The 57,671-nt window shown below is 58.2% G+C and carries 48 protein-coding genes and 1 tRNA gene (2 of these 49 cut by a window edge); 38 read left to right on the top strand and 11 right to left on the bottom strand.

Going from position 1 to position 57,671, the window contains the following annotated elements:
• Positions 1–1,750, top strand: the 3' portion of a protein-coding gene (locus HMPREF2708_RS07600) for a DEAD/DEAH box helicase (RefSeq protein WP_083321895.1). 422 nt of this gene lie to the left of the window's left edge; only the last 1,750 of its 2,172 coding nucleotides appear in the window; the start codon falls outside the window, past its left edge; the stop codon is at positions 1,748–1,750.
• A 163-nt stretch (positions 1,751–1,913) separates the two neighbouring features.
• On the opposite strand, the gene HMPREF2708_RS07595 is transcribed toward HMPREF2708_RS07600, so the two are convergent.
• The 3 genes from HMPREF2708_RS07595 to putP all read right to left on the bottom strand — a co-directional run bounded on the left by HMPREF2708_RS07595 (position 1,914) and on the right by putP (position 4,772).
• Positions 1,914–2,414, bottom strand: coding sequence for a hypothetical protein (locus HMPREF2708_RS07595; RefSeq protein ID WP_048732816.1), 501 nt, complete (start codon positions 2,412–2,414; stop codon positions 1,914–1,916).
• A 107-nt stretch (positions 2,415–2,521) separates the two neighbouring features.
• Complete coding sequence (locus tag HMPREF2708_RS07590) at positions 2,522–3,151, bottom strand: HNH endonuclease family protein (protein WP_070833739.1); 630 nt, start codon at positions 3,149–3,151, stop codon at positions 2,522–2,524.
• Between the two features lie 97 nt (positions 3,152–3,248).
• Positions 3,249–4,772, bottom strand: coding sequence for a sodium/proline symporter PutP (gene putP / locus HMPREF2708_RS07585; protein ID WP_070833738.1), 1,524 nt, complete (start codon positions 4,770–4,772; stop codon positions 3,249–3,251).
• 578 nt (positions 4,773–5,350) lie between these two features.
• Here putP and HMPREF2708_RS07580 point away from each other — a divergent pair.
• From HMPREF2708_RS07580 to HMPREF2708_RS07535, 10 genes are all read left to right on the top strand, one after another.
• Positions 5,351–8,590, top strand: coding sequence for a DEAD/DEAH box helicase (locus HMPREF2708_RS07580; RefSeq protein ID WP_070833737.1), 3,240 nt, complete (start codon positions 5,351–5,353; stop codon positions 8,588–8,590).
• Positions 8,590–9,648, top strand: coding sequence for a hypothetical protein (locus HMPREF2708_RS07575; RefSeq protein WP_070833736.1), 1,059 nt, complete (start codon positions 8,590–8,592; stop codon positions 9,646–9,648). Before HMPREF2708_RS07580 ends, HMPREF2708_RS07575 begins: the two co-directional genes overlap by 1 nt.
• Positions 9,649–9,650: 2 nt before the next feature.
• Positions 9,651–10,826 carry a metallophosphoesterase family protein gene (locus HMPREF2708_RS07570; protein WP_070833735.1) on the top strand — a complete coding sequence of 392 codons (1,176 nt, stop codon included), beginning with the start codon at positions 9,651–9,653 and terminating at the stop codon, positions 10,824–10,826.
• Between the two features lie 3 nt (positions 10,827–10,829).
• Complete coding sequence (locus HMPREF2708_RS07565) at positions 10,830–13,487, top strand: ATP-binding protein (RefSeq protein WP_070833734.1); 2,658 nt, start codon at positions 10,830–10,832, stop codon at positions 13,485–13,487.
• 14 nt (positions 13,488–13,501) lie between these two features.
• The gene (locus HMPREF2708_RS07560; RefSeq protein ID WP_070833733.1) at positions 13,502–13,993 is read left to right on the top strand and encodes a MarR family winged helix-turn-helix transcriptional regulator; all 492 of its coding nucleotides are present in this window, start codon (positions 13,502–13,504) and stop codon (positions 13,991–13,993) included.
• 70 nt (positions 13,994–14,063) lie between these two features.
• The gene (locus HMPREF2708_RS07555) at positions 14,064–14,516 is read left to right on the top strand and encodes a MarR family winged helix-turn-helix transcriptional regulator (RefSeq protein WP_070833732.1); all 453 of its coding nucleotides are present in this window, start codon (positions 14,064–14,066) and stop codon (positions 14,514–14,516) included.
• A gap of 265 nt (positions 14,517–14,781) precedes the next feature.
• Entirely contained in the window at positions 14,782–15,984 is a 1,203-nt protein-coding gene (locus HMPREF2708_RS07550) for an ABC transporter substrate-binding protein (protein ID WP_070833731.1), read from the top strand.
• 30 nt (positions 15,985–16,014) lie between these two features.
• Positions 16,015–17,190: a FecCD family ABC transporter permease gene (locus HMPREF2708_RS07545; protein WP_070833730.1), complete on the top strand. Its 1,176-nt coding sequence runs from the start codon at positions 16,015–16,017 to the stop codon at positions 17,188–17,190.
• Positions 17,190–17,981: an ABC transporter ATP-binding protein gene (locus HMPREF2708_RS07540; protein ID WP_070833729.1), complete on the top strand. Its 792-nt coding sequence runs from the start codon at positions 17,190–17,192 to the stop codon at positions 17,979–17,981. Before HMPREF2708_RS07545 ends, HMPREF2708_RS07540 begins: the two co-directional genes overlap by 1 nt.
• Before the next feature lie 93 nt (positions 17,982–18,074).
• Positions 18,075–18,147 (top strand) — tRNA-Arg (locus HMPREF2708_RS07535).
• A 149-nt stretch (positions 18,148–18,296) separates the two neighbouring features.
• Here HMPREF2708_RS07535 and HMPREF2708_RS07530 read toward each other — a convergent pair.
• Genes HMPREF2708_RS07530 through HMPREF2708_RS07520 form a run of 3 tightly spaced genes read right to left on the bottom strand, consistent with a single transcriptional unit; the run spans position 18,297 to position 21,393 of the window.
• Positions 18,297–19,028, bottom strand: coding sequence for a LutC/YkgG family protein (locus HMPREF2708_RS07530; RefSeq protein WP_070833728.1), 732 nt, complete (start codon positions 19,026–19,028; stop codon positions 18,297–18,299).
• A 2-nt stretch (positions 19,029–19,030) separates the two neighbouring features.
• Positions 19,031–20,605: a LutB/LldF family L-lactate oxidation iron-sulfur protein gene (locus tag HMPREF2708_RS07525; protein WP_070833727.1), complete on the bottom strand. Its 1,575-nt coding sequence runs from the start codon at positions 20,603–20,605 to the stop codon at positions 19,031–19,033.
• Entirely contained in the window at positions 20,605–21,393 is a 789-nt protein-coding gene (locus tag HMPREF2708_RS07520) for a (Fe-S)-binding protein (protein ID WP_070833726.1), read from the bottom strand. The genes HMPREF2708_RS07525 and HMPREF2708_RS07520 overlap by 1 nt, the downstream gene beginning before the upstream one ends.
• Positions 21,394–21,657: 264 nt before the next feature.
• On the opposite strand from HMPREF2708_RS07520, the gene argS reads away from it, so the two are divergent.
• The 4 genes from argS to thrB all read left to right on the top strand — a co-directional run bounded on the left by argS (position 21,658) and on the right by thrB (position 27,001).
• Positions 21,658–23,259, top strand: a complete 1,602-nt coding sequence (gene argS, locus HMPREF2708_RS07515; protein WP_371326300.1) for an arginine--tRNA ligase — start codon at positions 21,658–21,660, stop codon at positions 23,257–23,259.
• A 65-nt stretch (positions 23,260–23,324) separates the two neighbouring features.
• Positions 23,325–24,743, top strand: a complete 1,419-nt coding sequence (gene lysA, locus HMPREF2708_RS07510) for a diaminopimelate decarboxylase (protein WP_070833724.1) — start codon at positions 23,325–23,327, stop codon at positions 24,741–24,743.
• Positions 24,740–26,074, top strand: a complete 1,335-nt coding sequence (locus HMPREF2708_RS07505; RefSeq protein ID WP_070833723.1) for a homoserine dehydrogenase — start codon at positions 24,740–24,742, stop codon at positions 26,072–26,074. The genes lysA and HMPREF2708_RS07505 overlap by 4 nt, the downstream gene beginning before the upstream one ends.
• Complete coding sequence (thrB, locus tag HMPREF2708_RS07500; protein WP_070833722.1) at positions 26,075–27,001, top strand: homoserine kinase; 927 nt, start codon at positions 26,075–26,077, stop codon at positions 26,999–27,001. It begins immediately after the preceding gene.
• A 45-nt stretch (positions 27,002–27,046) separates the two neighbouring features.
• Here thrB and HMPREF2708_RS07495 read toward each other — a convergent pair whose 3' ends face one another.
• Entirely contained in the window at positions 27,047–28,765 is a 1,719-nt protein-coding gene (locus HMPREF2708_RS07495; protein ID WP_070833721.1) for a long-chain fatty-acid--CoA ligase, read from the bottom strand.
• A gap of 514 nt (positions 28,766–29,279) precedes the next feature.
• Between HMPREF2708_RS07495 and rho the strand changes: the two genes are divergently transcribed.
• The 16 genes from rho to nucS all read left to right on the top strand — a co-directional run bounded on the left by rho (position 29,280) and on the right by nucS (position 44,902).
• Positions 29,280–31,250 carry a transcription termination factor Rho gene (gene rho / locus HMPREF2708_RS07490; RefSeq protein ID WP_070833720.1) on the top strand — a complete coding sequence of 657 codons (1,971 nt, stop codon included), beginning with the start codon at positions 29,280–29,282 and terminating at the stop codon, positions 31,248–31,250.
• Positions 31,251–31,359: 109 nt separating this feature from the next.
• Entirely contained in the window at positions 31,360–32,433 is a 1,074-nt protein-coding gene (gene prfA, locus HMPREF2708_RS07485; RefSeq protein ID WP_070833719.1) for a peptide chain release factor 1, read from the top strand.
• Entirely contained in the window at positions 32,420–33,364 is a 945-nt protein-coding gene (gene prmC, locus HMPREF2708_RS07480; protein ID WP_070833718.1) for a peptide chain release factor N(5)-glutamine methyltransferase, read from the top strand. The genes prfA and prmC overlap by 14 nt, the downstream gene beginning before the upstream one ends.
• A 37-nt stretch (positions 33,365–33,401) precedes the next feature.
• The gene (locus HMPREF2708_RS07475) at positions 33,402–34,058 is read left to right on the top strand and encodes an L-threonylcarbamoyladenylate synthase (RefSeq protein WP_038628463.1); all 657 of its coding nucleotides are present in this window, start codon (positions 33,402–33,404) and stop codon (positions 34,056–34,058) included.
• 73 nt (positions 34,059–34,131) lie between these two features.
• On the top strand, positions 34,132–35,373 hold the full coding sequence (locus HMPREF2708_RS07470) for an MraY family glycosyltransferase (RefSeq protein ID WP_070833717.1): 1,242 nt from the start codon (positions 34,132–34,134) through the stop codon (positions 35,371–35,373).
• Positions 35,370–35,819 (top strand): Cg1360 family ATP-synthase-associated protein, encoded by a 450-nt coding sequence (locus tag HMPREF2708_RS07465; RefSeq protein WP_038628464.1) that lies wholly within the window; start codon positions 35,370–35,372, stop codon positions 35,817–35,819. Before HMPREF2708_RS07470 ends, HMPREF2708_RS07465 begins: the two co-directional genes overlap by 4 nt.
• A gap of 456 nt (positions 35,820–36,275) precedes the next feature.
• Entirely contained in the window at positions 36,276–37,040 is a 765-nt protein-coding gene (gene atpB / locus HMPREF2708_RS07460; protein ID WP_371326297.1) for a F0F1 ATP synthase subunit A, read from the top strand.
• Positions 37,041–37,180: 140 nt separating this feature from the next.
• Complete coding sequence (locus HMPREF2708_RS07455) at positions 37,181–37,435, top strand: ATP synthase F0 subunit C (RefSeq protein WP_070833715.1); 255 nt, start codon at positions 37,181–37,183, stop codon at positions 37,433–37,435.
• A 31-nt stretch (positions 37,436–37,466) separates the two neighbouring features.
• Positions 37,467–38,030: a F0F1 ATP synthase subunit B gene (locus tag HMPREF2708_RS07450; protein ID WP_005509352.1), complete on the top strand. Its 564-nt coding sequence runs from the start codon at positions 37,467–37,469 to the stop codon at positions 38,028–38,030.
• A gap of 5 nt (positions 38,031–38,035) precedes the next feature.
• Positions 38,036–38,854 carry a F0F1 ATP synthase subunit delta gene (locus HMPREF2708_RS07445; RefSeq protein WP_048735245.1) on the top strand — a complete coding sequence of 273 codons (819 nt, stop codon included), beginning with the start codon at positions 38,036–38,038 and terminating at the stop codon, positions 38,852–38,854.
• Between the two features lie 54 nt (positions 38,855–38,908).
• A complete protein-coding gene (gene atpA / locus HMPREF2708_RS07440; protein ID WP_070833714.1) occupies positions 38,909–40,552 on the top strand; it encodes a F0F1 ATP synthase subunit alpha in 1,644 nt (547 codons plus the stop codon).
• Between the two features lie 53 nt (positions 40,553–40,605).
• Positions 40,606–41,586: a F0F1 ATP synthase subunit gamma gene (locus tag HMPREF2708_RS07435; RefSeq protein WP_070833713.1), complete on the top strand. Its 981-nt coding sequence runs from the start codon at positions 40,606–40,608 to the stop codon at positions 41,584–41,586.
• Between the two features lie 2 nt (positions 41,587–41,588).
• A complete protein-coding gene (gene atpD / locus HMPREF2708_RS07430; RefSeq protein ID WP_038628477.1) occupies positions 41,589–43,028 on the top strand; it encodes a F0F1 ATP synthase subunit beta in 1,440 nt (479 codons plus the stop codon).
• An 11-nt stretch (positions 43,029–43,039) separates the two neighbouring features.
• Positions 43,040–43,411: a F0F1 ATP synthase subunit epsilon gene (locus tag HMPREF2708_RS07425; protein ID WP_038628479.1), complete on the top strand. Its 372-nt coding sequence runs from the start codon at positions 43,040–43,042 to the stop codon at positions 43,409–43,411.
• 160 nt (positions 43,412–43,571) lie between these two features.
• Complete coding sequence (locus HMPREF2708_RS07420; RefSeq protein ID WP_246840377.1) at positions 43,572–44,132, top strand: DUF2550 domain-containing protein; 561 nt, start codon at positions 43,572–43,574, stop codon at positions 44,130–44,132.
• A gap of 77 nt (positions 44,133–44,209) precedes the next feature.
• Positions 44,210–44,902: an endonuclease NucS gene (gene nucS / locus HMPREF2708_RS07415; RefSeq protein WP_049181163.1), complete on the top strand. Its 693-nt coding sequence runs from the start codon at positions 44,210–44,212 to the stop codon at positions 44,900–44,902.
• A gap of 364 nt (positions 44,903–45,266) precedes the next feature.
• Here nucS and mce read toward each other — a convergent pair whose 3' ends face one another.
• Positions 45,267–45,719: a methylmalonyl-CoA epimerase gene (mce, locus tag HMPREF2708_RS07405; RefSeq protein WP_070833711.1), complete on the bottom strand. Its 453-nt coding sequence runs from the start codon at positions 45,717–45,719 to the stop codon at positions 45,267–45,269.
• Positions 45,720–45,750: 31 nt separating this feature from the next.
• On the opposite strand from mce, the gene HMPREF2708_RS07400 reads away from it, so the two are divergent.
• Positions 45,751–46,056 (top strand): thiamine-binding protein, encoded by a 306-nt coding sequence (locus HMPREF2708_RS07400; protein WP_038628488.1) that lies wholly within the window; start codon positions 45,751–45,753, stop codon positions 46,054–46,056.
• Between the two features lie 83 nt (positions 46,057–46,139).
• The gene (locus HMPREF2708_RS07395; RefSeq protein WP_070833710.1) at positions 46,140–47,189 is read left to right on the top strand and encodes a co-chaperone YbbN; all 1,050 of its coding nucleotides are present in this window, start codon (positions 46,140–46,142) and stop codon (positions 47,187–47,189) included.
• A 35-nt stretch (positions 47,190–47,224) separates the two neighbouring features.
• Here the strand turns inward: HMPREF2708_RS07395 and HMPREF2708_RS07390 are convergent, their stop codons facing one another.
• On the bottom strand, positions 47,225–47,620 hold the full coding sequence (locus tag HMPREF2708_RS07390; RefSeq protein ID WP_038628495.1) for a TIGR02611 family protein: 396 nt from the start codon (positions 47,618–47,620) through the stop codon (positions 47,225–47,227).
• 333 nt (positions 47,621–47,953) lie between these two features.
• Here HMPREF2708_RS07390 and HMPREF2708_RS07385 point away from each other — a divergent pair, with 333 nt between their 5' ends.
• Positions 47,954–49,126, top strand: coding sequence for a serine hydrolase (locus HMPREF2708_RS07385; RefSeq protein ID WP_070833709.1), 1,173 nt, complete (start codon positions 47,954–47,956; stop codon positions 49,124–49,126).
• Positions 49,127–49,254: 128 nt separating this feature from the next.
• Here HMPREF2708_RS07385 and glgB read toward each other — a convergent pair whose 3' ends face one another.
• The gene (gene glgB, locus HMPREF2708_RS07380) at positions 49,255–51,450 is read right to left on the bottom strand and encodes a 1,4-alpha-glucan branching protein GlgB (RefSeq protein ID WP_070833708.1); all 2,196 of its coding nucleotides are present in this window, start codon (positions 51,448–51,450) and stop codon (positions 49,255–49,257) included.
• 180 nt (positions 51,451–51,630) lie between these two features.
• A complete protein-coding gene (locus tag HMPREF2708_RS07375) occupies positions 51,631–53,661 on the bottom strand; it encodes an alpha-1,4-glucan--maltose-1-phosphate maltosyltransferase (RefSeq protein WP_070833707.1) in 2,031 nt (676 codons plus the stop codon).
• A gap of 141 nt (positions 53,662–53,802) precedes the next feature.
• On the opposite strand from HMPREF2708_RS07375, the gene HMPREF2708_RS07370 reads away from it, so the two are divergent.
• The 4 genes from HMPREF2708_RS07370 to HMPREF2708_RS07355 form a co-directional block, all read left to right on the top strand.
• Positions 53,803–54,639 carry an ABC transporter ATP-binding protein gene (locus tag HMPREF2708_RS07370; protein WP_038628508.1) on the top strand — a complete coding sequence of 279 codons (837 nt, stop codon included), beginning with the start codon at positions 53,803–53,805 and terminating at the stop codon, positions 54,637–54,639.
• Positions 54,640–54,645: 6 nt separating this feature from the next.
• Positions 54,646–55,485, top strand: coding sequence for an NUDIX hydrolase (locus tag HMPREF2708_RS07365; RefSeq protein WP_070833706.1), 840 nt, complete (start codon positions 54,646–54,648; stop codon positions 55,483–55,485).
• 63 nt (positions 55,486–55,548) lie between these two features.
• Positions 55,549–56,733, top strand: a complete 1,185-nt coding sequence (locus HMPREF2708_RS07360; protein WP_070833705.1) for a THUMP-like domain-containing protein — start codon at positions 55,549–55,551, stop codon at positions 56,731–56,733.
• A gap of 338 nt (positions 56,734–57,071) precedes the next feature.
• Positions 57,072–57,671: the 5' portion of an electron transfer flavoprotein subunit beta/FixA family protein gene (locus HMPREF2708_RS07355; protein WP_070833704.1), read on the top strand. Its footprint extends 186 nt past the window's final position; only the first 600 of its 786 coding nucleotides appear in the window; it begins with the start codon at positions 57,072–57,074; its stop codon lies off the right edge, out of view.

The raw sequence follows: 57,671 nt of genomic DNA, 5'->3' as shown, positions 1-57,671 counted from the left end.
TGCACCGCAGGCGCTGGTGCTCGCTCCGACCCGTGAGCTGGCACTGCAGGTTGCGGATTCCTTCCAGTCGTTTGCTGATCACCTGGGCAAGATTCAGGTCCTGCCAATCTACGGTGGTCAGTCCTACGGAGTGCAGCTGTCGGGTCTGCGTCGAGGTGCGCAGATCATCGTCGGCACGCCGGGTCGTGTCATCGACCACCTGGAAAAGGGCTCGTTGGACATCTCCGACCTGCGCTTCCTGGTACTGGACGAGGCCGATGAGATGCTGCAGATGGGCTTCCAGGAGGATGTCGAGCGCATTCTTGCCGACACTCCGGATGACAAGCAGGTCGCACTGTTCTCGGCTACCATGCCGGCTTCGATTCGTCGCCTGTCCAAGCAATACCTGACGGAGCCGGAAGAGATCACCGTCAAGTCCCAGACTCGCACTGCGGACAATATTCGCCAGCGCTTCCTGATGGTCAGCCACCGCAACAAGCTGGACGCGCTGACCCGCATCCTCGAGGTCGAGGAATTTGAAGCGATGATCATGTTCGTGCGTACCAAGCACGAGACCGAGGAGCTCGCCGAGAAGCTGCGTGCCCGCGGATTCTCCGCTGCTGCCATCAACGGCGATATCCCGCAGACTCTGCGTGAGCGCACGATTGATCAGCTCAAGGACGGTCGCCTGGACATCCTGGTGGCAACCGATGTTGCTGCTCGTGGCCTGGACGTTGACCGCATTTCCCACGTGGTCAACTACGACATTCCGCACGACACCGAGTCCTACGTCCACCGCATTGGTCGTACCGGCCGCGCTGGCCGCTCCGGCGAGGCACTGCTCTTTGTCACTCCGCGTGAGGGCCGCCTGCTGCGCTCGATTGAGCGTGCAACCAAGTCGCAGCTGCACGAGATGAAGCTGCCGACCGTCGATGAGGTCAACGACTCTCGCAAGCAGAAGTTCGCTGATGACTTGACTGAGGCGCTTGCTGATTCGCAGGTTCCAGTCTTCCGAGAGCTCATCGAGGAGTACGCAGAAGAGCACGACACCCCGCTGGTTGATATCGCCGCTGCTATCGCTGCGCAGGCACAGTCGGGCGACTTCCTGATGAAGGAGCCGCCGCGTGGCCGTCGTAATGATCGTGACCGTGATCGTTTCGACCGCGACCGCAACCGTGGCCGTGATGGTCGCTCCCGTGGTGAGCGTGGTCAGGGAAAGCGCGCTGACCTGGTCGAATTCGAACGCGAGGGCACCGCAACCTACCGCATCAGCGTCGGTCGTCGCCAGCACGTCCGCCCGGGTGCCATTGTGGGCGCCATCGCCAACGAGGGTGGCCTGTCCTCAAAGGACTTCGGACACATCGACATCCGTGGCGACCACACTCTGGTCGAGCTGCCGGCTAACCTGCCGCAAGAAGTCATCAACAACCTCTCCGATACCCGCATTTCCGGCCAGCTCATTGGGCTGACGCTTGACGACGGCACCTCGGTCGACGACAGCGATGACTACCGCGGTGGCCGTGGTGGATACCGTGGCGATCGTCGTGGCGGTGGCCGCGGTCGCGGAGGATACCGTGGTGGTCGTGGCCGCGATGACCGCCGTGGTGGCGGACGTGGCCGGGGTAGCTACCGTGGAAACTTCGATGACGGTGACGGTTTCGGCGGTCGTGGTCGCGGTCGCGATGACCGTCGTGGTGGCGGACGCGGTCGCGGTGGCTACCGTGGTGACCGGGATGACCGCCGTGGTGGTTACCGAGGCGGACGCCGCTAGACCTGTTAGGCAGGCGAGCAGGGTGGTCGTCGTCAGGCGACCAACGTCCGTGGCGCTGACCTAGACAATAAAAAACTGCCGGTGCGCCTGTACTTCCCAGCCCTAAAAGTCGGGCCGAAACGTACAGGCGCACCGGCAGTTTTATTGTGTCTGAGCGTGTGCTCTAGATGAAGAACATCAGGATGCCGGCGACAACCCACAGCAGGGAGAAGATGCCGGAGAACATGGCCAGCTGGCCCTTCTGCTTGTCCCAGTCGAGCTCGTCAGCCTTCTTGCGACGTTCGATGAACTCCGGATCGTCAACATCCTCGTCTTCGTCAGCGATGCCGAGGCCGGCCATCATCAGACGCTGACGCGGAATGACCAGGAAGAAGAGAAGTGCCCAGGCGATGATCGCCAGCAGGATTGCGGCGTGCATTGCCCCGGACTTCATGTAGGTCGACACATCGGTGAACATGACACCGAAGCCGAGCAGCGGAACGAGCAGCGACCACATGCCGTAGGTGCGCGAAATGGCGTGCATGGTGCGCGCGGCGCCGACCGTCCCAGCTTCTCCGCCACGGGCTGCAAGCGCGAGCTTCGGGAACATCGAAATTGCGACAGTCACCGGTCCAAGCAACAGAATTGCCGCCAGGACGTGAACCATAAGAACTACGTTTTGCACGTATTACCTTTCCACGACTGAATGTAGGCCTCGCGTTCAAGCGAGGAGTGGCCTGGAATTTCTTAATTAAGACCAGTCCTTAACTTAACGTGCTCGCACCTTTTTCTCTATTTCGTGCCTTTCCCCGCGGGGATCCCACACGCAGCTGCCAGCGCCGTCCAGTCTGCCGAAGATACGGGCAGGTCCCATTTAATAGCCACCGCTAAGTAACGCCGCGAATAGTCACACGCCTTCGCATCTTCGGGAAGCCATTCCGCCGGGCTGGCATCTCCTTTATCCCTGTTGACCGCACTTCGGGTGGGCACGAGGTTGGCCTCGATATCGTTGCCAAATTGCCGACGCCGCTCAGCATCCCAGGCGTAGGCTCCGAAATCCCACGCCGCTGCCAACGGATAAATGTGGTCAATATCGACCTCATGTGGACCCACCGGGTCACCCGTGTAAGGGTCGGGGATTTGGCGCAGGGAGCCGTCGTCAAGCGAACATACAGAGCCCCCGAACCACGCCGCCAACACTTTATGGCGTGTATTGCAATCGGCAGAACCTGCCCAGACGTCGAAGCGCTCGCGCTTGTACCCGGTGACGGTGGGGCGGTCGGCGACGACGCGCACAGTGCGCAGTTGCTTGACGACGGCTTCCGCGTCCGACCCAGCGGGGGAGGAGGTGACGAGAACTCGCGTAAGCGCAAAGGACGAGACAAAGGCGGCGGCTAGGATGGCAAATAAAAAAGGGCGCATACCTAGTTGGGCGCGAAAAATACTTTTTCGGTTCCCTTGTAGGTATGCGCTGGGGCTAGCCTGCGGGGCTAGCGGAGGCCAAGCCTAGATCGAAGCGTTAGACCAGAGCCTGCTTTGCTGCGTGGTCGAACTCTTCCTTGATCTTCTCGTTCGGCTCCTTGGTAGCCAGCGTGACGATGACCATCACGACAGTTGCAGCGGCGAAGCCCGGGACGATCTCGTAGAGAGTGTCGCTGAGCGAGCTCATGCCCCATGCGAAGGAGACAACCGCACCGGTGATCATGCCGGCAGCAGCACCTGGCGTGTTCAGGCGCGACCAGTAGAGGGCGGCCAGCAGCACCGGGCCGAATGCCGAGCCGAAGCCAGCCCATGCGAAGCCAACCAGATCCAGAATGGAGCTGTTCGGGTTAGCAGCGATGATCGCAGCGATGATGGCGATCAGCGCGACGGCGACGCGGGAGAGCGTCATGTAGGTCTTCGGACGCAGGGACTTGTTGACCGTTGCCTTGAACAAATCCTCAATCAACGCGGAGGAAGACACCAGCAGCTGCGAGGAAATCGTGGACATGATTGCAGCCAGAACCGCAGTCAGAATCAGGCCTGCAATCAGTGGGTGGAACAGGATGCGGGTCATGTCCAGGAAGATGGTCTCGTAGGAAGAGGCATCTGTGACAGAAGCATCTGGGTTCGTAGCGAAGAAAACAGTTGCGGTCAGAGCCACGAGGACCGAGCCGAGCATGCAGAGTGCCTGCCAGCCAACGCCCCAGCGACGCCCCTCAGTTGCGTCCTTTGCGCTACGCAGAGCCATGAAGCGAACGATAATGTGCGGCTGGCCGAAGTAGCCCAGACCCCAGCCGAGCAGACCGATAATCGTAATTAGCGGAATGCCAGCGAACGGATCGAAGAAGGTCTCAACCGGCTGTCCCTCGCTGCCCGGGTAGGGGTTGTTAGCAGCAAAGCTGAAGATGTCCGAGGCGGAGTTGCCGTTGTTGATTAGGTAGATAATGCCAACGGTCGGAACCGTCAGGAGTGCGATGAACATGATGATGCCCTGGACCGTGTCCGTGTAAGACACAGCCAGGAAGCCACCGAACAGGGTGTATGCGACAGTGATAGCCGCAACCAACAGCATGCCGACGAGGTAGTTGCCACCGAACGTCGACTCCCAGTAACGGCCACCTGCCACCATGCCCGAGGAGACGTAGAAGGTGAAGAACAGCAAAATAATCAGGCCTGCGGCAACGCGCAGCACCTTCGACGTATCGTGCAGACGATTCTCCAGGAACGACGGCACGGTAATCGAGTTACGAGCAATCTTGGTGTAACTACGCAGGCGCGGTGCGGTGAACTTCCAGTTCAGCCATGCGCCTGCGACCAGGCCGATCGCAATCCACGTTTGGTTGAGACCCGAAAGGTAAATCGCGCCGGGCAGACCCATCAGCAGCCAGCCGGACATGTCCGATGCGCCCGCTGACAGTGCCGCGACGAACGGATGTAGGCCGCGGCCGCCAATCATGTATTCGTCATACTCTGCAGTCTTTTTCCATCCGGTCCAACCGATGTAGACCATCAACAGCAGATAAATGACTAGTGCGATGATGAACCATGTGTGTTGGTCCACAGGGCAACTCCTCATTATTTATTAGTCGTACAGTCGGACTCGCGCACTACCTAGCGCGCCAAAAAGCATTTTCGGCGCATAACTCAATTTCGCTTAATCAAGTCTGCTTGACGACGTTCACAGCGCTGCGGCAGCATCGAGCCCAAAAGTGGCCGACGTCCACGGTGGAACCTGCGGTTCGCGATCCAACACAGCTTCAGCTTCCGGACTATCTTCGACAGTCAGCGGAGCCTACTGGCACCTGCGAACCATGGCAGAACTACTGCACGAGTCACACATTTTTAATTCTTGTGGCCTATACGACGTTTTCATGTGATGCGCTGCATTGCAAAATAAGAAGCGTTGAAAAAGGTTTTAAAAATCAGTTAAGTGCGACAAATTACCTGGGAAAAGGGGTATTTGGGTAGAGGGGGAGTAATTTTTGCAAGATATATACTTCGAACATGCGTGCTAATATTGTGGTGTGGTGGAAAAGCTGATCCGGGGTGCGTGGCAGAATCTTCATTGAACAAATATCTGGTGGCGAAGTCGCCGGGTGATTAGACGGTGATGACTGAGCAAGCAGTGGGGAGGAAGTAATGGACCAAGTTGCTAAGTCGGCGGTGCCGTTGCTGCTGCACGCGGTCTGGAAGGATGATTCGGGTCTTCACCTATGGGTGGAGCGGCCAGAGGGGCACCGGATTATTGCGGACGTGGATTTGCTGGAAGTTCCGGCGCATCAGCGTCGGCTTTTTGCAGTGCTGGACCAGGGGAGTCGAGCGCAACTGACGCTAAAACTGCGCACACCGAAGGGGCGGGCAGTAGAGAAAGCGGTACCCACATGGGTGTTCCCGCCATGGGCTGCGGTGACAGCACTGGTGCAATTGCAGGAGGAAGTTTCCTCGGCGGCGATGGCACCGGATCTTCGGTTCTTTGTGGATGTTGTACAGGGATTGGATGCTTTCGCGCGCTCTGGGCGGGCATTGGTGGCGCTGACATGGGAAGACAATGAGTGGTGGCCGACGTGGCGGATGTCGGAGGGGCTGAGTGAGATTGCTTGGCAGAGTCAGGTCATTTCCCGTACACCACCGGTATTGATTGATAACGGAGGTGCCACAGTGGCTGAGGATTTCATCAATCGGATGTTTCATTGGGTCACTAACGCGCTCCTGGCCGATTTGGATGAACCGGCAGAACAGCGTCAGAGTTTCGTGCGGTCGTTGTTGCAGTCTCAGTCTCTGGGGCGTGCGACGCCGGGGGTGGCGCAGTCACTGGCAAAGTGGAGGCTGTCCGCCGATGGTGAGGATGTTCGTCTGCAGCTAATGGTGCAGGAACCTGTTGGTTTTGAAGGCCAGCTGGAAGACTTGCCGGATGTGGATCTTCCGCAGCTGTTGGAGTTGCGGGATCGAGCGGATGAAGAAGGCGGCTCAGTAACTCGCTTCAATCCTCGTTCAGCTGCGGTGGAACATGAGACTCTATGGCCATTGCGGATGTACTACCGCATCGGTGTCGCAGCTCCGGAGCGCCTGAATCCAGAAATGTGTCGCCGGTCTGTGCTGTCGCTGCTTCGCCCGCAGTTATTGGCAGCACAAGAGGCATTCCCAACGCTCAAATACGCGAAAGCAGCGGGCCACCCGGGCTTGGATCTGCTGCTGACCTCAGAGCAGCTGATAGAGCTTATGACTGATGGCATCTCGCAGCTGGCAAAGGTCGATATCGATGTGATGCTGCCGCCGAACTGGAAGTCAGTGGAGACCACCCTGCAGTTGCACACTGAAGTCGTCCAGTTAGATCCGACGGGGCCTGCTGGGCGCCGTTCGGAACCGAAACTCGGATTTGACCAACTGGTTGATTACGAGTGGAAGCTGGCCGTGGGGGACGCCGTACTGACGGAAGCGGAAATGCGTGAGCTCGCTGCATCGAGTACGGGGCTAGTGCATCTGCGAGACCATTGGGTGCACGCGAATCCAGAGGTAGCTAGGGAAGCCCTGAAGTTTTTGGTGGAGCAGACCAAGGCCGGGGAGGAAACCGGTAAGGGGCAAGCCACCCTGAAAGAGCTGGTCTTCGACGGTGGCATGGAGTCGCAAGCTCCAGCCGCAGTGCCAGTCGCCCCCAGAGATCCCTCTTGGCTCAAGGCGTTGGTGTCGAAGTACTCAGACGGTTCCACGGCCCTCGCAGAGTCGGTCGAGGTGCCATCGAGTTTTGTCGGTGAGCTGCGGGAGTATCAACAGCGCGGTGTGGAGTGGCTGGCGGATATGTCCAACCGTGGTTTTGGTGTCATTCTCGCTGATGACATGGGGCTCGGTAAGACTGTGCAAATCCTGGCGCTGTTGGAGTATGAGCGCTGCCGTCGTCAAGCGGATGCGACGGGTCAAGAGCACAAGACTTCGCTTCTGGTCGTTCCGACAGGTGTGCTGCGCAATTGGGCAGCAGAAGCGGCAAAGTTCACTCCAGAGCTTAAGGTTGGACTGCTGCATGGTTCAAACCGGCCTCATGGTGAAGAACTACAGGAATTTATCGGAAAACACGATGTTGTTGTGACGACCTATGGTGTTGCTTCCCGCGATGTGAACGAACTCGCCCAAGTGCAGTGGGATCATGTGATTGCTGACGAAGCACAGGCAATCAAGAACCCCAACGCACAGGTATCAAGAGCGCTGCGGAGCCTGGGCTCGCGACACAACATCGCCATGACTGGTACTCCGGTGGAAAATGACTTGGGCGAACTACGCACCATCATGGATTTTTGTAATCCAGGCATGCTGGGCTCGGCGAATGCATTTCGCAACAAGTTTGCGATTCCCATCGAGCGTGACGGGAATGCGGAAATGCTGCTGCAATTGCAGTCGATTACAGCACCTTTTATCCTGCGCCGACTCAAGTCGGATCCAGCTATTGCGCCGGACCTGCCCAAGAAGAATGAGCAGGTGGAGATGGTTCCTCTCACGACGGAGCAGGCTTTCTTGTATCAGGAGGCCGTGAAGGATATCGAGGACAAGCTCAAGCGCTCGAAGCGGAATCGTTCTGGCAGCTTCGGGCGAAAGAGCATCATCCTCGGCGGCATCATGAAGTTGAAGCAGATTTGCAACCACCCAGCGCACTACCAGCACGACGGCTCGGGGCTGCTTAATCATGGGCAGCATCGCTCGGGCAAGGTCGCACGGTTGGAAGAGCTCGTCGATGAGATTGTGCAAAACGGTGAACGCGCGCTTGTGTTCACGCAGTTCGTGGAGTTTGGCAAGATGCTTGCCCCTCATTTCAGCAAGCGCTTGGGCGTGGACATTCCGTTTATTCAAGGGGCAATGACTCCGGCACAGCGCGAGAAAGTAATGGCAGAGTTTAATGCCCCGGACGGTCCGCCAATCATTTTGCTGTCGACTCTCGCGGCAGGTGTCGGCATCAACCTGGTTGCCGCCAACCACGTCATTCACATTGACAGGTGGTGGAATCCAGCGGTTGAAAACCAGGCCACGGACCGTTCCTACCGCATCGGTCAGCGTAAAGACGTACATGTGCACAAGCTGGTCAGTGTTGGAACGCTTGAAGAACGCATCGACGAGCTGATTTTTGAAAAAGCAGAATTGGCGGATGCAGTTGTGCGCGCTGGTGAAACCAAGCTGACGGAGATGGATTTTCACCGTTTGCGGTCACTGTGGCAATTGGACAAGGACAAGATTCAGTCACTGCGTGAATCGATGGACGCAGCGGAGTCAAAGCCCGGTGGGGCGGTGACCGGTCGGGTGAACCCGGAGGCTACGGCATTGGATTCCGCAACCTCGGATGACGATTCGATTCCCAACAATGTGACACCGTTTAGGGTCCAGAAGAGGTGGTATTAATGGCCGGTGACGGAGACGTGACATGGGGCGACAATGTCATCTTTGCCGAGTTTGGCAAGGGCCCCTCTGGAAAGCGCGGTCGTAAAAGGACTACGGCGCGAAGCGCACCAGCAACCAGCTCGACGATTGAAAAGCTCCTGGCCACCCAGGACTGGGCTGGTGCATTTACCGGGCAGCAGCGACGTGGAACCTCAGCGCGTGTGGCGGTCGAGCCACGTACTACTTTTGCCCGATGGGTGTGGGAGTTCATCATCCGTGGCGCCGATTCGGGTCGTGTTCACAGAGGCGAGAAGTACAGGTTCGACGGCAATGTGCTCGGGCTTCGAATCGCGGATGGTTACATCATCGGGGAAGTGCAGGGCAGCCAGCCGGAACCATTCTCAGTCTTTATTCGGTTCCCACGGCGGGAGCAGAAACAAACCGACGACGTACTGCGGTGGTTGGTGAACAATCCGTCGGCTTTCACGGAGTTTGAGCACGGCGAGTTGCCGTATGAGCAGATGGAAATGCTGTTGTGCGATGGTGAAGAGCACATTTATAGCGAATGCACCTGCCCGGACCCGGCACCTGTGTGTAAGCACACCGTTGCAGTCGCCGCTCAACTTGTTGCTGATATCGACCGTGATCCGCTGTCGCTAATGCAGCTGCGCGATTATCCGCAGCGCGAATTGCAACGCCGCCTTCAGGAACTAACACAGCTGCGAAACCGGACTGCGCCAAAGCGCCTCGGGCTTGGCGGCGCGGTTCGGGAGAATCCCACTAAAACCGCCCAGAAGTCGGATGACGCTGGTGGAAATGATGGCGGTGACAACGAGCAGAAAAAGGTTGCCGAGCTTTTCGCGGTCGAAGCCGACTACTGGGGCAATGATTTGGAACGAGTCAGTGTTCCTTCGCTCGAGGTTATTGACCCACTAACAGTTACCGACCGTAGTTTGCTGCATGAAGCATTGCAGCCAACCTGCGTAGTTTCGAGAGAGACCATTCGTGCCGTCGCCGATTTGGAAGATTGTTGGCAACATCTGCAGGAATCGCTGAGCCTGGGACAAAAGGAGCGCTAGTCATGAAATTCATTCATACCTCAGATTGGCAACTGGGAATGACTCGGTGGTTCCTAGAGCTCGATGGCGGTGAAGCCCAAGCTAGGTTCCACGAAAGTCGCCTCAACGCCATCGACCGCATCGGTGAGTTGGCGACCAGCGAAGGCGCTGAGTTCATCGTCGTCGCTGGAGACGTGTTCGATTCCAATACACTGCCGGACAAGGTGTTCTTGCGGGCTCTTGAGCGAATCGCCAAGCTACCCGTGCCGGTGTATCTCCTGCCCGGCAACCATGATGCGTTTGATGCTTCTTCCATTTATCGACGTAGCGCTTTCGAATCTTTGGAAGACCGAGGAGTTTACGTAATTCGAGACAGCGAGCCCATTTCCATCCGTGACAAGGTGGAACTCATCGGTGTGCCAGTACGCGGCAAGTATTCGGCAGACGACATCGTGGCGGAAATAGCCACGGAGCTTGAGCCGGCCGATGGAATCCGAGTGATGGTCGCACACGGCCAAGTAGAAGGCTTTGGTGCTGATGCGGGAGCCACCATTGATTTGACCAGCTTGGAACAGGCTATTGACCGTGGGGCGTTGCACTATGTGGCGCTGGGGGATTCCCACTCCACGAGCCAACTTGACCATGCTGGCAGAGTTTATTTCTCCGGCGCACACGAAACCACAGCGTATGACGACAAAGAACGGGATTCCGGCAATGCGCTAGTCGTCGACATCGCAGAGGACGACCCCGAAAAGGGCTCAGTTACCGTAGCCTCCCACCGAGTGGGGCGGTGGGCTTTTCATGCCATCGACATGGATATCACTGGCGCGGAAGACCTCGATGAGTTCTTTGCTGAACTGGACGGTATCGAGGCGAAGACAGACACAGCGGTGAAGTATTCATTGCGAGGAACCGTGACACTGTCAGAGTCGACTACCTTTGAAAACCGACTTGAGCAGTACCAACAGCTTTTCGCTGCCCTTTATCGCCGGGAAAGTGGCTCCGATTTAACGGTGGTTCCGTCCGAGGGGGATATCTCTAATCTCAATCTCACCGGTTATCCGCTCATAGCTGCAGAAAAACTAACGGTCTTGAGTAAAGGGCGAACCGAGAGCGGTAGCCCCCTATCAGAATCTGAAACCACCGCAGCAGCTGATGCGCTTCGCTTGCTGGCCCGCCTAGCCGGAGAGAAGGAATAAATCATGCGTTTTCACGACATCGAATTACACAATGTACGTGCGATTGATTCACTCTCAATCACAGGGCTCGCCGAGCGCGGCGTGGTAGTGATTTCCGGTGAAAACGAGTCGGGTAAGACGACAATCGCCAAAGCTATTCACGTTGCACTGACGACAAAATGGAAGTCCAAGTCAAGCGAAGCGCTTAGTCTGAACAGTCACTCCAGCCAGGAAAAGCCGCAGGTTAAGCTCCGGCTGGAGCTTGACGGCTACGAATTTACGCTGGACAAGATCTTTGGTAGCACCAAGGACACCGGCACAATCGTCACCGTCCACTCTCCGACAGCCGAGGTTCTCAAAGATGACCAGGCGGAGGAGTGGCTGGCAGCCCGAATGCACAATGCAGATACCAAGAACCTGTGGCAGGTTTTCGTTGCCGAACAGGGGCAAGCGCAAAAGACTCTCTCCTTGGGCGGTTATGCACAGGTCACTAGCGCACTGCAGTCGGCATCGGGGCAGCGCGCGGAAACCGCAGAAGAGGTAGGCCTTTTTGAAGCCATTGAAGCCGAATACGGCAACTATTTCCAAAAAAATGGCAAAGAGCGCAAGCAGCTTACCGACGTAGGCAAGGAGCTGGCGGAAGCCCAGCAGGTGCGCGACGAAGCGGCGAAAAAGGTCCGGGAATTCGAAGCGCTCAATGAGGAAGCTGCTCGTAATGAAGAAAGCCAGCAAACGCAGCGGGCATCGTTGCCAGAAGCCCAAAACGAAGTCGAGCACTGGGGCCAGGCGCTAGAAGAACTCGAAAAGTTCAGGGTTGCCGTGTCCCAGGCACAGGAGGTCTCTGCAGCGGCGAAGCAGCAGCTGGACTTAGCTAAACAGGCTCAGCAAGAGCGCGAAGCTTTCATTCAGCAGGCACAAGAAGCCAAGGATCAGCATTCTGCCGCAGAGAAGAAAGTTGCTGAATTTAAGGAAGCGTTCGATAAGGAGGTCGCAGCTTTAAAGAAGGCGCAGGAAGATCGCGATGCGGTTGTAAACACGTACCGCGAAGCTCGAAAGGTAGAAGAACTGGCCGCAGCTGAAGTTGCATTGGGAGAGAAGCGCGGCTTGGTTGAAGCCCTGTCGAAGCGAGTGGAAAAACTCGATGCGCTCCGCGCGCAATTGGCAGAGCACAAGGAGGTAATTACTCGGAATTCCGTTACCGAAGAGGTAATGGAAAAACTGTTGACCTGCGAACGCGAAGTTGCAACAGCCACCGCTGTGCTGGAGGCGTCGAGCCCGAGTGTGCAGCTCTCGGCTAGTAGTGCGCAGGAGGTCACGGTCGACGGCGAGAACGTGGGGCTAGCTCCGGAGGCTGAGACAGTTCAACGTGCGGTTACTAAGCCATTGGCCATCGAAGTCGGCGACGTCACGGTTGCTATCCAGCCCGGAGACGGCTCAGATTCGCAGCAGCGCAAGCTAGAAAAAGCAGAGACATCGCTCAAAGAGCAGCTTGAGGCTGCAGGCGCTGATTCCGTCGCGGAAGCACAAAAGGCATACACACGACGTCGGGAAGCGGAAAAAGCAAAATTCCAGGTGGAGACATCCATAACTGCGGTGTCTGACGGTGTGGAGTATCACCAGCTCACAGCAGAGTTGGACGATGCGAAGGAAGAAGCACGAGTACACGGCGAGCGGTATCGGGAACTTGCGGGCGAGGATGCGCCGACGGAGATTGACCTGGTATCGGCAAAGTCCCGGCTGGAAGAAGCCGCAGTGGGGCGTAGGGATGCCGAGTCGGAGCGCGACAGTGCTGATATGCGCTTGTCGAAGCTGGAGAAGCGTCCTGCACACGCCAACTATACGAAGGCCAGCAGCGAGCTTGAAGGGGCTCGGTCCGTCCTGAAGGTCCGCGAAGATTCGCTCACGGCGGCGCGAGAAAAAGCCTCGGATGCCGAGATCTTTGCTGCGGTGGAAAACCGAGGTAAGGACTATGAGGCGGCAGAAGAGCAGCTGGCTGCGGCTCAGAAGGAGCTGGCGCAGCGGGATGCCGACGACGTGGAAGCATCGCTCGCGGGCGCTAAGCAGCGACGGGATGCAGTTGAGAATCGCCTGGCTGAGCTGGAAAAGCGTCGGCAAGAGATTCGGGTGCACTTGGACTATTTCGACAGCGCGAATGAGAAGCTGGCAGCTGCTGAGGGAGTAGTGGAGCGAACACAGCGAGATCGGGATTCAATGCGTCGACGTGCAGCTGCCGCCAAGACTCTCATGGAGGTAATGACACAGGCACGCGCGGCATCGCGGAATGCTCTGGCTGACCCCTTGCTTCGCAAGCTCGAAGAGTACGGCGGCGGTGTGTTCGGTGCGGGAACTCAGTTCACGATGAATGAGGACTTGCAGATTGAGTCACGGTCCAATGCCGATGGCAAGTTCGATGTCGATGAGCTATCTGGTGGAGCGCAGGAGCAGCTGGACATTCTGCTGCGCTTGGCCGTTGCCGGTGTCATGGAGGGCGGGCAAGGCGCTCCGGTGATTATTGATGATGCGTTAGGTTATTCAGACGAACACCGTTTGCGGCGGATGAATAATGCTCTTGCCAAAGCGGGGCGCGATATGCAGGTATTAGTCCTGACGTGCGATGAAGCCCGCTTTGATCGTGTGACGGGAGCGGAGTTTATGAAAATTCAGGATTTGGTTTCAAGATAGTAGGCTCTGTACATATGCAAGATGTTCCGTGGTTAAGTGATGAAGAGCAGCGGTTATGGCGCTCAATTCTGAACGCTAAACGGGCCGTTGACAGGTCAATCGACCTTCAGCTGCAAGATTCTCTCGATATTTCCACTGCAGATTTTTCAGTTCTGGTTGTTCTCTCCGAGGCTGAAGACAATGTAGTGCGCATGCGCACCCTGTGTGAATCCCTGGAATGGGACCGCAGCCGAATGTCGCACCAAATTACTCGCATGGAGCGACGCGGGCTAGTAACTAAGGAACGCTGCGCCTGCGATAACCGTGGTATCGATGTCACGCTTACTGAACACGGTCGAACCGTGATTGAGAAGGCGGCGCCGAACCATGTGAAGCTTGTGCGCCATGTTTTGTTTGATGTGCTCGGTGAAAATATCGACTATCAGGGGATTTCCGCTGTGCTCGATAAGATTGCAGAGACCGCCAATGCTACGGTCGCCGATTCAGTCGACGGAAAAGCAGAGTAGCCAAAGGTTTTTTGTGAGTGTTTTCTCATTTGTCTCCGCTACGAGGCTCTCACCATTAGCCTAGAGCAGTATGAACTCATTTGAATGGCTGAGTGATGATGAACAGCTCTTTTGGCAGTCGATGGTAGCTGCTTTTCGCGAGGTAGAGCGCAATATCGAGCGGAGCCTACGCACTCGAACCGGGCTGACGTTCGCGGACTTTACCCTGCTCATCGCTCTGCATGAGGTAGAGGATGGGATTCTGCATGTTGACAAGATTTGTGATCGACTGAAGTGGAACCATCCCCGCGCGCTGCTGCATACCAACAGGTTGGAAAAGCGCGGATTTATTCACACCGAAGACCACGGCGAAGACCCGGACTCGGATTATGTCGTCGTCTTAACAGGCGTTGGTCGACACGTGTTTGCCGAGGCGGCGCCGGATTATGTAGACACTGTTCGCCAGGAAGTTATTTCACCACTTGCTGATGAAGACCGCGAAGTGATGCTGAGGTGCTTCCAGGCGGTTCTCGGAAGGAAGTAAGACTTCCACGCCGCACACTCTTCCTTTGGTGTACCCGCTTCTTCGACCTTCCATTTTTGCGCTCCCGCTTTAGGGCGAGAGTTTTAGGCGAGTGTTTTAGGGCAAGCCCTGCTAGTAAAACAACCACTAGCAGGGCGCTTTTTTCTCTACGTTTCAAGCTGTAAGGTAAGGCGTGCCTAATGCAAAGGGGTGAGTGTTCACTTCTCTTTGCGCACCCTAAGTACCAAAAGCTACGCAGAAATAAACAAGGCAGAAACAAGAACGCATGAGAGTCAATATTTTCGCCAAGGCTAAAACCGCGCCAAAGACCAAAACTCTGGCCGCAATCGGGTGTGCAGCGCTGAGCTTCGTCGCTACAGCATGCGGTGCGGACGCAGAGTCGAACACGGCTGCCGACAACAAAGGAGAACTCACTGTCACTGATGTCGCAGGTCGTACTGTGACCTTCGACAAGCAGCCGGAACGAGTCGTGCTCGGTGAAGGCCGCGCCATGTTTGTCACCGCGATGCTTGACCAAGAAAACCCGGGTGACCACGTTGTCGCCATGGGCAGCGATTTGCATTCGGGCGCACCGTCGTTTGAAACCAAGCTTTTCGAGACGACCCCAGAGCTGAAAGACATGCCGACCATCGGCAATATCGCCAAGGGCGATGTCACAGTTGAAAACCTCATCTCCCACGACCCAGACGTGGTCGTCATGACCCTTGACCACAAGAAGGCCGCGGAGCAGTCCGGTTTCCTCACCAAACTCGATCAGGCAGGTCTGAAGTACGTATTCACCGACTTCCGGCAAAAGCCCCTGGAGAATACCGCCAAGTCCGTCGAGCTCCTCGGCCAGATCGTCGATGAGCAGGACAATGCCAAGAAGTTCACCGACTTCTACACAAAGCGCGTCAACGAGATCACCGAACGTGCCGCCAAGCTCGAAGACAAGCCAAAGACTTTCGTCTGGCGAGCAGCCGGCCTCAAGGATTGCTGCTCGACCGTCAACAAGTCCAACCTCGGTGATCTCGTCACAGCAGCCGGCGGTGAGAACCTCGGAGACAGCCTCCTCGACACCGAATCGGGCGACGTGACCGCAGAGAAGGTCCTGTCCGTCCAGCCGGAGAAGATCATCGCCACCGGTGGTTCTTGGGCGCTCGACCCGAAGAAGCCGGAAGTCCTGCCACACGTCGAACTCGGCTACACCGCCACCCCAGAGACCGCACAGCGCACTCTGGAAGGCCTGCTGAAGACGCCGGGCTTTGACACCTTGACCGCACCGAAGAAGGGCGATCTGTACGCCGCCTTCCACCAGTTCTACGACTCGCCGTACAACGTCTTCGCCCTCGAGCAATTCGCCAAGTGGATTCACCCAGAGGAGTTCGCTGACCTCGACCCGGTTGCTGATTTCGCCGAGTTCCACAAGGACTATCTGCCCTTCGAACTCAGCGGCACCTTCTTCACCGCGCTGGAGCCGACCAAGTAACCCATCTTCCACCATCGAAGAAGGAATCCGATGACTTACACCAATCTGCACGCTCCCGCGTCAGGGCTTGACGACGAACCCCGCGAGTCCACCTCCACCAACGGCAGTGGAGGTCAAGAGTCGCGGCCCGCCACCGAACAGCTCGAGTGTCCGTCGTCAAGCACGACCTACGACTCTGCGCGACAGTACCGACGACGCTCGGCACGGAAGATCGCCATCATCGCGGTGCTGGTGGGTCTGGCTGTGTGTGCGTTTGTGGTGGCGACGATTGTGGGGCCGATGACATTGAGCGTGGGGGACGTCGTCCGTGGCATCGTGAGCCCGAATGATGTGGACGAAACCACTCGTACGGTGCTGTGGAAGCTGCGTCTGCCCGCATCGGTGATGGCAGTGCTGATTGGTGCAGCGCTGTCGCTTGCCGGTGCACAGATGCAGACAATCCTCGATAACCCTCTGGCGGAGCCGTTTACGCTCGGTATCTCGGCTGCAGCGGCGTTCGGTGGGGCGGCATCGATTGTGCTGGGCTGGGTGATTATTCCGCATGCGCAGTTCAACCTGGCGGCGGTGGCCTGGGTATCATCCGTCGTCGCTGTGGCGATTGTGGCGGCGGCGTCGGTATGGCGCGGCTCGGGTAAGGAATCGATGATTCTGCTCGGCATTGGTCTGGTGTTTCTATTCCAAGCGCTGTTGGCGCTGTTGCAATACCGCGCGACTACCGAGGCGCTCCAGCAGATTGTGTTCTGGACGATGGGCTCGCTACAGCGCGCGAACTGGGTGGCCAACGGCATCATTGCGGCGGCGCTGCTAATCGCTATTCCGTTCACCATCCGCTATGCGTGGGCGCTGACGGTGTTGCGGCTTGGCGATGCCCGAGCAAAAGCTGTGGGCATCAATGTGGATAGGCTGCGCATTGCGACGCTGATTGTAGCCTCGCTGCTGGCGGCAACCGCAGTGGCCTTCGCCGGCATCATCGGCTTCATCGGACTGGTCGGCCCACACATTGCACGCATGCTGGTCGGTGAAGAACAGCGCTTCTTTGCCCCGGCATCGATGGCGGCAGGCGCGGCGCTGCTTGCGGCAGCTCATGCGGTATCCATCACGGTGGTGCCGGGTGTGGCAGTGCCGATTGGCATCATTACCGCAATCGTCGGTGTCCCATTCTTTGTCGGCTTGGTTTTCCTGCGTAAGAGGACGGTGTGGAACTAATGGGGGTATTTCTCGATGTCAATGACGTAGCTGCAGGCTATGGCAAGCGAAAGGTGCTGCGCGGGGCGTCAATACGCACGCTGAAGCCAGGTACGGTGACGGGTTTGCTGGGGCCAAACGCTGCGGGCAAGTCCACACTGATGACCACGCTGGCGGGGATTCGAAAGCCCATGTCCGGGGAGATTGTTCTGACCCGTGGCAATGAACGGGTTATCGGTTCCGAACTGCGCGAAGTCGTCGGCTACGTACCGCAGGACCTGCCCGCTAGCGCCTCGCTGACCGCATTCGAATCGGTGCTGGTCTCCGGGCGGCGCGCCGGGCGTCTGCGGGTGCGTGGCTCCGAGATTGAGCACACGGCGGTGGCTCTCCGAAAGGTTGGCATTGAACACTTTGCCGACAGATTCGTCGGCGAGCTCTCCGGCGGTCAGCGGCAGCTCGTCGCCGTCGCGCAGATGTTTGTCCGCGATCCCGAGATCATGCTTCTCGACGAACCCACCTCCGCCCTCGACCTGCGTCACCAGGTGGAACTCCTAAAGCTCGTCCGCGCGGAGGTCGCCTCACAGAGCTCCTTGGCACTCGTCGCAATCCACGATCTGAATCTCGCCGCCCGCTACTGCGATGAGCTTGTCATGCTTCACGACGGCCACGTGGTTGCCCAGGGGAGTCCTGTTGACGTTCTCGCTCCGGACCTTTTGGCCCGCGTCTACGGAATTCGAGCCCGCGTACTCGATGACGAGGGCGTGCCAGTGGTGTGTCCTATTGAGGAAGACCAGGTTTCTGAAGCCGCGTAGTGGAGATTTGGCTGGGGCGCGGGGCATTTCGCTAATCACCCCAGCCAAGTGGTAACATCGTTTCTCGTTGCACTTGTTGTACTTGTGCCACACGCCCCCGTAGCTCAGTGGATAGAGCGCCGGTTTCCGGTACCGAAGGTCGGAGGTTCGACTCCTCTCGGGGGCACGTTCTATCCCTCAAGTGATTAGGTTTTTCCTGGTTGCTTGAGGGATTTTTGTTTTAGTGGCCACCTAGCGGAAACGTTTAGTTACCGTTCTTCCAGCGGAACAGCCTGGCGGAGGACTTCGAGTCGCCCATGACAATTCACCTTGGTGCTACTGGCCAGCAATAATCACAATCAGCGTGCGTGGCCCGTGGACACCTTCGACTCGGGCAAGCTCGATGTCCGAGGTTGCAGAAGGTCCCGAAATCATGGTGATGGGAGCGGTGGGATCACTCTCGCGTAGACGGGAAATTGCCTCCGGGATGCCGTAGACAATCGTGGAAGCCGGCACAACGCAGATGTGAATATCCGGCACCAAGGTCAGCGCGCGGCGGCCAGAAGTGGCCGAACCGTCCAGAAAAATGGTGCCGGTCTCGGCGCAGGTGACAGCAGAGCTGGTGACAATCGCGTCGAGCTCGTCCAGCTCTTCGGCGGTGAAACCGGTATCGACGCGAATCTCGGTGGTGGCCTTACCTCCACCAGACTCCAACCCCGCAACCCACTCGCGGTCTAGGCCTTCGGGAATACCAATCAATGAAGCCCCGACATCAGCAATTGCCTTCTTCACAGCTTCATTGATTTCAGTTGTCGAGCTCCCACAGCGGCGCACATCGGCTTTGTAATCGGCGATGCGTTCGTCGGCAAGCGAAATAATCTCTTCGGCCGTCAGGTCGGAGGAGCGTTCGTAATCGCGGGGGATGTTGAAATGTGTACCGGGCTCGCCGGTGACGATGCCTGCGTCAGAGGCCAAGTCACGGCCTTCGAAGGCGATCTTCTGAGCATTGCGGATACGCTCGAGGATTTCGCTTTTGGCAATGTTCGCGGATGCTGAGGAATGGGACATCGCTAGGCCTCCTTGCCGGACGTGTCGGGCTGCTTGTTGCCATCCGACAGCCCATTAATCTTCGTCGGAACCTGATTTGCCGATTCACGGGACAGCTGCGCCGAGAAATCCTCCGAACCCCACAGTGAGCGGAACGGCTTCTTCGGCGGAATCGGAGTATCACGCACATCCGACCACCCGCTGAGGAAAAGTGGCAGGGCGTGAATCTCGCCGTCCTTCAACCCGAGTACGCGGGCGAGGGAGGCCATCTTAGCGCTCATGTTCCACAGCTTCTGATTGCCCATGATGAACCCGAGCGTGGCAAAGAGCTTGCCCTCCACCGGCGGACGGTGCTCCGTGACCTTACGGTGTCGCAGCTCCAGCAGCGCCGCAGGGATGTCGATACGCACCGGGCAGACCTCAAAGCAAGCTCCACACAGCGAGGATGCATAGGGCAGGGAGGCATTCGGATCATCGTAGGAGTCCATGCCGGTAAGCTGCGGGGACAAAATTGCACCAATCGGACCCGGGTAGACCGAACCGTAAGCGTGCCCGCCCACGTGCTCGTACACCGGGCAGATATTCAGGCATGCCGAGCAGCGAATGCACTTCAGCGCTTCACGCCCAATCGGATCTGCAAGGGTGGCCGAGCGCCCATTGTCCAGCAACACAATGTGGAAATTCTTCGGGCCGTCGCCGTCCGTGGTTCCCGTCCACAGGGAGGTGTAGGGATTCATACGCTCGCCTGTCGACGACCGTGGCAGTAGCTGCAAGAAGACTTCCAAGTCCTGGAAAGTGGGAAGCAGCTTCTCAATACCCATCACCGAAATCAGTGTTTCCGGCAGCGTGAGACACATGCGGCCATTGCCCTCTGACTCGACGACGGCCACCGTACCGGTTTCGGCCACACCGAAGTTGGCACCGGAAATCGCGATCTTGGCCTCCATAAACTGCTCGCGCAGGAACTTACGGGATGCCTCGGCCAGATCGGCTGGATTGGCTTTCAAATCCGGGTCGACTCCGGGGATTCCATTGAGGAAGATCTCGCGGATATCCTCGCGATTGCGATGGATAGCAGGAACCAGGATGTGGCTCGGCATGTCGTCGGCAAGCTGAACGATGAGTTCCGCCAGGTCGGTTTCGCGGGCGGTGATGCCGGCGTCGGCAAGCGCTTCGTTCAAGCCGATTTCCTGCGTGGCCATCGACTTAATCTTGACGACCTTTTCTTCGCCGGTTTCTTTCACCAAATCCGTAATGATGCGGTTTGCTTCGGCGGCATCCCGCGCCCAGTGGACGTGACCGCCGGCATTTGTCACTGACTCTTCGAACTGCTCCAGCAGTTCTGGCAGACGCGCCATCACATCGCGCTTAATATGGCTGCCCGCGAGCCGCAGCTGCTCCCAGTCATTCTTCTCCGCTACGACATGCGCGCGCTTCTTACGAATCGAACGCGTGGCATGACCGACATTTTCGCGCATGCGAGTGTTCTTGAGTTCCTCGTGCGCCGCGGCCGTGAACCCGCGCGTACCGCGCAGATGCCCGACGTTGTGCGGCGCGCGTGGAGGAAGGGCTGGCATGCCGACGTTAATTGCGACCATTACTGCTCACCTCGCAGGGAAGCTTCTTGGCGGTTGTGCACATCAAACGGGGTCTCCTTGGTGGACGCCAGAATCTCAGCCATATGGATGGCATGAACGCCAGAGTCCTGGCGACGCAGCGCACCACCGATATTGAGCAAGCAGGAGGCATCGCCAGCGGTGACGAACTCCGCTTCCGTAGCGCGGATATTGGCTGTCTTGTCGGCAACCATTGCAGCGGAGGTCTCCGCATTCTTCACCGAGAAGGTGCCGCCGAAACCGCAGCACTCCGCCGCGCCGGGCAGCTCGCGCAGATCGATTCCATCGACTGCACTGAGTAGCCGCCACGGACGGTCACCCACTTTGAGCACCCGCAAGCTGTGGCAAGTGGAATGGTAGGTCACTGAGTGGGGGAAGTAAGCACCGACGTCAGTCACACCAGCGACATCGGTGATGAACTCGGAGAGATCCAGCGTCTTGTTCGCGCAGGCCTGTGCCGCATGGGTTTGGGCACGGGTACCGTAGCGGCCCGCGATCATCGGATGCTGGTGGCGAACGGCGCCGGCGCAGGAACCGGACGGGGCGACAACGTAGTCAATCGAGGAATCCGCAAAAGCATCAGCGTAGGTGTCTAGCTGAGGAAGGATTTCCTTCTGGTATCCGGTGTTGACGTGCATTTGGCCGCAGCAGGTTTGTTGCGGCGGAAAGACTACATCGCATCCTAGGCGCGTGAGAACTCTGGCTGTCGCACGCACCGCATCTGGAAACATCATGTCCCCGATGCAGGTCGCGAAAAGTGCTACTTTCACAGTCGCTCCAAAAAGGGTTGAGGGGTAAAGCAATAATTTCCTACCTGAATGCTACGCCTAGATCCGGATTAAATCTGTCCCCAACATGTATTCGGCTGGATCGTGAAAGCGGCGCAGGACAGCCGGAGGCGGTGGCCTGCAGATGCCCCTCAAATCAATCTTTTGGTGGCTGATGTTTCCACGACTGCGATTGACCTAATAGGATAGGCAATCGTGAATCCTGCTGATCTTGCTGTACTAGTCCGAAAAGTCACCGTCGAGGTTTTGACTTCCCACGATGCCGATGTCTCTATCGTGCCGGAAAACCCGACCGTCGAGCGTCCGCGTAACCCTGAGCACGGCGACTATGCAACCAATATCGCCATGCAGCTGGGCAAGCGTGTCGGGATGGTGCCACGTGACTTGGCAACTGAAATTGCCACAGCACTCGGCGCTTCTGAGGGTATCGAAGAAGCAACCATCGCAGGCCCGGGCTTTATTAACATCCGCCTGGCCTCCGATGCCCAGGGCAAGATCGTCGAGGACGTCTTGGCAGCGGGGGAGAAGTGGGGTCATGCCGACTTCAACTCCAACCTCGACGTGAACCTGGAGTTTGTCTCCGCAAATCCGACCGGGCCGATCCACCTGGGTGGTACCCGCTGGGCAGCAGTCGGTGACGCTCTCGGTCGTGTCCTGTCCGCCACGGGCGCCAAGGTCACCCGCGAGTACTACTTCAATGACCACGGTCGCCAGATTGACCGCTTCTCCGACTCCCTGGTTGCCGCCGCTCGGAACCAGCCGACCCCGGAGGATGGCTACGGCGGAGAGTACATCCAAGACATTGCTGCTGCTGTGCTGGAGAAGAACCCGCAGGCACTCGAGGGCTCTGAGGAAGAGGTCCAGGAGCACTTCCGCGCCATCGGTGTGGACATGATGTTCGAGCACATCAAGGAGTCTCTGCACGAGTTCGGCACTGATTTCGACGTTTACTTCCACGAAAACTCGTTGTTCGAGTCCGGCCAGGTGGAAGCAGCCGTCAATTCTCTGAAGGAAAACGGCAAACTCTACGAAGCTGACGGCGCGTGGTGGCTGAAGTCCACCGATTACGGTGACGACAAGGACCGCGTGGTCATCAAGTCCGACGGCGATGCAGCCTACATTGCCGGTGACATCGCCTACGTTAAGAACAAGTTCGACCGCGGCCACAACCTGTGCATTTACATGCTGGGTGCCGATCACCACGGCTACATCGCACGTCTGCGTGCCGCCGCTGCCGCGCTCGGCTACAACGCAGACGGCGTCGAGGTGCTCATCGGCCAGATGGTCAACTTGCTTCGCGACGGCAAGGCTGTCCGGATGTCCAAGCGCGCGGGCACAGTAGTGACCTTGGACGACCTGGTCGAGGCAATCGGTGTCGATGCTGCTCGCTACTCGCTAATCCGTTCCTCCGTGGACTCCAGCCTGGATATTGACCTGGGGCTGTGGGCTTCGCAGTCCAGCGACAACCCGGTCTACTACGTCCAGTACGGCCATGCTCGTCTGTGCTCAATTGGCCGCCGTGCCGAAGAGGCCGGTGTGACCAGCGAAGATGCCGACTTCTCCCTGCTGGTAGAGGACCGTGAAGGTGAGCTCATCCGCACTATCGGTGAGTTTCCGGCGATCATCAAGTCGGCTGCTGACCTGCGGGAACCACACCGCATTGCCCGTTACGCTGAGCAGCTCGCCGGTGTCTTCCACCGCTTCTACGACACCTGCCAGATTCTGCCTAAGGCCGACGAAGAGGTATCCGAGCTGCACCGTGCTCGTCTCGGCCTGGCTGAGGCTACCCGCCAGACGCTGGCCAATGCTCTGCAGCTGCTCGGTGTTACCGCACCTGAGCGCATGTAGTCGAACGCGCCCGTAAAACTACACCCCGTTGCTCCGCCCGGGTAACGGAGAAAGAGAGCTGTTTCGTGCCTATCGACGGCAATGGTTTCGAGCTGGGTGGATACACCCGCCCGGATTCCACCCAATTCAATGAACTACCAGCGCATGTCTGGCCAACTACCGCCCGTCGTCGAAGCGATGACGAAGAGAACCCCGGCTCGGTGGAAATTGGCGGCGTGAGCCTGGTCGACATTGCCAAAGAATTTGGCACTCCGGTTTTTGTCGTCGATGAGCAGGACTTCCGCTCCCGCTGCCGTTCGATGGCCAAGGCCTTCCGCGGTGCGGAGAATGTCCACTACGCGTCCAAGGCTTTCCTGTCGAAGACCATTGCCCGCTGGGTAATGGATGAGGGGCTGCATCTCGATGTCGCCTCGGGCAACGAGATGGCTATCGCTCTTGCTGCGGGCTTCCCAGCCAAGGACATGACCTTCCACGGCAATAACAAGTCCACCGCAGAGCTGCGCGATGCTATCTCCGCTGGCGTCGGCAAAATTGTGCTTGACTCCCGTTCGGAGCTGCGTCGCCTGTCCCAGGTGGCGGCTGAAGCAGGCGTGGTGCAGGACGTGCTCGTCCGCGTGAAGCCCGGTGTGGAAGCACACACCCACGAGTTCATCGCTACCGCGCACGAAGATCAGAAGTTCGGCTTTTCCCTCGCGTCCGGTTCGGCGCTGGAAGCTGCCAACCTCGTAGAAGAGGACGACAATCTGCGCCTGATTGGTCTGCACTGTCACATCGGCTCCCAGATCGTCGATTCCGACGGTTTCATTCTCGCGGCCGAGCGCGTGTTCTCGCTGGTGGAAAAGCTCGTCGAACGCCACGGCTCTGAAATCTCGAAACACTTCAACACCCTTGACCTCGGTGGCGGTTTCGGTATTGCCTACACCGCAGGCGAGCAGCCCCTTGACGTTGCTCCGCTTGCCGACGAGATCCTCACTGCCGTGGACAAGCTTGCGCAGCGTATCGGCATTGAAACTCCGACAGTGGCTGTTGAACCAGGTCGTGCCATCGTCGGCCCGTCCATGGTCACGGTGTACGAAGTGGGCACTTTGAAGGATGTGACCATCGATGAGGGCATGACCCGTCGTTACGTATCGGTCGATGGTGGAATGAGCGACAATATTCGTCCGGCGCTTTACGGCTCGAACTATGATGGTCGCGTCGTTAATCGCGAAGTATCAGGTTCCAGGATTCCCACCCGTGTCGTCGGAAAGCACTGTGAATCGGGAGACATTCTGATTAATGACGCGAACTACCCGGACGACATTGTCGAGGGTGATCTGTTCGCGCTGGCTGCGACTGGGGCATACTGTTACGCAATGGCCAGCCGCTACAACATGCTGACGCGACCACCAGTAGTGTCGGTATGCGATGGTCAAGTGACCCAAATATTAAGACGAGAAACCGTACAAGACTTACTAAGCCTGGAGTGTGAAACGCCACGATGACTGCCGCAACGAATAATCCTGGAAAGGGCGAGGGCCACAAAGTTGGTGTCGCTATTTTAGGTCTTGGCACAGTCGGTACTGAGGTTTACCGCCTGCTCAACGAGAAGGCTGAGGACTTCGAGCGCCGCATCGGCGGCCCGGTCGAGGTCGTTGGTATTGCTGTGAGCGACAAGACCAAGCCGCGTCCGAATGTGGACCAGGAGCTTCTTACCGACGATGCTTTTTCGCTGGTACAGCGGGATGACGTTGACCTGGTAGTCGAGGTGATTGGTGGTATTGATTACCCACGCCGCGTCGTGCTGGAGGCACTGCGTGCGGGCAAGTCGGTCGTGACGGCCAATAAGGCACTTGTCGCCGCTCACGGCGAGGAGCTCTCTGAGGCTGCCGATTCCTCAGGCGTCGACCTTTTCTTTGAGGCTGCTGTGGCTGCAGCTATTCCGGTCGTCGGCCCGCTGCGCCGTTCGCTGGCCGGTGACACTGTCAATAAGGTTATGGGCATTGTTAACGGCACCACCAACTTCATCCTCGATGCGATGGACTCCACCGGTGCGGACTACGACGAGATGCTGGCAGAGGCCACCCGCCTGGGCTACGCCGAGGCCGACCCGACTGCAGACGTCGAGGGTCACGATGCCGCTTCCAAAGCAGCTATTCTGGCCAGCCTGGCATTCCATACCCGCGTGACTGCCGATGACGTTCACTGCGAGGGGATTACCCAGATCACCGCTGACGACATCGCAGCCGCCAAGAGCGCAGACTGCACCATTAAGCTGCTGGCTACCTGTGAGCGGGTCACGGACGAGAATGGCAAGGAGTCCATTTCCGCCCGCGTGTACCCAGCGCTGATTCCACGTCGTCATCCGTTGGCAACTGTGCGTGAGTCCTTCAACGCTGTCTTCATTGAGGCCGAGGCCGCTGGTCGTCTGATGTTCTACGGCAACGGCGCTGGTGGTAACCCGACCGCCTCTGCAGTGCTCGGTGACCTTGTTGCAGCTGCTCGCAACATCGTCCACGGTGGTCGCGCACCGGGAGATTCCACCTACGCTAACCTGCCGATCCTCGACTTCGGTGACGTTCGCACGCGCTACCACATCGACCTGCACGTCGATGATCGCGTCGGAGTGCTTGCCGATGTCGCTCGCACTTTCGCGGGCCACAACATTTCCTTGCGCACCGTTCGCCAGGAAGAGGGCGCAAACGGCGCTCGCCTGGTCATCGTGACCCACAAGGCGCTGGAGAAGGATTTGGAAGCAACGGTCGACGAATTGCGCGCCAACGACGCGGTTTTGGCCGTCAACAACGTCATTCGTATCGAAGGAATGGATATCTAAATGGCACAGGAGCTTTTCCCGGGTCAGAAGGTCACCGTCACGGTTGCAGGTTCGTCAGCGAACTTGGGCCCGGGCTTCGACACCCTGGGGTTGGCTGTCGCGCTCTACGACATTGTCGAGGTCGAGGTCATCGAATCGGGTGTCGTCGTTGAGATTCACGGTGAGGGCGAAGTCGACCTGCCGCGCAACGAGTCTAATCTGGTAGTGCGCGCGATTCGCGCGGGCCTTCGTGCCGCAGGTGTCGAGGCGCCGGGGCTGAAGGTTATTTGCCATAACACCATCCCGCAGTCGCGCGGCTTGGGCTCTTCCGCAGCAGCCGCCGTCGCTGGTGTCGCTGCAGCTAACGGTCTGGCCGGCTTCCCGCTTAGCGACGACCAGGTAATCCAGGAATCCTCGGTCTTCGAGGGCCACCCGGATAACGCTGGCGCATCCGTCCTCGGCGGAGCAGTGGTCAGCTGGACTGACAAGCCCGTCGATGGTCGCACCGCACCTCAGTACCGAGCAGTGAGCATTCCGGTGCATGAATCCATTCAGGCGACCGCACTCGTACCGGCATTTCACGCCTCCACGAATGCGGTCCGTCAGGTGCTGCCGAGCGATGTTTCGCATGTCGACGCTCGTTTCAATGTCTCCCGTACTGCGGTTATGACCGCAGCGCTGCAGTCCCACCCGGAACTGCTGTGGGAGGGAACGCGAGATCGCCTGCACCAGCCGTACCGCTCCGACGTGCTGCCGGTGACCGCAGAGTGGGTCAACCGCCTGCGCAACCGTGGCTACGCGGCATTCCTCTCTGGTGCTGGCCCGACCTGTATGGTTCTGGGAACTACTGCAGTGGATGAGAAGATCTTGGACGATGCCCGCGAGGCTGGCATCAAGGTCATGGAGCTGGGAATCGGCGAGCCGGTTAAGGTCGTGGTCGACGGCTAAGCCTTTACTGCGGATAGCTGCCGAGCCGGTGGCTTAGTCTGCCACCTACTTTTCGCCCGGCCCTTTCAGTTTCACGATGCTGTACTGGCCTGCGCTCAAGTGCGAGCGCAGGTCTTTCTTGTCGAACTTGCCCACTGAGGTCTTATCGATTGAGTCCACGAAGGCCCAGTATTCCGGCAGCATCCACTTCGGCAGCTTTGGCCGCAGCTCATCGCGGAGCATTTCCGCGGTCTCCTTGCTCGGTTCAACTTCCGGCATCAGCACCGTAATTGCCAGCGGGCGCTCACCCCACTTTTTATCTGGCATGCCGATAATCGCGCACTCGAGTACCTGTGAGCTTTCCATTACGAAGTTCTCCAGCTGGGCAGAGTAGATCCACTCGCCACCAGAGCGAATGACATCGCGAGCACGGTCATGAATAGTCAGGTAGCCGTCGTGAGTAATCGAGCCGACATCGCCAGTGCGTAGCCAGCCGTCCTCGGTGAACTGTTCGCTAGCCTCGTCGACCTCCGCACCGCGGAAGAAGTGCGCGGTGCCTCCAGCTTGAGCCTCCGGAGAGCTGTAGTAGCCTCCGGTGACCGTGTTGCCGCGCACCTGCAGCTCCCCCTGGTTGCGGTCATGCAGGTCGAGCACACGGTCGTTGTCATCAACAATGCGGAACTGCATGATGTCCGGGAAACGCCCTTGGCTGACACGGTAGCGTTCGCGGGCCTCACCGGAGGCGCCGTACGGAGGGCGTGCCACGGTACCGATAGGCGAAGTCTCGGTCATGCCCCAGAAGTGGATGACGTCGACACCGTAGCGCTCTTCCCATAGTCGAATCAGTGCAGGTGGAACAGGGGACCCGCCCGAGAAAATCTCCTGCAGGCTCATGCGCTTCGGAGGATTGCTGAGGTAGTGCGCCATGAGGTTAATCCACAGCGTCGGCACGCCCTGAGCTACGCGTGGCATTGAGGTTTCGATGATTTCTGCCAGACGCGGCGCGGAGAGGTCCGCGCCGGGGAAAATCAGCGATGCCCCGCACATGAAGGAGGCCAGCGGTACGCCCCAGGACAGGACGTGATAAATGGGCACACAGCACAGCCACGGGTTTCCGTGCGAAATTGCGAAGGAGTCAGTGGTGCGCATATTCAGGCTGTGCAAGTACAGCGAGCGGTGGCTGTAGACGACACCTTTAGGTGCGCCCTCGGTACCCGTCGAGTAGCACATGGCTGCGCCGGAGTTTTCGTCGAGCTCAGGCCAGTCGAAGCGGCTAGGGCGTCCGTCGATGAGTGATTCGTAGGAGTACCACGGGATGCCATCCGGCAGGTGCTCGGCCACGTCGGACAGATCTCCGATACCGATAATGATGACAGCGCGGACGCGCGGGCAGTGGGGAAGAACCTCGGCGAGCAGCTCAATTTCGGTCGGGTCCGCGATGATGACCTGGTCATCGGCGTGATTGATAATGTGCACAATCTGATCCGGCATGAGCTGCTTGTTCAGCGGCTGGAATACCGCGCCCATGGAGGCAACGCCGAGGAAGACCTCGAAGTGTTCGGCGCAGTTGTACATCAGGGTAGCGATGCGTTGGTCGCCGTCGATACCGAGCTCATCGCGAAGTGCATGTGCCAGCGCACTTGCGCGCGCGGCGATGGCGGCAAAAGTGGTGGTCTCGGGTCCGTCACTGTTCCAGGAGGTCACCGGAGTCCGACCGTGAATGGTGCGACCGTATTCCACAATCTGAGCGATATTGAGAGGAATATGAGGCATCGTACTGCGCATGAGTTCTACAGTACCGACTCGCAGCCCCGCGACCTAGCGAAACGCAGGTGAGAACTAGTGTTGCTACCTGACTATTTGGTGACTATCCTTGGGCAATAGGTCGTTTTCAATACGCGGAAAGATACGTACTTCTTCATGTACTCCGCATGCCGTTGACCTTCGCTGTTGCTCACACAACACGATGGCGCAACGTGACATTGAGAACACATAAATCAGTAGTGCGACTACATAGTCTTGCGGTGCTGTGGACCTAAAATTTCCTAACTATCTTCAACCCGGAAGCTCGGGTTTGAGATGCGGAAATAATGTAGGCAAGATGCCTCGGTTTAGTTTCAACGTCGAGGCCTTTTGCCTGGCTTTTTCGATAATTTCCCGCCAGCTGCGGATATTTTTCCTCCCGTGGTAAAGGTTCGACGACGGAGCACACGCGGTGGCGGGCAGTAAGAACGAAAAAGTGTCAATGACATAGCCCCTGTAGAGAGTGACTGCAGGGAAGGTCGATGAAAGGACATCCGTGACCGATACGGACACCACTGCCACGGCAGGCGGCCCAGAGAATCTTGCGGCCCTCCGAATGGCAGAACTGCGTGAAATCGCTTCCAGCAAGGGCATTCGCGGCATCTCCGCCATGCGCAAGCATGAGCTGATTGAGGCCATCAAGAATGGTGCCCCGGCTGCTGGTTCCGCGCCTGCTCGGAAATCCCGCGCGAAGAAGGCTGCGGCTGGGGCTGTGGATACTGGCTCCAAGGCGAAGGATGCCAAGGAATCGCCGTCGGAAAGCGCGGACAGGGATTCCAGCAAGAGCGCCGACAAGAGCGACAAGGGCAACGGCAAGCGTGACGACGCCAACGCGGATGGTCGCGAGGAGATGTCCCGCTCTCAGCAGCGTCGAAATCGTCGTAACCGTGCTCGTCAGCGTGAGCAGGAGAATCAGGACGATAGCCGCGACGATAACCGCAACGATTCCGGTAGCGGTAAGGACCGCGGTGAACGTAACGACAATCGCGACGAGCGAGACAACCGCAACGATCGTAATGATCGTAATGAACGCGGTGATCGTAACGACCGCAATAACCGCAACGATCGCAACAACCACGATCGAGACAACGACGATGACGGTCGTGGCAACCGCAACAACCGTCGTGGTCGCAACAACAATCGAAATAACGACCGCAACAACCATGACGATGAAGGTCGTGGCAACCGTAACCGCCGTAACCGTCGCAATCGCCGTGACCGTCGCGGACGCGATAACAACGGTGGGGGGCGCGGCGGTCAGGACGAGATCCGCGAGGATGACGTTCTCCAGCCAGTGGCGGGCATCGTCGATGTGCTAGATAACAAGACCGCATTCGTGCGCACGTCCGGCTACCTGCCGGGCTCTAACGATGTGCTGGTGTCCGCGCAAATGGTTCGTAAGTACGGCCTGCGCAAGGGCGATGCCGTCACCGGTCAGGTCCGCATGCCGCGGGAGAATGGCTCGGGCCAGGTCACTCATGGCAACGGCCGTAATCGCCGCAAGTACAATCCGTTGGTCAAGGTCGAAACCGTAAATGGCCTCGATCCGGAGCAGGCAAAGCAGCGCCCGAACTTCGCTAAGCTCACTCCGCTGTACCCGAACCGTCGCCTGCGTCTGGAGACCGAGCAGAAGATCCTCACCACTCGCGTCATCGACTTGATTATGCCGATTGGTAAGGGGCAGCGTGCGCTCATCGTTTCGCCGCCAAAGGCTGGTAAGACCACGATTCTGCAGAACATCGCGAACGCTATCGCGACGAACAACCCCGAGTGCTACATGATGGTCGTGCTTGTCGACGAGCGTCCGGAGGAAGTCACCGACATGCAGCGCAGTGTCCGTGGCGAGGTTATTGCTTCTACCTTCGACCGCCCGCCGTCAGATCACACGGCAGTGGCCGAGTTGGCTATCGAGCGCGCAAAGCGTCTGGTGGAACAGGGGCAGGACGTCGTCGTACTGCTGGACTCCATTACCCGCCTTGGACGTGCGTACAACAACTCTTCGCCGGCATCGGGACGAATCCTCTCCGGTGGTGTGGACTCCAATGCTCTGTACCCACCGAAGCGCTTCTTGGGTGCTGCTCGAAACATCGAAGAAGGCGGCAGCCTCACCATCATCGCCACCGCGATGGTGGAGACCGGTTCCGCAGGTGACACCGTTATCTTCGAGGAGTTCAAGGGCACCGGTAACGCCGAGCTGAAGCTCGACCGTAAAATCTCCGAGCGCCGCGTGTTCCCGGCAGTGGATGTCAACCCGTCGGGTACCCGTAAGGACGAGCTGCTGCTCAGCACGGAAGAAGCTCGCGTGATGCACAAGCTGCGTCGCATCCTCTCCGCGCTGGAGTCGCAGGCTGCTATCGACCTGCTGATTAAGCAGCTGAAGAAGACCCGAAATAACAAGGAATTCCTGATGCAGGTGGCTTCTTCTGCACCAATGGCCGCCGACGTTGATGTGGACGACATGCTTTAGCTGGGGTTAGCCAAAAGAGGGGGCGGTGCCGGTGACACAGCGCCGCGCTTTCCCAAAAAACCACAGCACTGACCAGCATTTCACCCATCACAATTTGAAGGAATATTCAATGGCTAATCAGGTTTCCGCAGTTGACGACATCCTCTCTGAATACCACGGGCTCGAGGCTCAGCTGGCTGATCCCGAACTGCACAACGACCCGAAGGCTGCCCGTAAAGTCGGCAAGCGCTTCAATGAGTTGCAGCCGGTCATTCAGACTCACAAGAAGCTGACTGAAGTCCAGGATGACCTGGAGGCAGCGCGCGAGATGGCTTACGAGGACTCCGAGTTTGCAGCTGAGGCTGAGCGTCTCGCCGCTGAGTCGGAGGAACTTGAGGAGAAGCTCGCTGACCTGCTGGCTCCGCGCGATCCGCACGACAGCGATGACATCGTTATGGAGATTAAGTCTGGTGCCGGCGGTGAGGAAGCGGCCCTCTTCGCAGGTGAGCTTGCTCGCATGTACCAGCGCTACGCCGAAAAGCACGGCTTTACCACCGAAATCCTCGGCCTGTCCGAGTCGGATCTCGGCGGCGTGAAGGACATGACTATGTCCATCCGAGCCAAGACTCCGTCCCGCGACGGTGCGTGGAGCGTGTTCAAGTTCGAAGGTGGCGTTCACCGCGTGCAGCGCGTGCCGGTCACCGAATCGCAGGGTCGTATTCAGACGTCCGCCGCTGGTGTGCTGGTCTACCCGGAGCCCGATGAGGTCGAGGACATCCAGATCGACGAAAAGGATCTGCGCGTCGACGTCTACCGTTCCTCCGGTAAGGGCGGTCAGGGTGTTAACACCACTGACTCCGCCGTTCGCCTGACGCACCTGCCGACTGGTCTCGTTGTTACCTGTCAGAAGGAACGCTCGCAGATTCAGAACAAGGCCCGCGCTATGCAGGTCCTTGCTGCTCGACTGCAGCAGATGAAGGAAGAGGAGATCGCCGAGGCCGCCTCTGACCAGCGTAAGTCTCAGGTACGCAACATGGATCGCTCCGAGCGCATCCGCACATACAACTTCCCTGAGAACCGCGTTTCCGATCACCGCATCGGATACAAGGCTCACAACCTGGACTCGGTGCTGGGTGGCGACATGGATGACCTGCTCAAGGCCCTCCACGACGCGGAGCGCGCTGAACGTCTTGAAGCCGAGTAGTCCCACGCCCGCAGAAAATAGCTCGCCGACGTTACCGGATTCCGTCCGTACTCTCGGCGAGCTGTTTCGCTATGCGCGTCGCACGCTTGACGACGCGGCGCTGGCTTCTCCGGATGCCGACGCACGGGCGCTATTTGCAGCCGCAGTCAATGCGGGACCGGCAGACGTCATCTTTCGCGGAGACGAACCGTACACCGATGAGGCCGGTCGCAAGAATTTGGCAGAGATGCTGGCCCGTAGAGTGGCTCGTGAGCCACTGCAGCACATCCTCGGTACAGCACCGATGATGAGCCTGGAACTACAGGTTGGGCCTGGTGTTTTTGTGCCCCGGCCAGAGACGGAACTGCTTGCGCAGTGGGCAATCGATCGAGCCCGTGAACTGGTCGCAAGTGGCGTCGTCAAGCCGAAAATCGTTGACCTGTGTACCGGATCTGGGGCGCTGGCGTTGGCGATTGCCGACGCCGTACCCGAAGCGGACGTGGTGGCTGTAGAGCTCTCTGAGCGAGCACGGGCGTGGGCTGCGAAGAACATCGAGACGTATGGCAATGGGCGTGTGCGCCTAGTTGCTGGCGATGTCACGGATATTCAGTTGATTGATGATGGCGGTGAGCTCGCAGATTGGGTAGGCGAGACCGACATTGTTGTGTCCAACCCTCCATATGTGCCCGAAGACACGGAAGTTGACCCCGAGGTGAGAGCTGATCCACACTCTGCGGTCTTTGGCGGCGACGATGGGCTAGATGTCATTCGTCCTATGATGAACCTAGTGGATGCGCTGGTGCGGCCGGGTGGAGTCATCGGCATTGAGCACGATGACTCTTCGGGCAGTGATGTCAGTTCACTGCTGAAGGACACCTGGGATTACGCTGATGTAGAGGTCCGCCGTGACTTTGCAGGCCGTGATCGTTTTACGGTGGGACGCAAGAATTGATCTTAAAAGCAAACTTTGAAGCAGGAGCAAAAATCTGATGAGCAGGATTATGGACTGCAGCACAGATGAAAACCGCGAACGCGCAATTGCAGCAGCAGTAGATGCTGTGAAGGCAGGACGGCTGGTCGTAATGCCTACCGATACCGTCTACGGCCTTGGCTGCGATGCCTTTGATAACCAGGCCGTTGCTTCCTTGCTGCGTGCTAAACACCGCGGCCCAGATATGCCGGTGCCGGTGCTGGTGGGTTCCTGGAGCACGATTGAGGGGCTCGTCCGCGAATACTCACCAGCTGCTCGCACACTCGTGGAGGCTTTCTGGCCGGGCGGACTGTCACTGGTTGTGAACCAGGCGCCGAGTTTGCCGTGGAACCTTGGTGATACCGCGGGTACGGTCATGCTGCGCATGCCACTGCACCCAATCGCCATTGAGATTCTGCGTCGAACTGGTCCGATGGCCGTGTCCAGTGCGAACATTTCCGGCCAGGCGCCGGCCACCAATGCCGTACGTGCCAAGCAGATGCTCGGTGGGGAAGCGGCTGTCTACGTCGATGGCGGCGAAGCCACGATTGGCACCCCATCGACGATTGTCGATATCTCGACTCCGGTGCCGCGGATCCTGCGCGAAGGCGCTGTGTCAGCAGCGGCGGTTGCTGAGGTTTTGAGTACGACGCCCGAGCGACTGCTGGGGCAGTAATCTTGGCTACCTAAAGTCTTTCCTGTTTAGTATCTGCAGCGATTGTGTGGGTGAGTAGTACCTAGTGGTGGACATGAGCTTATTGGCAGCCCAGTCGGGTGGGGCAGGTGTGCCCATCCGCGAGCTCGCCATGCTCGTTTTAGTTTCCGCTGCTGTCAGTTATTTGCTCACTGGAGTAGTGCGTTATGTGCTGGTTCGCTCGGGCTGGTTGGATGCGCCCCGCACGCGCGATGTCCACGATATTCCGAAGCCCAGGCTCGGAGGCGTGGCGATGTACTCCGGGGTGGTCGCAGCTATCGCCCTTGCCTCGGTGATGCCGGCTCTCACCCGTGGTTTTCCGCCCATGACTCCAGATATGAGGGCAGTTGTGGCGGCTGCGTCGCTATTGCTGATTGTCGGTATTTGGGATGATCTCTTTGACCTAGATGCCATCACTAAACTTATAGGGCAGGTTGCGGCGGCACTTTTGATGTCATTTATGGGTGTCAACTGGTATTTGCTCTATATCCCATTTAGTGGCGGTGCCACGCTTATTCTCGACCCAATCATGTCCACAGTCTTGACTGTTCTCTTTACTGTGGCGCTGATTAACGCCTTCAACTTCGTAGACGGCATCGATGGTCTCGCGGCGGGACTCGGCATGATTGCCGCGGCGGCAATCCTTGTCTATTCGATGGTCATGCTTCACGACCAAGGTGGCACTGTCTCTGCCTATCCACCCGCGATGATTTCCGCGTGTCTCCTTGGCGCTTGCCTGGGCTTCTTGCCACACAACTTCGAGCCCGCACGCATTTTCATGGGTGATTCCGGCGCCATGATGATTGGCCTGCTTCTCGCAGCTGCATCGGTGTCGGCGTCGGGACGCATCGCGCCCTCCATGTACGGCACTGCCGACGTCATCGCTCTGATCTCACCGATTGTGGTCGTCATCGCCGCAATTAGCGTGCCAATGCTCGACTTGCTGCTTGCTGTCGTTCGCCGCGTCAGCCAGGGCAAGTCACCCTTCTCGCCGGACAAAATGCATATTCACCACCGCCTCCTGTCGATGGGGCACAGTCATCGCCGCGTGGTATTGGTGCTCTACCTATGGGTGTCGGTCGTCGCGTACGCCGCCGTTGCCACCACTGTTTTCCCCTTCGAATTCGTTGCTCTCACCTTCGGGTTCCTGCTCATTGTCGCGGTTATCTTCACCCTCCGCCGTCGCAATGCGCTTGCCGACGACCGTTCGAGCGGAGCGCGTCCCAGAAGGGGAAGTGGTAGCCGGCAGGTTATGAGACGTCGACGTGGACGCAGAAGGTACAATCTTCGACCGTGACTGAAAAAACAACTCCGGAGCCCGAGTCTAAATACGACGATTCGCGGCGACCGCTGCTGGCTGCTGCTCGCTCGGGCGCAATTGCGCTCGCTGTGATTACCGTGCTTTCGCTGCTGGTCTGGGGTGGAAAAAACGGTATGCCCGGCGTTTGGGGCGTACTCCTTGGCGCGGGCATTAGCGGAACCTTCGTATTGCTTACCGTTCTAGGCATCCTCTTTACTGCTCGAACTTCCCCGTCTGTCACGCTCGCTGTTGTGCTGGGGGGCTGGCTGTTGAAGATTGTCGTACTAATTGGTGTCTTGGTCGTTATTAGAAATCTTGAGTTTTATGACAACATGACTTTCTTCGTCACTGTTGTACTTACGCTGATGGTGACGCTGGGCGCAGAAGTGTGGGGAATGTCGCAATCTAACCTCACTTATGTGCAACCAATGAAGGACGAATAGCTCGTTAATAACTTGTTGACCTGCTGAGAGGCTGTAATGCGCTTCTAAAACCGCAGGTAATAAGCATATTGACGAGTTTGTGCAGAAGATGCCACAAATAGAGGCCGAAACCCACAGGGGGCGTCGGCCTCTTTGTTGGTTTCGGGGTCGGAAACGCGGGGGTGTACCGGGTGGGGAAAATGAGTCAGAACTGTTATCCTGAGTTTCGGGTAAGACGGCCTGTATCGAAATAACTATCATTTCCACAGGTACGGTCCCCGTGAGCGCCGTGCTGATGAGCGAATGGAATCCGCGGCGCGACACGTTAAATGACGTCCTTCGCACCGCTTGACAATAGTTCTAGCGGCCCAATCACGGGAGAGAACGCTGAGCGTTACAACACTTGCCGAGATGCGGGGTGAGTTTCACTCACCCAACTTGCAGGAGGAGTATTTCCCGGGTGAACTTGGCGAACAAATGGGTGAACTTGGCGAGAAAATCGACCAATATCGCTTCATCCTAGGTGGCAGTGGCGACTGGTACGCCATGGACCGCCTGATGGTTGTTCGTCTTTTGATGGCCGTGATCGTCGCCGTGTTCTTCGTCGTCGCTATGCGTCGTCCGAAGCTCGTGCCGACTGGTCTGCAGAACGTTGCGGAGTTGATGCTGGACTTCGTCCGCATCCACATCGCGGAGGAGATTCTGGGTAAGAAGGAGGGGCGTCGTTTCCTTCCGGTTCTGGCCACCATCTTCTTCCTTGTTATCTCGATGAATATTGCGGCTATTATTCCTGGCCTCAATATTTCGCCGAACGCCCGAATCGGTATGCCACTGGTTCTGGCCCTGTTCGCATACGTTGCCTTCATTTACGCGGGCTCGAAGAAGATGGGTTTCTTCAAGTTTGTGAAGTCGGCAGTCGTTATTCCGAACTTGCCACCGGTACTCCACCTCATCGTGGTGCCAATCGAGATTTTCTCCAACTTCGTTCTCCGCCCAGTTACGCTGACCATCCGTCTGATGGCCAACATGCTGGCGGGCCACATGGTTCTAGTCCTGCTTTTCGGTGCCACGAACTTCTTCTTCTGGCAGCTGAATGGTTGGACCGCCCTGTCCGGGTTGACCCTTGTCGCTGCGGTAGCATTCACGCTGTTCGAGATGCTGGTGATTTTCCTGCAGGCATACATCTTTGCCCTGCTGAGCGCCGTCTACATCGAACTGTCGCTGCACGCAGACGAGCACTAACCCATAACTAATGAGGCCGCACATTCGGCAACAAGGCCTCGCCAATTTAATAGCAAGACCCACTTGACCCACAAAGCCCCGGTCGTACCTAGAACAATCTTTAATCCGGGGCCATCCTTTAAGAAAGGGAACGGTTCATAATGAACGACGTCATCCTCTCCGCAGCGGACTCTGCTCAGGCTGTAGACACCAACGCTGGCCTGAAGACCATCGGTTACGGTCTGTCCACCCTGGGCCCGGGCCTCGGTATCGGTATCGTCGCCGGCAAGACCGTTGAGGGTATGGCACGCCAGCCAGAGATGGCCGGCCAGCTGCGTACCACCATGTTCCTGGGTATCGCCTTCACTGAGGCCCTCGCCCTGATCGGCCTGGTCGCAGGCTTCGTTTTTGTTTAAGTCCGGACCTCAAGCGGAGAACACGTAAACCATGACAGATTTCACCTTTTTGCTTGCTGCGGGTGACCTCCCGATGGGAGAGTCCATCAACCCGCTGCTGCCAAAGACATATGACATCGTCTGGTCCGTTGTCCCGCTGGTAGTTATCCTGGTTCTCTTCTGGAAGCTCGTTCTTCCGAAGTTCCAGGAGGTCCTGACCGAGCGGGAGGACCGGATTGAGGGCGGTATTGAACGCGCTGAGGCTGCACAGGCCGAGGCTAAGGCCGCTCTGGAAAAGTACAACAGTCAGCTCGCAGAGGCCCGTACTGAAGCAGCAAAGATTCGCGACGAAGCCCGTGCACAGGGTCAGCGCATCATTGCAGACGCTACGACCAAGGCCAATGACGAGAGCGCACGAATCATCGAGTCCGGTGAAAAGCAGCTCGCTGCCCAGCGTGAGCAGGTAGTCGCAGAGCTGCGCAAGGAAATGGGCCAGAACTCCATCAATCTGGCTGAGCGCCTTCTGGGCGAACAGCTTTCCGACGACGTTCGTAACTCGTCGACGATTGATAACTTCTTGTCCAACCTTGACACCGTGGCCCCGGCCGGAAAGTAGGCGACATGCACGCAGCAAGCCGCGAATCCCTGGCAGCTCTTAGCCAGCGACTGGACGCCGCTATCGGTGGCGACAATGTCGCTGTTGCTCAGGCTGCTCAGACTGGTTCCGAGCTTTTCGACATCGTCGAGGTCCTGGACTCCGACCGCGGCCTGCGTGTCGCTGTCGCCGACACCTCGGCGACTGCGGAACAGCGTTCCGGCCTTGTCCGGAGCCTGTTCGCGGGCAAGGTATCTGAGACGACTCTTAACCTCGTCGTGGATGCTGCCGCGCAGGTATGGTCCACCCCGCGTGAAATGCGTGAGGGTTTGGTAGAGCTGGGCCGTCGCGCCCTCCTTCGCTCTGCCGAAGGCCAAGGACAGCTTGAGACTGTTGAGTCTGAGCTGTTCCAACTGGGACACATCCTGGCTGAGCAGTCGCAGCTTGAACAGCTGCTGGCCGACAAGGCCGCAACCCCCGAAGCCAAGCGTGGGCTCCTCGCCTCTGTGCTGTACGGCAAGGTCACTTCTGTGACTGAGACCCTGGCACTGCAGGCTGTTGGTCGCCCATCCAAGCGCCCCGCGGACGACATTGACTCCCTGTCCCGGCTAGCCGCCGGCCTGCGGAACCACGTCGTCGCTCGCGTGACCAGTGCCACGGCCGTCTCTGACGAGCAAGAGCGAGCACTGGCGGACAAGCTCGGCCGAGTCTACGGCAAGGCGATGTCCATCCACACCGTGATCGATAAGTCGATTCTCGGTGGACTGGTCATCCGGGTTGGCGACGAGGTCATCGACGGTAGCCTTTCAACAAAGCTTGAGAAGCTGCGCGTCGGCCTCGGCTGACGGATGGTTTAGACGATTAATCACTGGAAGAATATTACCGAGAGCAGGAAGAACATGGCGGAGCTGACGATCTCCTCCGACGAGATCCGTAGCGCGATTGCGAACTACACCTCGAGCTACTCCCCGGAGGCCTCCCGCGAGGAGGTTGGCGTTGTTATCAGTGCAGCTGATGGTATCGCCCAGGTTTCGGGAATGCCGTCGGTCATGACGAATGAGCTTCTGGAGTTCCCGGGCGGCGTTATTGGCGTCGCTCAGAACCTCGACACCGACAAGGTCGGCGTTGTGGTGCTGGGTAACTTCGAGTCGCTTAAAGAGGGTGACGAGGTAAAGCGGACGGGTGACGTCCTTTCGATTCCGGTCGGGGACAAGTTCCTCGGTCGCGTAATTAACCCCCTGGGCCAGCCGATTGACGGCCTGGGCGACATTGAGGCTGAAGAGGACCGCGTCCTCGAGCTGCAGGCACCGACCGTGCTGCAGCGTCAGCCGGTTGAAGAGCCGATGGCTACTGGTATTAAGGCCATCGACGCAATGACCCCAATTGGTCGTGGTCAGCGTCAGCTGATCATTGGTGACCGTAAGACCGGTAAGACTGCGGTCTGCCTGGACACCATTTTGAACCAGAAGGCTAACTGGGAGTCCGGTGACCCGAGCAAGCAGGTGCGATGCATCTACGTTGCTATCGGTCAGAAGGGCTCCACTATTGCTGGTGTGCGCCAGACCCTCGAGGAGCAGGGCGCACTCGAGTACACGACCATCGTTGCTGCCCCGGCGTCGGATGCCGCAGGCTTCAAGTGGCTTGCACCATTCGCAGGCGCCGCACTGGGTCAGCACTGGATGTACCAGGGCAAGCACGTCTTGGTCATCTACGATGATTTGACTAAGCAGGCAGAGGCCTACCGTGCCATCTCGCTGCTGCTGCGTCGCCCGCCGGGACGCGAAGCTTACCCGGGTGACGTCTTCTACCTCCACTCCCGTCTGCTGGAGCGTGCTGCGAAGCTCTCCGACGACATGGGCGCAGGCTCGCTGACCGCACTGCCGATCATCGAGACCAAGGCAAACGACGTGTCGGCCTTCATTCCGACCAACGTCATTTCCATTACTGACGGCCAGGTCTTCCTCGAGTCCGACCTGTTCAACCAGGGTGTCCGACCGGCTATTAACGTCGGTGTGTCGGTTTCCCGTGTTGGTGGTGCCGCACAGACCAAGGGCATGAAGAAGGTTTCCGGTAACCTGCGTCTGGACCTCGCGTCCTACCGCGACCTGGAAGCATTCGCAATGTTCGCTTCCGACCTGGACGATGCCTCCAAGCGTCAGCTGGAGCGCGGTCAGCGTCTGGTTGAGCTGCTGAAGCAGAAGGAAAACCACCCGCAGCCGGTCGAGTACCAGATGACCTCCATCTACCTCGCTGGTGAGGGCGAATTCGACGATGTCCCGGTTGAGGATGTCCGTCGCTTCGAGGCCGAGCTGCTTGAGCACCTGCAGGACACTCAGCCTGCAGTCTTCGAGCAGATTGACGGCGGCGTCGCCCTCTCTGACGAATCCAAGGCTGCTCTGAAGTCCGCTACCGCTAACTTCAAGAAGTCCTTCCAGACTTCTGAGGGCGCACCGCTGGCTTCCGAGGCCCCGGTCGAGGCACTCGATGAGGGCGAGCTCAAGAAGCAGCAGATTACGGTCTCCCGCAAGACTGCCCAGAACTAGGCAGGTTGAGCTACTCAATGACCGTTTTCACAATTGAAGGGAGGGAATAGGACATGGCGAATCTTCGTGAACTTCGAGCCCGAATCAAGTCGGTGAACTCGACCAAGAAGATCACCAAGGCCCAGGAGCTTATCGCAACCTCGCGCATTACCAAGGCGCAGCGTCGCGTGGCAGACTCCCAGCCGTACGCCGACGAAATCGAGAAGGTCATCGGACGTCTCGCATCGGCTTCGTCGTTGGATCACCCGATGCTCGTAGAGCGTGAGGGTAACCAGCGTGTTGCAGTCCTGGTTGTCACCAGTGACCGCGGCATGTGTGGCGGCTACAACCACAACGTCCTGAAGAAAGCTGCAGAGCTGCGTACCGCTCTGGAAGAGCAGGGACATGAGGTCGTTCTCTACGTGACTGGCCGTAAGGGCACCGACTACTACGACTTCCGTGGTGTCGAGCTCGCCGGTACGTGGGAGGGCTTCTCCCAGGATCCGGACTACGCCGCAACCCACGACGTGCGTCGTCACCTCATTGATGGTTTCAACGCTACGGCCGAGGGCACTGCCAAGTACCGCGAAGGCCTGCGTGGCACCAACGGCGAGGCCGTTCAGGGCTTTGACCAAGTCCACGTTGTCTACACGGAATTCGTGTCCATGCTTTCTCAGATTCCGCGTGCACACAAGATGCTCCCAATCGAGCCAGTGTACGAGGACGTCGAGATCGCTCAGGGCGAGGACATGCTGACCGATGGGTCGGATGACCTCAAGCCGGACTACGAATTCGAGCCTGATGCAGACACCCTGTTGGCAGAGCTTCTGCCGCAGTACGTGTCCCGCACCCTGTTCGCAGTGATGCTCGAGGCCGCTGCCTCTGAGTCCGCTGCCCGTCGTAACGCTATGAAGTCTGCGACGGACAACGCTACCGAGCTGGTCAAGGACCTCTCGCGTGTTGCTAACCAGGCACGTCAGGCACAGATTACCCAGGAAATCACAGAAATCGTCGGTGGCGCCGGTGCGCTCGACGACAGCGGAGAAAGTGACTAGATATGAGCACAGCTCTAAGTGAGCAGAACACCACCACGGCTGTGGGCCGTGTTGTGCGTGTCATCGGTGCCGTCGTCGACGTGGAGTTCCCGCGTAACGAACTGCCGGCACTTTACAACGCGCTGACCGTGGAAGTTTCCCTTCCTTCGGTCGCCAAGACCATTGTCCTCGAGACTGCACAGCACCTCGGTGACAACATGGTTCGTACCATTGCTATGGCTCCGACCGACGGCCTGGTCCGCGGTGCAGAGGTCAAGGACACCGGTAAGCCGATTTCGGTTCCGGTTGGTGACGTCGTCAAGGGTCACGTCTTTAACGCAATGGGCGACTGCCTGGATGAGCCGGGTCTGGGTCGCGATGGTGAGCAGTGGGGCATCCACCGTGAGCCGCCGGCCTTCGACCAGCTCGAGGGTAAGACCGAGATTCTCGAAACCGGTATTAAGGTCATCGACCTGCTGACCCCGTACGTTAAGGGCGGCAAAATTGGTCTGTTCGGTGGTGCCGGTGTCGGTAAGACCGTTCTGATTCAGGAGATGATTACGCGTATTGCACGCGAGTTCTCCGGTACTTCGGTCTTCGCCGGTGTTGGTGAGCGTACCCGTGAGGGCACCGACCTCTTCCTGGAAATGGAAGAGATGGGCGTTCTCCAGGACACCGCCCTCGTCTTCGGTCAGATGGACGAGCCTCCGGGAGTCCGTATGCGCGTCGCGCTGTCGGGTCTGACCATGGCAGAGTACTTCCGCGATGTTCAGCACCAGGACGTGCTGCTCTTCATTGACAACATCTTCCGTTTCACCCAGGCCGGTTCTGAGGTTTCGACCCTGCTGGGTCGTATGCCTTCCGCCGTGGGTTACCAGCCGACCCTGGCTGACGAGATGGGTGTTCTGCAGGAGCGCATTACGTCCACCAAGGGCCGTTCGATTACCTCTCTGCAGGCCGTCTACGTGCCTGCCGATGACTACACCGACCCGGCTCCGGCAACGACCTTCGCCCACCTCGATGCAACCACCGAGCTCGACCGCTCGATTGCATCGAAGGGTATTTACCCGGCAGTGAACCCGCTGACTTCGACTTCTCGTATCCTCGAGCCGTCGATCGTCGGCGAGGAGCACTACCGCGTTGCCCAGCAGGTTATTAACATCCTGCAGAAGAACAAGGAACTCCAGGACATCATCGCCATCCTCGGTATGGACGAGCTGTCTGAGGAGGACAAGGTGACCGTGCAGCGTGCACGTCGTATCCAGCGATTCTTGGGTCAGAACTTCTTCGTTGCTGAGAAGTTCACGGGTCTGCCTGGTTCGTACGTCCCGCTGAAGGACACCATTGTTGCCTTCGACCGCATCTGCAAGGGCGACTTCGACAACTACCCGGAGATGGCCTTCGACGGCCTGGGTGGCCTCGACGATGTCGAGAAGAAGTACGCTGAAATGCAGAAGAAGTAAGGGGCATCCTCATGGCTGAAATCACCGCTGAACTGGTTGCTGTTGAGCGACCGCTCTGGAAGGGCAAGGCCACTTTGGTCTCTGCTCAGACCACCGAGGGTGAGATCGGCGTGCTGCCCGGACACCAGCCGTTGCTTGGCCAGCTGGTCAACAACGGTACGGTGACCATCAAGACCGCAGACGGCAAGGTTCTTGTCGCTTCGGTACAGGGTGGGTTCATTTCCGTGTCTACCTCGAAGGTTTCGATCCTCGCGGATAAGGCAATCTGGGCTGACGAGGTTAACCTCTCCGAGGCCGAGTCCAACCTGACTTCGGATGACCCTGCAGTAAAGGCACAGGCTGAGTCGGAGGTCCGCGCGGCTCGTCGCGCTTCCACCAAGTAGTCTGTTCGCCTGAACATCCGGTCGCACGACCGTATTCTTCCTGCTTCTTTAAACGGGGCGGGGAGCTTGCAAGAGAAATCTTGCAAGCTCCCCGCCCCGTTTTTCTTAGTTATTTTTCATGTACGTGCAACAATCGGGTAGGGTTTGTAAAAAGCCTCTAATGCGCTTTTGGACCAAGGTTCGTCGTCTATTCACCCGGATGCGAGGCTGGCAGACAGTGCTTTCAAGCGTAACCATGATGTCAATCATGTTCATGATTATCGGTGCGATCTTAATCGTCGGCGGGGCGCTTGCCCTGTGGCGTTTTGCTAGCCTGCATGCAAAAGGTACCCCTGTTATCGCTCGTCGTCTTCCTGCCGGTGATGGCAGTCACTGGCGCCATGGGGTCATGGTTTATTCAGAGTCGACGTTGAAGATGTACAAGCTACGTTCGCTGCGTCCTGGCTGTGATGCCGAATTTGCCCGTCACGATGTCACTATTGTGGATCGCCGAAATCCGACTGACATTGAGGCGGGTTTTTTCGCGCCTGGGCTTCGGGTAGTCAGGGTTAAATCGGGGAAAAATACCGAATGGGAGTTTGCCGTGGACTCGTCCTCGGACACCGCGCTGGTGGCGTGGGTGGAGTCGAAGCCGTCGTCACGCCAGACTCGTGAGTTCCCTACAGATATTGAGCGACGTTTTCGTTCGGCTTATAACCGTGGTCGGGGAAGTCAGTACTAGGCTGCGACGGCAGGTTATTGCGAAGCCTCTAGCGGGTATTGTTTTCTCCCGCGCGGCAGTCACGTTAGGGTAGGGGAATGCGCCTTGTGATTGCTGAATGCACCGTCGACTATGTCGGTCGCTTGAATGCCCATCTGCCTCATGCCCCGCGCTTGCTGTTGGTGAAAGCTGATGGGTCTGTCTCTGTGCATGCCGACGACCGTGCATATAAGCCCCTGAACTGGATGACACCGCCGTGCACGCTGACGGAGAAGGATATTCTCGACGAGTCGGGTGAGGACACTGGTGAAAAGCTCTGGGTCGTTGAGAACAAGAAAGGCGAGCAGCTTCGTATCACTATCGGCAAGGTGTTAGCCGATAGCATCTACGAGCTGGGAGAGGATCCCGGCCTGGAGAAGGATGGTGTAGAAGCGCATCTACAGGAGCTGCTTGCAGATCAGTTCACAACTTTTGGCGAGGGCTACACCCTGATTCGGCGCGAATACCCAACCCCGATTGGGCCAGTGGATTTGCTTGGCCGCGATGAAAACGGAGCCACTGTCGCAGTAGAGGTTAAGCGTCGGGGCGGTATCGATGGTGTTGAGCAGCTAACCCGTTACTTGGAGATGCTGAACCGCGATGAGCTGCTGGCACCGGTGGAGGGGATTTTTGCTGCCCAGGAGATTAAGCCACAGGCCAAGACTCTGGCAGAGGACCGTGGTATTCGCTGTGTGACCGTGGATTACGACGCGCTGCGTGGCCTGGAGTCCAACGAATTGCGGTTGTTTTAGCCATGCCTAGGCGAAACCACAAGCGACGCGGCAATCAACGGGGTAATCAACGCGGCAGGCGTAATAACCAAGGCCAGAATCGCGGCAGCCTGCCCGCATTTGGCAGTTCTTTTCAAAACACCCGCACTGAATCCGGGCCTGCCGGTTGGCAGGACGTGGACTTTGCGGTGCGTAACATCAGCGCTGGCCAGTCCAATAAGGTTTATCGCTGTCCGGGGTGCGACCAGGAAATCATGCCTGGGACCTCGCACATCGTGGCATGGCCACAGGATTATGGTGCAGGCGCCGATGACCGGCGCCATTGGCACACTAACTGCTGGCGCAACAGAGCTCACCGCACTATCACGCGCCGCTGGGGATAGATTTACTTTGCCGGCTCAACGAGCTCCAGCAGGACGCCACCGGCATCCTTCGGGTGGATGAAGTTGATGCGCGAACCTGCGGTGCCAATCTTCGGCTCCGGGTAGAGCACGCGGGTGCCCTGCTCCTTCAGATGTGCCATCAGAGCCTCCAGATCAGTGACGCGAACTGCGTACTGCTGGATTCCCGGCCCCTTCTTGTCCAGGTACTTTGCAATGGTGGACTGGTCATTCAGCGGCGCGAGAATCTGAACCAGAGTGCCACCTTCAACCTTGTCGGCCGGGCCGACCATGGCCTCGTGGACGCCCTGCTCTTCATTGACCTCATCGTGGTAGTTGATGAACCCCAGGTTTGCGCGGTACCACTCAATAGCGGCATCAAAATCTGGAACTGCGACGCCGACGTGATCAACAGCGACTACATACTTATGGGGAATGGGAATCTGTGTCTCACTCATAGTTTCCAGAGTACTCGCTATTATCGGCGCCATGATTGTCGCATTTTCTGTTGCCCCCACTTTCTCCGATCCTGAGCAGGGAATGGCTGAGGCCGTTGCTGAAGCCGTACGTGTTGTGCGCGAATCTGGCCTGCCCAACGAAACTAATGCCATGTTCACCCTTGTTGAAGGCGAGTGGGATGAGGTGATGGACGTGGTTAAGCGAGCCACGGAAGCAGTCAGCCGTGTCAGTCCGCGCACTTCTCTCGTCATCAAAGCGGACATTCGCAATGGGTACACCGGGCAGCTGCGTGCGAAAGTCGATGCGGTGGAGGATGCGCTAAAAGCTACCGACTAGTCTCTTGTTCGGCTTGGACACGTAGGCTCTACATAGGTTTTTACATAGGCTTTACGACGACACTGGAGAGGAACCCTTTTACGATGCCAGCTGGACATGGTCACGCACATGGCCATTCGCATGGTCACTCGCATGGAGCACACGGTCACCGCGAGTGCTCGACCCCGCCACCACCTCCCGGTACGGTTGATTTGGAGCAGCTCCACCAGCGCGCCGAAGCCGAACGTAAGCGCCGAGAGGAGATCGAGCGGGCAACCAGTGATCAGGGAGACGGGCTTCCTCCTGTGGTTGAGATTGCCCCGCAGATCCTTGAGGCAGAAGTCGTCCTGCGCTCGGAGCAGGTACCGGTAATTGTCTTAATCGGCATGGCGGGAGCAGCTGATTCGCTGCGTCTTCGAGCTGAGCTAGAAGGCATGGCCCGTGAGGCCAATTTGAACTGGATTCTGGCGTGGGCAGATGCTGAGGAGCATCCGCAGCTGGCCCAGGCATTCGGCGTGCAGGCAGTGCCGACAGTCACGGCCGTGGCTATGGGCAGTCCCATTGGCATGTTTGTAGGCGAGAAAACCAGGGATTGGCTGGAGCAGTGGCTGACGCAGGTTATGGAGGCCACTCGGGGGCGTCTCAAGGGGTTGCCGGCGGGAACTCGTATGGCTGGGGAGGGCAGCGAGCCGGAGGCTCCCGAGCCGACTGACTTCTTCGGCAATCCCGTACCCACCGATGACCCGCGTTTGGAGCAGGCTGAAGAGTTGCTCGAGGAGGGCAATTTCGACGGGGCGTTGGAGCTGTATGACGCTATGCTGCAGTCCGAGCCCGCAAATCAGGGGCTGAAGCGCGCTCACGCGAATGTGTCCTTCTTCGCCCGCGCTGCCAAAATTGATCGCAGTGCAGATCCAATTGCAAAAGCCGACGCAGCGCCGAAGGACGTCGCGCTCGCCCTCGATGCCGCGGATGTCACGATGCTTGTCGACGACCCAGCGAAGGCGCTCGATCGTTTGTTGAAGTTGCTCCCGCAGGTGTTTGGCGATGACCGTGAGGCCATCAAGTCGCGTCTACTAGAGCTGCTTGTGCTATTCGATACCACAGATCCAGTGGCATTGGATGCGCGCCGGAGGATGGCTAGCGCACTGTACTAGGAGCACTTTACTAGGAGCCTTGAAAGCACAGGCTCCTAGCTAGAAGCATCGGTGTACGGCCAGGCATCCGGAGCCATGAAGTAGTAGACGCTGCCCATTACAGCGGCCATAAACGCCATCAGCAACAGGAAAAGCGTTGCTTTCATTGCCACATGGCGCTGCGCATACCAGGCGTAAAAGGCGTCCAATTTTGCTGCCAACCAGATGTTCAGGCGACGTGTCGGTGGGTGCACCAACGAGAGAATTCCCAGTGCAACAAAGATGCAGAGCCATCCGGGGGCAGGAGTTGGCAAAATGATAATGCCAACAATGAGCAGTGCGAAGCCTGCGACGAGAAGAACTGGGGAGAGCACCGGTCCGTACCAGGTGTTGCGCATATGGGCATGGCGAATCTGCATGCGGTCCATCAAGCGATGTACCTTTTCCTCCATTGCGATTCACTTCCTCCGATTTTCGGTGCCGTGTGCTACTTCTAGCAGCGGCCTCGAACGAGGCATCGTTGAAGCATTAAGCATCAAATGTGCAGCTCAACTGCCTGGGTGCACCGTTGGACATTGACTTTTTAAATCATGTCTATATTTAAGCCATTGTTGCACAAAAGTTGCGCCCCAGTGCAACGAGATTTTTCGGAAGGTGGTAATCTTCCAACAGTTCATAGTGGTTTACAGCAGTTACCACTGCCTTTCATCCGCCTGTTCACCTCAGACAGTTCATACTGCGCTCGGTGCCTTTGGTCTTCACTTTTCTGCAGCCAGGAGTTTTGCATGCGACTTCGCCCCAAAGCCCTTCGCGCTACTTCCGCCTCGGTCCTTGTTGCGCTTTCGGCCTCGACTCTGTTGGTGGGGTGCACCATCGATGGCTCAAACGCCACCGGGGCCAAGGCCACCTCTGCTGCCGCAAAGCCAAAAGCTCCAGATAACGGTTGGGATGCTTCCGAGGAAGTCGCGTGGTCTGATGCCCAGGACGCCCTCGATACCGCGGCTAAGAATTTCTCCGACAACTATGGCATTGAATTGGGCGCCTATTTGCGCGTCATTGATGGTCCGTACAAGGGGCTCACGGCGTCGGTAGGCGAGGACACGAAGGAGTACTCCGCATCGACCATTAAGGCTCCGTTGGTGGTTACTGCGCTGAAGAAATTTGGCGATGAGCTAGACAAGACGGTGACGGTCGATTGGGACAACGGTGTTGGCGGAAGCGTGATTGGTCCTGGTCAATACACACTCGACGGGCTGTTGCAGTACGTGATGCGGTATTCGGACAACACCGCGGCGAATGGGTTGATTGACGCTGTCGGTGGTTTCGACGAGGTCAACAAAACCATCAAGGAAGCCGGTGTTGATGACAAGCGCTACCACCTGGGCAACAAGTTCAACATCCCTAATCCCAGCGGTGATCGGTCCTGGTTTACTCCCTCTCAGGCTGCGCTGTTCATGGCACGTCTCCAGGAAGTGGCCGATGGCACCTCAAAGCACAACTTCATTACCAAGGACACGGCACAAACTGCATTGACCTACCTCACTTACGGTGGTTCGCAGAAGTTTGTGATGTACGTCGGATCCGCGGTACAGAAGACCGGTGACACTGCCGAGGGCGTTAACGACCACGGTATTTTGTACACCGCAGCCGGACCCATCGCTTACGCAATTACGACGCGCTTTGATGGGGTGCCGCTCAATGAGCTTACCGACGGCCTGCTCGGCCAGCTGGGTTCCCAAATCGCCCCGCTTCTGCCGGATTACAATCGCCTTGGTAAGGATGGAAAGCCACTGACTGCCAAGCAGGCTGCGACGTGGAGCGCGGATGAGGATGGCGACGGCATTCCGGATCGCATCGGAACCGACAGCATGGATGGATCCGCGTACACCGATGATTCAGATTCTGCGAATTACAACGAATCTTTGGAACCTGACTGGTTCAATCCGTTCCGAGGATAGGACCTGGATCCGCTCCCCAAAACAAAATTGCCCGTGTGTCAGTTTTTCAGGCCGGAACTCAGGTCACTGAAAACCGTACAACACGGGCAATTCCTATGCGATTGTCTTCTATTCGTGCGGATTCGGGATTAGCCCTGCCACTTCAGCCAAACGGCGGTGTTGGCTGGCAGCACCAAATCAATCGAGTGAGCCTGGCCGTTCCAACCGTGCTCGACCGCGGTCACAGTGCCGTTTTCACCGTAGCCGGAGCCCTCGTAACGTGATGCATTTGTGTTCAAAATCTCCGTCCATTGACCACCGCGCGGTACACCAATCTTGTAGATTTCCTGCGTGGTTCCCGACAGGTTATAGACGCAGGCGACGACCGATCCATCTGTGCCGTAACGGGCAAAGGACACGACATTGTTTGTGGAATCATCCGCGTTAATCCACTGGAATCCCTCGGGGCGGTCATCCTGGGTGTAGAACGCCGGGTTTTCTTTGTAGATGGCGTTGATGTCCTTAACCAGTAGCTGAATGCCGCGGTGGAATTCGCCGCCCCAACCTTCGAGGTTGTCCCAAGCCACGGACTCATCATGGTTCCACTCGTGGTTCTGGCCAAGATCCTGACCCTGGAATAGAAGCTGCTTGCCCGGGTGCGCCCACATGAAAGTCAGGAAAGTACGTAGGCCTGCGGCCTTATCCCAGTCACCGCCCGGCATGCGCTCCCACAGCGAGCCCTTGCCGTGCACGACCTCGTCGTGGCTAATCGGCAGAATGAACTCTTCCGAGTAGGCGTAGACCATAGCGAAGGTGAGCTCATGGTGGTGGTAGGAGCGGTAAATCGGCTCCTTGCTGAAGTACTCCAGCGTGTCATTCATCCAGCCCATGTTCCACTTCATAGAGAAGCCCAAGCCACCGTGTTCGGTAGGTGCGGTCACACCCGGCCAAGAAGTGGATTCTTCGGCCACGGTGAGGAAGCCCGGGTTGTGCTTGTGTACAGTGGCGTTGAATTCCTGCAGGAACTGAACAGCATCGAGGTTTTCACGGCCACCGTACTGGTTCGGCAGCCACTCGCCTTCATTGCGGGAGTAGTCCAGGTACAGCATGGAAGCCACTGCGTCGACGCGCAGACCGTCGATGTGGAACTCTTCCGCCCAGTACAGTGCGTTGGCGTAGAGGAAGTTGCGTACCTCGTTGCGGCCGAAGTCGAAAACGTAGGTGCCCCAGTCGCGCTGCTCGCCGCGGCGCCAGTCCGGGTGCTCGTAGCAAGCCGTGCCGTCGAAGCGGGCAAGTGCGAACTCGTCCTTCGGGAAGTGCCCCGGAACCCAGTCCATGATGACACCGATGCCAGCGGCGTGGAAGGCATCAACAAGACCGCGGAACTGATCTGGGGTGCCGTAGCGGCTGGTCGGAGCGTAGTAGCCGGAAACCTGATAACCCCAGGAACCGGTGAACGGGTGCTCAGATACTGGCATGAATTCCACATGGGTGTAGCCCATGTCGACCACGTAGCGCACCAGCTTCTCCGCCATAACCTCGTAGCTCAGGCCCTGTTTCCAGGAACCCAAGTGGACCTCGTAGATAGAGATGGGCTCTTCGGTCCAGTCTGTGTTGGCACGCTTTTCCATCCACGCCTGGTCACCCCAGGTGTAGTCGGAGCTCGTAACAATCGACCCAGTTGCCGGTGGCAGTTCAGCCGCACGCGCCATCGGGTCAGCCTTATCTCGGCGGTGTCCCTCCGGGGTAGTGATGGCGAACTTGTAGACATCGCCCTCACCCACACCCGGGATGAACAGTTCCCAGATACCTGCGCCACCCATAGAGCGCATTGGGTACTGCGCACCGTTCCACATACAGAAGTCACCGACCACGGCGACGCCGCGTGCGTTCGGAGCCCAGACCGTAAACGAGGTGCCTTCGACCGTACCCAACTCGGTGTCGTAACTGCGAAGGTGAGCTCCGAGAACCTTCCACAGGTCCTCATGACGTCCCTCGCCGATTAGGTGCAGGTCGCCAGCGCCAATAGTGGGGAGGAAACGGTAGCCGTCGGCACGCTCTACGGTTTCGCCGGAGTCCCACGTAATGCGCAGGCGGTAGTCGAAGTCATCACCGCCTGGGACGAGGGCGGTAAAGAAACCGTCGCCCAGGTTTTCCGCCTCAAACTCGCCGCGAGTGCTGACGATAGTAACTGCCTGAGCGCCGAAGACCCTCGTGCGAATAACCGTGTCACCGTCCACGACGTGTGCGCCGTAGATGCTGTGCGGATCGTGATGGGTGCAGTAGCGCAGGCGATCCATATCGCTGGAATCAATTGCGAGGCGGGGATCTGTGTGGGCTCCCATGGAAGGTCCTTCCGAAGCGTTTCTAGGTAGGTGAATGTGAAGTTGTTGAGTTCAGTTCTAAAGAAATAGAGGGAGGTAGGGGACAGCGGGCTGCTAACTCACCCGCCAGCCTAACGACGAATCGTTGCGACAGTGGTCAGGTCAGCGGCCCACTAACCCCGAAAGTTCCCAGCAAGGGTTCTAGCCCTCGTAGTCGGGGACGTTGCGCCAAGCCAACTTGTGGCGGAGCTTGACATCGATTTCCGGCAGCTTGATGATGTGCGCGACGTTTTCCCACGGTGCCAGGCGGACGTAGTTGTCCTTGCCCCAGTTGAACTGGTTGCCGGTAATCAGGTCAGTGACATCCATGCGGTCATGGTTGCGGAGCCCAATGCGATCCATGTCGAGGTGCAGGGTAGCTTCCTGGGCATTCCACGGATCGAGGTTGAGAACAACGAGGATGGCATCGCCGGTGACCGGATCGTGCTTCGAGTAAGCCAGCAGGTTGTCATTGTCGATGTCGTGGAAGTGCAGGTTGCGCAGCTGCTGCAGAGCCGGATGCTCCCGGCGAATCTTGTTCAGCGTGGCAATGAACGGTTCCAGCGAGTTGCCGGTCGCCAGTGCCTGGTCGTAATCGCGGCTGCGGAGCTGGTACTTCTCGCTGTCGAGGTACTCCTCGGAGCCCTCCTTGACCGGGACATTTTCAAACAGCTCGAAGCCGGAGTACATGCCCCACAGCGGAGATAGGGTTGAAGCCAGCGCGGCGCGGATGGCGAAGGCGCCACGGCCGCCCTTGACCAGGAAGTCATGCAGAATATCTGGGGTATTAACCCATAGGGATGGGCGAGCGATGTCCGCATGGCGGGTAATCTCCTCGCCGAATTCGGTCAGCTCTTCCTTCGTAGTCTTCCACGGGAAGTAGATATAGGACTGAGTGAAGCCAGCCTTGGCCAGACCGTAGAGGCGGGCCGGGGCGGTGAAGGCCTCGGCGAGGAAGATGACCTCCGGGTTGGTTTCGTGAACGGTTTCAATCAGCCATTCCCAGAAGTTGCCCGGCTTGGTGTGGGGGTTGTCCACGCGGAAGACCTTGACTCCACGCTTGACCCAAAACTTCACTACACGCAGAACCTCTGCGTACAGGCCCTTGGCATCGTTGTCGAAGTTCAGCGGGTAGATGTCCTGGTACTTCTTCGGCGGATTCTCGGCGTAGGCAATGGTGCCGTCCGGCAGCACGGTGAACCACTCCGGGTGAGCCTTAGCCCAGGGGTGGTCCGGTGCACACTGGAGCGCTAGGTCGATAGCGACCTCTAGGTTGCGCTTCTTAGCAGCCTTGATGAACTCCTTGAAGTCCTTTTCGTCACCGAGACTCGGGTGGATGGCGTCGTGGCCACCTTCTGCGGAGCCGATAGCCCACGGAGATCCGACATCGCCCGGCTCCGGGGCGAGGGTGTTGTTGCGACCCTTGCGGTTGATTTCACCGATTGGGTGAATCGGCGGCAGATAGACCGTGTCGAAGCCCATGCGCTGTGCGCGATCAAGCTGTGCAACCGCAGTCTTGAATGTGCCGTGCAGCAGCTCGCCGTTTTCGCCGTAACCACCGTTAGAACGGGGGAAGAACTCGTACCAAGAGGAGTACAGGGCTTCGCGGCGGTCAACCTTAATCTTGCGGGTCTTTCCGCGGGTCAAAAGGTCGCGCACCGGGTGCGCCTGCAAAATGGCGCGGGTCTCGTCGGAAAGCGCGGCAGCGATGCGGGCGCGGAGATCGCCGTCGCCGCGCAGACCTGCGGCGATGGAACGTAGGTGGTTGCGGTGGATAGCAGCGGCACCAGCGGCGGCGCGGTCGAAGAGAGCGGCGCCAATTTCTAGATCATTAGCGAGCTCAGCTTCGCCCTGACCGGCCTCGAACTTCTTGGTGACAGCGTTGCGCCATGTTGCCATCGGGTCGGACCAGGCATCAATGCGAATGGTCCACAGTCCGGGCACGTCTGGGACGAAGGTGGCATTGACCTGATTTGGATCATGGTCAGAAAAGTGCATTGGAATGCGCTGTGAGCGGGAAGCAAAAGCTGATTCCTTCGGCCCCTTGACGTTGAGTGTGGCATTCATCGCGTCGTGGCCTTCTCGCCAAATGACGGCGAAGGTTGGGACGACTTCACCCACTACGGCCTTCGATGGAGTTGCACCACCGTTGATTTGAGGACGGATGTCATCAATACCGATTCGACCAGTCATAAAAGACGTTCTCCTAATTGTCGGCGAGCTAGGTGAAAATCGAAGCAAAAGCCATCTCGAGTGAACTCGATTTGCTCTCTACCGAGGATAGATGAGAATGTCCAAGCGCACATTTGGGCAAAGTTAGGGCACCATGGATGTGTGGCTGAATTGGAAGAAGACTTTAACGAAGATCTGTTAATCGACTTTCGCGACGTACACCTCATCCGTGGTGGCCGTACGCTGGTCGGACCGGTGGATTGGCAAGTAGAACTTGACGAGCGCTGGGTCATCATGGGGCCGAACGGTGCAGGCAAAACTTCTTTGATGCGCATTGCCGCAGCGGAGGAGTTCCCGTCTTCAGGGGTGGCCCATGTGATGGGCGAGCAGATCGGGCGCACCGACATGCGCGATTTGCGCACCATGATCGGTTTGACGTCGTCGTCGATTGCTCACCGCATTCCCAATGATGAAAAGGTCGCGGACCTTGTTATTTCCGCCAGTTACTCCGTCCTGGGGCGCTGGCGTGAGACCTATGAAGAGATGGATTTCGAACAGCTCTCCGAGATTCTCGAGCGCATGGGTGCTGAGCATCTTGCCGACCGCACCTGGGGAACTCTCAGTGAGGGAGAGCGAAAGCGCGTGCTCATCGCACGAGCCATGATGGTCAACCCCGAATTGCTGCTTCTCGACGAGCCGGGCGCTGGGCTCGACCTGGGCGGTCGCGAGGACCTGGTCGGTTACTTAGGCGAACTCGCGCTCGACCCGGATGCGCCGGCGATGGTGATGATTACGCACCACCCGGAAGAGATTCCGTACGGCTTCACCCATGCGATGCTCCTTGACGAAGGCAATGTTATTGCACAGGGGCTTATTGACGACGTCCTGACCAGTGAGAACCTGACCAAGGCTTTCCACCAGGAAATCGTTGTCGATCGCATCGATGATCGCTACTTTGCGCGCCGGGCACGGCCTGCTGGAAAGCACCGGAAGAAGTAGGCGCTCATGGCGATTCCGACACCTGAAACTCCGAATACGCCCGCGTCGCCGAAACTGGCAGCGACTGTGTTGCTGCTCCGTGACACCCACTGCGGGCTCGAGGTCTACGTTCAAGAACGTGTATCCTCAATGCGCTTTGCGGCCAATATGACCGTGTTTCCCGGCGGTGGAGTAGACCGACGTGATTTCCCCGCTGTCGCGAATGAGGCCATGACCGTGACCGAGCCGTCGAAAGCCGACCCCGAGTCGCGGATTGCACAGGCTTTTAACGTCGACCGCGCGCGGGCGCACGCGCTCACCTGCGCGGCCGTACGTGAGACCTTTGAGGAAACAGGCACTCTGTTGGTTCGCGATGCTGGCGGTGAGATTGTTGCAGATGGCCACCGCTTCCACCGTCAGCGACGACAGTTGGAAGCCCACGAGTTGTCATTGACGGATTTCCTTAGCAATGAAAATCTGACGCTCGATGCCGAACTCGTCAGTCCTTGGGCTAACTGGGTGACACCCGAATCCAACCCCATTCGTTACGACACCTATTTCTTCCTCGCCGCGCTTCCCGACGGTCAAAGGGCCGACGGTGACACCTCTGAGGCGTCATCTTCGGGTTGGTTCCGCCCGACTACGATTTTGGATGGATGGCGCCGTGGGTTACTTGGCCTCATGCCTCCGACCTGGGCGCAACTGACTCGCTTGGGCGGTGTCAGTACTGTGGCGGAGGCTCTCGAGGCAGCTAGAAACACTCCGGTGCGACGCACCAGTAGTGACTTCCTCGGGGAACCTTTTATGGATGAGTACTTTGCCGTTGCCACCCACATGGGGCATTTGCGAAAAGGTATGAATCGCTAACGGGGTAGACCACTTACCGCCAGAGCCGTTACCGGCTAACCCTTAATTGGAAGGAGATAACGAGTGTCCCTGTCCGCTGCAGAGGTGGCCGCTGTTGCGGCTCACCCGGAGTGGCTAGATGAGGCCGACCAACTCGCGCTTACTAAAAAGTCTCTGATTGCAGACTCCGCGCATCTACGCGGGCACTGTGGCGAGTTTGGTCGCGCGGTCATTGAAGTCGCAGCGGCTCGGCGTTCGGCGGTCAGCAAACTGCCAGGGGACTGGATCTTCTCTTCCGAAGCAGCGCAACAGGCCACGCCCTTTGTCGTCGCGCTGGCTCGCGCCCGTCGACTTGCACATCTCGGTGTCGAAGCAGTGGCCGATGTGACCTGCTCCATTGGTACTGAAGTGGCAGCGATTGACCACGAGGGCCTGACCGTTGTCGGGTCTGATCTCGACCTTGCACGGCTGGCCATGGCACGGCATAACGTCGGCAAGAGCATCTTCGCGCAGGCCGATGCTTTGCAACCGGCCTTTGACGCACCTGTCATTGTCGCTGACCCTGCCCGCCGTTCCGGTGGGCGTAGAATCACCAACCCGGAGGATTTGCTCCCGTCGCTGCCGGCGCTCATAGCCGCCTGGCCAGATAGAGAACTAGCTATCAAATGCGCGCCGGGGCTCGACTTCAGCGAGTGGAGCGGGGAAGTGGCTGTCACTTCGGTGGACGGTGCGGTCAAGGAGGCGTGTCTATATACGCCGGGGCTGGCCGGAGTTACCGATGGGCAATCAGTAATGCGGTCGGCGATGGTTGTCCACACCGTCGATAAGCACAGGCCGTTAGAGTTGTCGGCGGTGAACGTGCAGACATACGACGACACCATGCCTGACGACATCGACGTACGGGCGGCCGGTCGGTACATCATTGACCCGGACGGAGCAATTGTGCGCGCCGGGCTGGTGCGGCATTTTGCGGCGGCGCATGGGCTATGGCAGCTCGATGAGCGGATTGCACACGTCAGTGGCGATGTTTTGCCGCCGGGCATTGCCGGGTTTGAAGTTATTGAGCAAGTGAGTTTGAAGCAGGTTCGCAAGGCGCTGGCAGCGTTGGATTGCGGATCGGTGGAGATTCTCGTGCGTGGCGTAGACGTCAACCCCGACGCGTTGCGCAAGCAGTGGAAACTAAAAGGCTCCAGGGCATTGGCGGTGGTGGTCACCCGCATCGGGCGGAGCGCGACGGCGTTTATCTGTCAGCCCCGGAAGATCGGTTAAGGGCCGCTTTACGACGGAAAACTGGTGGGGGGTAGCCCATTGGGGATCAGTGTTTGCTCTTGGCGAATACTGCGGAGGCAGCTGCATTCGATTGCGTACTATTAACGTCTGACATGCAGAAATGGCGTGTTCGCGGGTGGGGTTCGCCCGTGGTGTAGAAAAAAATTTAAAAAAATAACGACATTGTTATCTGGATCACCTTCGCATTGGCGATAGGTTCTGTTATCTTCAACACAGACGACCTAGAGCGTGGCCTGGTTCACTTTATTGTGAGGTGGCTTGCGAAGTAAGGTCAGATAAACGTTCACCAGTAATCAACCAGTAAGGACGACAGAAAAATGCCGAACATTGTGGTTCTGGTCAAGCAGGTTCCGGACACCTGGTCCGAGCGTAAGCTCACCGATGACAAGTTTGTCCTCGATCGTGAGTCTGCAGACGCAGTTCTCGACGAGATTAATGAGAACGCTGTTGAGGCTGCCCTGCAGCTAAAGGAAGAGCACGGCGGAAACGTTACCGTCGCAACTGTAGGCCCGGATCGTGCCATCGAGGCACTGCGCAAGGCTCTGTCCATGGGCGCTGACGACGCCGTCATTCTTTCGGACGACGCACTTGAGGGCTCTGACGCAGTCCAGACTGCATGGGCTCTGTCCAACGTCATTGACACCCTCGAGGATGTTGACCTCATCATCACCGGTAACGCCTCCACTGACGGTGGCACCGGTTCCGTCCCGGCTGTCCTCGGTGTCTACCGCGACCTCCCGGTTCTGACTCACCTGCGCTCTGTGGCTATCGAGGGTGACTCCATCACCGGTGAGCGCGAGGTTGAAGACGGCATCTACCAGCTCAAGGCATCCCTGCCTGCAGTCGTCTCCGTCACTGAGAAGGCAAACAGCCCACGTTTCGCATCCTTCAAGGGCATCATGGCCGCTAAGAAGAAG

Origin of the sequence: Corynebacterium sp. HMSC073H12, assembly GCF_001837775.1 — a bacterium.
GTDB lineage: Bacteria > Actinomycetota > Actinomycetes > Mycobacteriales > Mycobacteriaceae > Corynebacterium > Corynebacterium amycolatum.
Note: the sequence above shows the minus strand (reverse complement) of the source record. Positions and strands in the feature narration are given on the sequence as shown.

Excerpts from the sequence above, each read along its gene's own strand:
- nucS (WP_049181163.1), top strand. The coding sequence starts at position 44,210 with ATGCGCCTTGTGATTGCTGAATGCACCGTCGACTATGTCGGTCGCTTG.
- prfA (WP_070833719.1), top strand. The coding sequence starts at position 31,360 with ATGGCTAATCAGGTTTCCGCAGTTGACGACATCCTCTCTGAATACCAC.
- HMPREF2708_RS07540 (WP_070833729.1), top strand. The coding sequence starts at position 17,190 with ATGGGGGTATTTCTCGATGTCAATGACGTAGCTGCAGGCTATGGCAAG.
- HMPREF2708_RS07425 (WP_038628479.1), top strand. The coding sequence starts at position 43,040 with ATGGCTGAAATCACCGCTGAACTGGTTGCTGTTGAGCGACCGCTCTGG.
- HMPREF2708_RS07575 (WP_070833736.1), top strand. The coding sequence starts at position 8,590 with ATGGCCGGTGACGGAGACGTGACATGGGGCGACAATGTCATCTTTGCC.
- glgB (WP_070833708.1), bottom strand. The coding sequence starts at position 51,450 with ATGGGAGCCCACACAGATCCCCGCCTCGCAATTGATTCCAGCGATATG.
- HMPREF2708_RS07570 (WP_070833735.1), top strand. The coding sequence starts at position 9,651 with ATGAAATTCATTCATACCTCAGATTGGCAACTGGGAATGACTCGGTGG.
- atpB (WP_371326297.1), top strand. The coding sequence starts at position 36,276 with ATGGGTGAACTTGGCGAGAAAATCGACCAATATCGCTTCATCCTAGGT.
- HMPREF2708_RS07470 (WP_070833717.1), top strand. The coding sequence starts at position 34,132 with ATGAGCTTATTGGCAGCCCAGTCGGGTGGGGCAGGTGTGCCCATCCGC.
- HMPREF2708_RS07385 (WP_070833709.1), top strand. The coding sequence starts at position 47,954 with ATGCGACTTCGCCCCAAAGCCCTTCGCGCTACTTCCGCCTCGGTCCTT.
- atpD (WP_038628477.1), top strand. The coding sequence starts at position 41,589 with ATGAGCACAGCTCTAAGTGAGCAGAACACCACCACGGCTGTGGGCCGT.
- HMPREF2708_RS07375 (WP_070833707.1), bottom strand. The coding sequence starts at position 53,661 with ATGACTGGTCGAATCGGTATTGATGACATCCGTCCTCAAATCAACGGT.
- mce (WP_070833711.1), bottom strand. The coding sequence starts at position 45,719 with ATGAGTGAGACACAGATTCCCATTCCCCATAAGTATGTAGTCGCTGTT.
- HMPREF2708_RS07505 (WP_070833723.1), top strand. The coding sequence starts at position 24,740 with ATGACTGCCGCAACGAATAATCCTGGAAAGGGCGAGGGCCACAAAGTT.
- HMPREF2708_RS07450 (WP_005509352.1), top strand. The coding sequence starts at position 37,467 with ATGACAGATTTCACCTTTTTGCTTGCTGCGGGTGACCTCCCGATGGGA.
- HMPREF2708_RS07475 (WP_038628463.1), top strand. The coding sequence starts at position 33,402 with ATGAGCAGGATTATGGACTGCAGCACAGATGAAAACCGCGAACGCGCA.
- HMPREF2708_RS07365 (WP_070833706.1), top strand. The coding sequence starts at position 54,646 with ATGGCGATTCCGACACCTGAAACTCCGAATACGCCCGCGTCGCCGAAA.
- HMPREF2708_RS07565 (WP_070833734.1), top strand. The coding sequence starts at position 10,830 with ATGCGTTTTCACGACATCGAATTACACAATGTACGTGCGATTGATTCA.
- HMPREF2708_RS07495 (WP_070833721.1), bottom strand. The coding sequence starts at position 28,765 with ATGCGCAGTACGATGCCTCATATTCCTCTCAATATCGCTCAGATTGTG.
- HMPREF2708_RS07390 (WP_038628495.1), bottom strand. The coding sequence starts at position 47,620 with ATGGAGGAAAAGGTACATCGCTTGATGGACCGCATGCAGATTCGCCAT.
- HMPREF2708_RS07420 (WP_246840377.1), top strand. The coding sequence starts at position 43,572 with ATGCGCTTTTGGACCAAGGTTCGTCGTCTATTCACCCGGATGCGAGGC.
- HMPREF2708_RS07455 (WP_070833715.1), top strand. The coding sequence starts at position 37,181 with ATGAACGACGTCATCCTCTCCGCAGCGGACTCTGCTCAGGCTGTAGAC.
- HMPREF2708_RS07555 (WP_070833732.1), top strand. The coding sequence starts at position 14,064 with ATGAACTCATTTGAATGGCTGAGTGATGATGAACAGCTCTTTTGGCAG.
- HMPREF2708_RS07580 (WP_070833737.1), top strand. The coding sequence starts at position 5,351 with ATGGACCAAGTTGCTAAGTCGGCGGTGCCGTTGCTGCTGCACGCGGTC.
- HMPREF2708_RS07445 (WP_048735245.1), top strand. The coding sequence starts at position 38,036 with ATGCACGCAGCAAGCCGCGAATCCCTGGCAGCTCTTAGCCAGCGACTG.
- HMPREF2708_RS07545 (WP_070833730.1), top strand. The coding sequence starts at position 16,015 with ATGACTTACACCAATCTGCACGCTCCCGCGTCAGGGCTTGACGACGAA.
- HMPREF2708_RS07550 (WP_070833731.1), top strand. The coding sequence starts at position 14,782 with ATGAGAGTCAATATTTTCGCCAAGGCTAAAACCGCGCCAAAGACCAAA.
- thrB (WP_070833722.1), top strand. The coding sequence starts at position 26,075 with ATGGCACAGGAGCTTTTCCCGGGTCAGAAGGTCACCGTCACGGTTGCA.
- HMPREF2708_RS07525 (WP_070833727.1), bottom strand. The coding sequence starts at position 20,605 with ATGGTCGCAATTAACGTCGGCATGCCAGCCCTTCCTCCACGCGCGCCG.
- HMPREF2708_RS07560 (WP_070833733.1), top strand. The coding sequence starts at position 13,502 with ATGCAAGATGTTCCGTGGTTAAGTGATGAAGAGCAGCGGTTATGGCGC.
- HMPREF2708_RS07435 (WP_070833713.1), top strand. The coding sequence starts at position 40,606 with ATGGCGAATCTTCGTGAACTTCGAGCCCGAATCAAGTCGGTGAACTCG.
- atpA (WP_070833714.1), top strand. The coding sequence starts at position 38,909 with ATGGCGGAGCTGACGATCTCCTCCGACGAGATCCGTAGCGCGATTGCG.
- HMPREF2708_RS07590 (WP_070833739.1), bottom strand. The coding sequence starts at position 3,151 with ATGCGCCCTTTTTTATTTGCCATCCTAGCCGCCGCCTTTGTCTCGTCC.
- HMPREF2708_RS07395 (WP_070833710.1), top strand. The coding sequence starts at position 46,140 with ATGCCAGCTGGACATGGTCACGCACATGGCCATTCGCATGGTCACTCG.
- HMPREF2708_RS07400 (WP_038628488.1), top strand. The coding sequence starts at position 45,751 with ATGATTGTCGCATTTTCTGTTGCCCCCACTTTCTCCGATCCTGAGCAG.
- HMPREF2708_RS07530 (WP_070833728.1), bottom strand. The coding sequence starts at position 19,028 with ATGTCCCATTCCTCAGCATCCGCGAACATTGCCAAAAGCGAAATCCTC.